The organism is Bradyrhizobium sp. SZCCHNR1053, from assembly GCF_032381235.1.
Taxonomy (GTDB): Bacteria; Pseudomonadota; Alphaproteobacteria; order Rhizobiales; family Xanthobacteraceae; genus Bradyrhizobium.
The window spans coordinates 1-54265 of sequence record NZ_JAUHJM010000001.1; the positions used below are offsets into that span (position 1 = coordinate 1).

Here is a 54265-nt window from a genome sequence, read left to right on the forward strand (position 1 = left end):
GCTCGAAATTGCACCGCGCCGAGCCCTCTCACCCCCCTAATTCGGATTCTTGCCCAGCCTCGTCGGGCAAATCACCTTCACATTTCCGGCCATCCCGCCTCGATGAAGAGGGACGGTTCGCGGTCGTCACGAGACGTGAGGCGGGGAGGCGGTGGCCGCAGTCTGTCGCAACGCGTGTGAGCGCGCGGACGAACGGCGGGTTGCGGGCGGTCAAGTCGCGTGGTCCTGACACCCCGATGCTGGTGTCAAGCTCGCGCCGATGCCTTCCGGCATTGCGCGAATGACGGGGGCAAACAAGCCGGTCCCCGGGGAGAGCGCGAAGCAGCCGAAAAGCCCACCGCGCAGGGAATGCCGGATGATCGGCAGCACCTGTGGTACCTGCCGCCTGCATTTTTTTCGCAGGCGGGCCATGGGTGAGGCCTTCACCCGGCATTCCCTGCGCCGTCTTCGAATGAGAGAGGGCCGAACGACCGGACGAACTCGGGTGGAGAAAGCCGCGAGATCGTGGAGGCGCGGGTTGAGTTCATGCGCATGAATCGGCGACATGGTGAGAGCGGACGTCATGGGTCCCGCGCGGTCCTCACCGTCGGCGCCGATGTCAGCCCATGCGGAATCCCTCCGTCGTCATTCCGGGGCGCGCGCAGCGCGAGCCCGGAATCCATACTCCCGAACAGTAGTTGGTGAAGAATGTCGTGCGTTCAGGCGTCTCGATCCTCGCGCAGAGTCGTGACTATGGACTCCGAGCTCGCGCTGCGCGCGCCCCGGAATGACGGAGGAGAGAGACGGGTACTCGCTCCTCCTTCCACGTCACGGCTCAAGTTACGGCGCGGTCTGCGCCTCGATCTTGAACTGCGCCAGCGCGCTCGGCGGGTCGATGGCGATGAGCTGGGCGAGCTGCAGGGCCGGGACCTTGGCGCGCGGCGAGAGCTTCAGCGTGAAGGTCTGGTGCGGCCGCTCGACGAAGCGGCTGATGGCATCGACGGCACCGGCGACATCGACGTTGTCGGCCGCGACCTGCGCGCCGATCGCCTTGATGCTGTCGACCAGCGCCTTGCGCGCCGCGTCCCGCGTGATCGCATGACCGCGCGCATAATTGGCGACGAGCACGTCGACCGCGCCGAGATCGCGCAGGGTCAATTCCAGCCCGCTGGCCTCGATCTGCGCCGCGGCCGTCGTCGCCTGCTGCAGGTCGATGGTGAACACGTCGCGCGGCACCTGCGACAGCGACATGCTGGCCGAGGCTGCGATGAGGTTGCTGACCTCGAGCTTGAACGGTTGAAGCGCGAACGCGCCCGAGCTCTCGGTCCACCCGAGGCCGAGATCGGCGTCGAAGGCGGCGGTGTCGATGCCGGCGACCAGCAGCGGCAGCAAGGCCGGATTGGACGCATCGAGCGGTCCGGCCATCTTGGCGACCAGGTGTGCCTGGGTCGGGATGGGACCGACGAACTGGCCCCAGTCGAGGCTGAAATTGTCGATCTGGACCGGCTTGGTGCTCGCCTTGTAGGACGTCGTCAGCGCCTTCACCTCGATGCCGCCGATCAGCTTGAACAGCGCCAGGGCTTCGGCCGGACCTGGCTTGGCTCCCGGTACGGCGAATTTGGCGGTGTGGCGCAGCAGGCCGCCCATGTCGAAGCGCTTCACGGCGAAGCGGCCGAGCTTGACCGGTCCGTTCGGGGTCCGGCCGTCGAAGCCCTCGAACGCGACGTCGCCCCTGCCGTCGTCGAGGTCGAACCGCGTCAGCGCGACCTTGACCGGGCCGTCGGGCGTCTCGACCGCCAGGCCTTTGACCTCGACGTTCTTGAACAGGACGCCGTCATAGATGCTGGCCACCTTGTCGATGAGGTCCGGCGTCATGGCGCTCGTTCGCGGCGAGGTCGGCGTCAAGGCGGCGACCAGCGCCGGCAGTTGGATGCGCGACGGCCGCACGCCGAACTGGTCCATCGTGAGGCTGTCGATGTGCATGCGCATGCCGAGATCGGACGTGATCTCGTAGAGGCCTGCCCCGGCGACGCCGCTCAGGCGGACGACACGATCGTCGGTGGCGGACTCGGGCGCGAGCAGAGCGACGATGGCGTTGACGTCGATGTCCTTGGTCACGACGTCGAGCATGCGGCCGCGCACCGTCTCGACCTTGCCGTTCGGCGGTTGCGCCGCGGTGCTGAAGGTGACCTCCTGGATCTTGTAGTTGCCGATGCGGCCGCCCTTGATGTCGTCCACCACCAGCCCGGAATAGCCGAACTCGGTCGGCCCGACCGAGGGGCCGCCTTCCATCGTGCCGGTGACCCGCGGCACCGTGGCCGAGGTGGCGCTGATGGTGGCGAGCTGTTGGGCGAGCGCGCGGGAGGTCTCGAGCATGCCGGCGCCGGCCGGGAGCGCGGCGAACCGCGCCGGGCCGGCATAATCCTTCACCAGCAGTTGCGGCAGCTTGTAGCTCAGCCGGAGCGGCGACGGGCCGGGGATCTGGCCGGCCATGGCGATGTCGCTTATCTCGATGCTGGCGGCCGTGACATGCTCGGAATCAGGCTGGCTCAGCCCGGTCGCGGTGATGGTGCCGAGCGTGACGCTGGCCGGCGGCTGGGCGGCCGATTCGAGCTTGACGTCGGCGATGGTCAACTTGCGGCTCCAGAGGTCGAAGGCGACCTTGCCATGGGTCGCCGTGGCGCCGCTCTGCCGGATCTGGGCAAAGCTGGCCTCGACCTCGCGCTCGGCGCGGCTCTGGGCGTACCAGGGCACGCCGACGAAGCCGGCGACGGCCAGCGCGGCAGCCGTGAGAATTCCGATCAGGATACGGGTCATTTGATGTGCTCCGCCCAAGGCTTAGGCAGCAAGTGATGATGGTCTCAATGAAATCGATGGAGTAGGGATGTGCTTCTGCGAACTGGGGAATCGCTGGCCCGGGATGCCGGCGAACATGGTTTCGGATGTTGCATGAAAGCCGCCCAACGTGCATCACATGCACTTCCACCGGCCGGAAAAACCGACGTCTGACCGAGACTCAAGAGACCAAAAATCCGGGTCGGAAACGCTGGAGCACGTATGTCGTCGTCCTATTCTGAAGATCTTCGTTCCGCAGCCCTGGCCTATCACCGGCTGCCACGGCCGGGCAAGCTGGAGATCCAGGCTACCAAGCCGCTCGCCAACCAGCGCGACCTGGCGCTGGCCTATTCGCCGGGCGTTGCCGCCGCCTGCACCGAGATCGCCAACAGCCCGGCCGAGGCTGCCACGCTGACCGCGCGCGCCAACCTGGTCGCCGTCGTCTCCAACGGTACCGCCGTGCTCGGCCTCGGCAATATTGGCCCGCTGGCGTCCAAGCCGGTGATGGAGGGCAAGGCGGTCCTGTTCAAGAAATTCGCCGGGATCGACGTGTTCGACATCGAGATCGCGGCCGACACGATCGATCGGGTGGTCGAGACGGTCGCGGCGCTGGAGCCGACCTTCGGCGGCATCAACCTCGAGGATATCAAGGGACCGGAGTGCTTCGAGATCGAGGCGCGGCTCAAGGAGCGCATGAAGATCCCGGTCTTCCATGACGACCAGCACGGCACCGCGATCATCGTCGGCGCCGCGATCAAGAATGCGCTGTCGCTGGCCGGCAAGCAGCTCTCCGAGGTCAAGATCGTGACGTCGGGCGCCGGCGCCGCCGCGATCGCCTGCCTCAATCTGCTGGTCTCGATGGGTGCGCAGCGCAAGAACATCTGGGTCTGCGACATCGACGGCGTCGTCCATGAGGGCCGCAACACGCTGATGGACCCCTGGAAGGCGGTCTATGCGCAGAAGACCGACAAGCGGACCCTGGCCGAGGTGATCGGCGGCGCGGATATCTTCCTCGGGCTGTCCGCCGGCGGCGTGCTGAAGCCGGAGCTGCTCAAGCAGATGGCCGAGAAACCGCTGATCATGGCGCTCGCCAATCCCAACCCGGAGATCATGCCGGAGGAGGCGCGCGCGGCGCGGCCGGACGCGATGATCTGCACCGGGCGTTCGGACTTCCCGAACCAAGTCAACAACGTTCTCTGCTTTCCGTTCATCTTCCGCGGCGCGCTCGACGTCGGCGCCACCGCCATCAACGAGGCGATGAAGCAGGCGGCGGTCGACGCGATCGCGCAGCTTGCCCAGGACCCGCCGTCGGACGCGGTCAGCCGCGGCTTCGACACCGGCGAGACGCAGGGTTTTGGTCCGGGCTCGCTGATCCCCTCGCCATTCGATCCGCGCCTGATCCTGCGCATTGCGCCGGCGGTGGCGAAGGCGGCGATGGAGTCCGGCGTCGCGACGCGGCCGATCACCAATTTCGACGAGTACACCGCGCTGCTGGAACGTTTTGCGTTCCGCTCCGGCCTGGTCATGAAGCCGGTGTTCGCCAAGGCGAAGACGCAGCCGGTCCGCGTGATCTATGCCGAGGGCGAGGACGAGCGCGTGTTGCGCGCCACCCAGGTGGTGCTGGAGGAGAAGCTGGCGCGGCCGATCCTGGTCGGCCGTCCCAGCGTGGTCGAGGCCCGCATCAAGCGCTTCGGCCTGTCGATCAAGGCCGGGCGTGATTTCGACCTGATCAACCCCGAGGACGATCCGCGCTACCGTTCTTATGTGCAGAGCTACATCGAGGTCGCGGGACGGCGCGGCGTGACGCCGGATGCGGCGCGCACGGTGGTGCGCACCAACGCCACCGTGATCGCGGCGCTCGCCGTCGTCAGGGGCGAGGCGGATGCGATGATCTGCGGCGTCGAGGGCCGCTACATGAGCCATCTGCGCCACGTCCGTGAGATCATCGGCTTCATGCCGGGGGTCAGCGACTACGCGGCGCTGGCGCTCACCATCACCAGCAAGGGCGCCTATTTCATCGGCGATACCCAGGTGCGGCCGGATCCCACGGCCGAAGAGCTCGCCGAGATGGCGTCGCTCGCGGCCAACCACGTCACGCGATTCAACATCAAGCCGAAGATTGCCTTCGTCTCGCATTCCGATTTCGGTGGCTACGACACCGAGTCCTCGCGCAAGATGCGGCAGGCGACGGCATTGCTGAAGCAGCATCGTCCCGACCTCGAGGCCGACGGCGAGATGCAGGGCGACACCGCGCTGTCGGCGACCGCGCGCAAGGCGATCCTGCCGCATTCCGATCTCGAAGGCTCGGCCAATGTCCTGATCATGCCGAATCTCGACGCCGCCAACGTCGCCTATCAGATGATCAAGGTGCTGGCGGATGCGGTCCCGGTGGGGCCGATCCTGATCGGCCCGGCGCGCCCGGCGCACATCCTGACGCCGTCGGTGACGGCGCGCGGCATTCTCAACATGACGGCGGTGGCCGCGGTCGAGGCCCAGGAACGGGCGGGGAGGGCGCAGCCGACGCTGTTTGCGTGACGTTGTTGGCGTGATCGAAGTGTGGCGGAATTCGTCCGGTTTCGGTCGTATTCCGCCCGCCTTTATTGTTGAAAAGCGTTCGCGACGTCACATATCCGGCCCGGTGGGCCGGCGACACATCGTTTGAAGTTGATCCGTGAGGGCGAGAATGCCGGGTTTCATTACATTCGGGCGCGTTCTGTTCGCCGTGATCTTCATCTACACGGGCGCGACCAAGCTGTTCGGCATTCCCGCCACCGCCGATCTCATCGCCGCCAAGGTCACGATTCCCACGATGCTCGCGCCCTATGCGGCGCAGCTCGAGGCCGCCGCCAGGATGCCGATGCCGCAGATCCTGGCGATCGCGGCCGGCGCGTTCGAGGTGCTTGCCGGCGTGATGATCGCGCTCAACTTTCTCGGGCGTTTCTTCGCGGCTCTGATGATCGTGTTCGTCGGCGCGACCATCTTCTACTTCCATGACTTCTGGAACCAGGCCCCGCCCGACAACGCCAAGACCCTGATCGACGCGCTGAAGAACCTGTCGATCATCGGCGCGCTGTTCATGATCTTCGGCTACGGCAAGGGCCCGAAGGCACCGGAGCAGAGCGCGTATGGAGACATCTAGAGGGGAGCCTCAAGCGGTGCGTTTCCAGGCGGTCACGCTGACGTCGTGGGCGGGATCGAGCATCAGCTGATTGGCGGGCGTGTAGCCGTGGGCCGTCAGCACCTGCTGCGGCGAACGGTCGGGACCGATGCCGGGAAAGCACGGCACGCCGCCGGGCAGGGAGACGTGGGGCGCGAGCGACAGGAAGAAGGTCTCGTAGCGGTCCATGAACATCTCGAACACGACGGGGCCGCCGATCACCGCCACCGTGCCAGAGCTGACGCCCGCGGCTTCACAGGCGGCTTCGAACGAGGCACCCGCCGGATTCCAAAGGGTGGAGAGCGGCTTTTCCGGATCCGGCGCCAGCCCCGCGACCTTGCCGGTCACGACGATGCGCCGGCGCTTCGGCGAATTCGGCTGGTCCTCATAGGAGTTGCGGCCGTGGACGATCAGATCGGCGCCATCGAGGGCCTGGGAAAAGAATGCGGCGTCGCCGGGAAATTTCAGGGCGGGCGGCATCGCATTGCTCGCGTCGGCCAACATCCCGTCGGCCGACACGATCACGTAACCTTCGAGACGAAGCTTGGTCACTGACGAAAGGAATCCTGTCTCATTCGGACACTGTCGTCACAACGCTCGAGACCGGCCGTTGGCTCACCGTCGGCAGCTTCGCGACCTTGCTGAGCTGCTCGTCATACTGCGGCAGCGACTGCACCGGCGCCTTGGCGCGCATCGCGACCACCTTGTAGCCGCCGGCCTTCAGGCGGCGCAGCAGCTCGGGCAGGGCCTCGGCGGTGTGCTTGTGGAAGTCGTGCATCAGGATGATGCCCTTGCCGAGCTTGTCGAGCTTCTTGAAGGTGACGTCGATCACCGCCTGCGCATTGCGCGCCTTGAAGTCGAACGAGTCGAGATCGCAGGAGAAGATGCCGATGTTGCGGGTGCCGAGATAGGTCACGATCTCCGGCGGATGCTGCAATGCCGGGAAGCGGAAGAACGGCGCCGGCGAATTGCCGCCGAGCGCCCATTTCACGGCGCTGATGCCGAGCTCGATCTCTTCCTTGCGTTGATCCTCGGTCAGCTTCTTGTTGGTCAGCGCCGCGTGCGACCAGGTGTGCGTGCCGACCGTGTGGCCGGCATTGTAAACCTGCTTCAGGATCTCCGGATAATAGGTCGCATGCTTGCCGATGATGAAGAAGATGCCGGTGGTGCACTGGTCGGCGAGCGCCTTGAGCACGCTGGGCGTGTTCTCCGGCCATGGGCCGTCGTCGAACGTCAGGACCACTTCATGATCCTTGAGGAAGTCGAGGTCCTTGAAGTGCTCGAAGCCGAATCCCGGACCGCCTGTCGTGTCGATCTCGACGGTGCGGCCGACGCCGAGCGCCTCGGGGTTCATGCAGGGTGCGCGCGGCGGCTGCGTCTGGGCGGCGACGGCGGGAACAGGGGCCGGTGGGGGAGCAGCAGCGGCCGGGGTCGGCGCCGCCGCCGTGCGCTGCGCCTGCGACCAGGCCGCGCCAGACGTCAACAGCGAAGCCGCCAAAGAACTCGCGAACACCAATCCTGCTGCAATCCGCATCGTGTTTCCTCGGGGTTGTTGCAACGGGAGCGCCAGCGTCGAGAGTCGCTCCGTCATCCGGTTGGGGATACTAGCCCAGCTGCCGGATGGGCGCCAAAAGGAAACGAGGCAAAAAAACGGGGGAAGTTGCCGGCTTCCGCCGCATTCCTGCCGAGTGTTGCTCAGCCGTCCGCCAGCAGCCGGGCGACCGCGGTCTTGACCCGCGTATCCGTCGGCTCGACCGAGGAGGCGAACACGTCGGCGATGTAGCCGTCACGGCCGATCAGATATTTGTGAAAGTTCCAGCGCGGCGTCTCCTTGGGCCGCGCCTCGGCGGCCCAGCGGTAGAATGCGTGGGCGTTGGAACCGGTGACCACCGCTTTTGCGGTCATCGGGAAGGTGACGCCGTACTCCTTGTTGGCCAGCTCGGCGATGTCGCCCGCGATCCCGGGCTCCTGGTTGAAGTCGTTGGAGGGGACCGCGATGATCGCCAGCCCGCGCTCATGGAACTCGCCCCACAGCTTCTGAAGGCCGGTGTATTGCGGGGTATAGCCGCACTGGGAGGCCGTGTTGACCACCAGCACCGGCTTGCCCGCGAAATCGGCGAGCCGGATCGGCTCACCGGCCAGCGCGGGGAAGGAGAAGCGATAGGCGGTCATCTTGCTCACCGCATTGTCGGCATGAGCGGCCTGCGACGTGAGCGTCGCGCCCGACAACGAGGCGCCGATGCCGAGAACAACCATCCTGCGATCGATCATGTGAATCTCCCTGAGCAGAGCCAGCCCCGTCAGCATGAATGTGCCCGCGCTCGACCGGCCGCTGCTTGAACGGCCGCGACGTGGCGCTGGATCAGACTGCGTTCCGGCACGGGATACCCCTGCCGTGGGGCGGAAAGAGGGACGTCGTCGGTCGTCAGCGCAGCGAAAGGATGAACTCCGTGCCCTCGCCGGTTTCGCCCTGGTTGATGCCTTGATCGGAGACGATCAGCGAACTTCCGGTCGACAGGGCTTCGCCGAGCCACGCCATGACGTCGGCGGGAATGGTGATGCGATCGAGCGCCTCGGCTGCGCTGCTCAGCGGAACGACCTGTTTCAGCTCGGCATCGGCGCCCGCGGACCTCTTACCGCGCCGGGCCGCCTTGGCCGCGACATCGGTCGCCGCGGCGCTCCGCGCCGAGGAGGGCAGCGAGACGACCGACCAGCGCATCGTCGCCGGATCGGCCTTGTCAGCCGTCGCGGTGAACACGTGGGTGCCGAGCGGCTTGTCGCCCGGTGCGATGGTGACGGGGGTGTTGAACACCGGAGCGAAGTTCTGCCGCACGTACAGCTTCGAATCCTTGCGGCTGATGAAGATCGCGATCTGGCTGTTGCGCTTCAATTCGGGCTTGGGCGCAATCGGCTTGTCCGGCGCGGCAACACGCGACTGATCCTTGGCGAGATCGTTGGGGTCGACTGGCTTCGCCGGTGCCTCTGCTGCCACTGGAGGCGGCGACGCAGGCTGGTCCGCGATCGCGGCGTCGGCAGGCTTGGACTCTGCCGACTTGGACTCAGCAGGCTTGAGTTCGGTTGAACCGGTGGCTTCGGCATTCGCCGACGCCTCAGCCGGCTTCTCGATAGCCGGAGCGGCCACCTGCGCAGCAGTCGTGGGCTGACCCGCCGGAGCGACGTCGCTGGGGGCAGACTTGGCCTCGTCCTGCTGCTCGATGCTGGCCGCGGCCGGAGCGCCTGGCTTGGCCTCTGCTTCGGCGGTCGCGTGCTCAATCATGGTCTCGGCGACACTGGGCTTCAGATCGGCAGCATCGCTCCGAACCTCCGCCGCGGGTGAACGCGGTGGTTCGGCGCTTGGCGAAGCGTCCGAGATCTTCGGTGGCAGCCCATTGGCGTTGCTGGCATCGGCGGTCCGCACCTGGCCCGACGCGGTTGGCGATCCTTCGAAGCGGGGGCTCTCGGCATGACCGATCGTGGCGCGCAGATCCGTCGTCGCGACTGTAATCGCGGTGGTGACGGCGGTGCCCTTGTCCGACTTGATCGCTGCGGGCGCAGTCGCATCGGGGTGCACCGATGCGCTCGGCTGCGGCGCCTTCAGTGCAGCGAGCATCGGATGCGAGAAACTCGCAGGAGCCACCTCGCTCGGCGTGACCAGGACCCGGGATCCCATCCGCGTCCAGCCATAGATGCGGGTTGCAAAGCTTGCCGGCATGCGGATGCAGCCATGCGACGCCGGGTAGCCCGGCAGCACGCCCGCGTGGAGCGCGACGCCGGACCAGGTGATGCGCTGCATGAACGGCATCGGGGCGCCGCTGTAGATATTGGAGCGATGGTATCTCTGCTTCTGAATGACGCTGAACACGCCCATCGGCGTGGAATGCCCCTTCATGCCGGTCGACACGGGTGCTTCCGCGAACAGGCCGTTTGCGTCGTAGACCTTCAGCTGCTGCTTGTTGATCGACACCGCGATCGTGACCGGCCCTTGCGGCTTGGCAGCCTCCTTCTCGGTCTTGGTCAGCATCTCAAGGTGGCGCGCCTTGGGCTTGCGCGGAGCGGCCGGGCGTACGGTCGGAGCAATGGTGATGGGCTGCGCGTCGTTCCAGTAGTAATAAGACGCTGCGCCAGCCTGTGAGGTCACTGCTATGGCAAGCGGGACTGAAACGATTGCTGCACAATAGAACCGCCCCCTGGCGGCTGCACGAACGCAGAGCATTCCGGCAAATCCTCAAGAACCATCTGGTCTTTAGTGTCGCAGACGGAGTCTGCGTTCACCAGCTTGGGCTTCTGCCCTGCGTGATTTCGTTCCAATCGTAGCAGAAAAGCCTCACATCCCGTTAAACGGGTAGTGGAAGGTCAGGGGCTGGAGCGCCTTCCTTGCAGGCATTTGTGTCCCTACATGGGCGGTATGCCGAGCATCGGCGGTACAACGGAGACCGACATGTCGTTCAGAGCCACCAAATGGTTTGATCTGTGGCTGAAAACCCTCGTTTGCCTACTGCTTATCGGATTGTCCTCGCCTGTGATCTCAGCATACGCCGCAGACGAGCCGGATCTGATCTTCCGTCGGTCGACCGTGTTCAAACTGCTCAGCCCGAATGACAAGCTCGCGACCTATGGCGTTGATGATCCAGAGGTAGAGGGCGTCGCCTGCCACTTCACGGTGCCGCAGAAGGGCGGCTATGCCGGTTGGCTGGGCCTGGCCGAGGAGGTCTCCGACATCTCGCTCGCATGCCGGCAGATCGGCCCGATCAGGTTCAAACGCAAGCTCGAACAGGCAGACGACATGTTCCGGCAGCGACGGTCGCTGTTCTTCAAGAAGATGCAGATCGTTCGCGGCTGCGACGCCAAGCGCAACGTGCTCGTCTACATGGTTTACTCAGACAGGCTGATCGAGGGATCGCCGAAGAACTCGACCTCCTCCGTTCCGGTCATGCCTTGGGGCAAAGCCGACGACGGCGTCGTCCAGAAGTGCGGCGATTTCATTCAATAAGGGACTTGCCAAGAGACGATCGGCTGCCGAAAGCCTTGCCGGGCAATTTGTGCTTGGCAGGATCGTGGCAGCCGATCAGCCGCACCAGGCTCTGTGGCGTCGAGCCGGCGTAGCTCTCGGTTCGCTGCTGCGCCATCGGTGCAGCCAGGGAGCTGCGGCGTGATACCTTCGGTTTGGGTGTGTGCGAGCGCTTGTCCATGGTGACCCCGAGGGAGCAACGTCGTCTCCCAACGCGCCGCGCGCTGCTGGGTTGCCGTGGTGAGCTGGGAGGTTCTCCCTGCCGGCCACAGTTAATGTAAGGTCGTTAAGAAGCTCGCCATCGGCAGAATTGACGGCTGCCCCGGAGGGCGCTGGCTCGCCCAAGGCAAGTGAAACATTCTTCTGCTTGGGGTTTTAGATCACTCTCGTTTTGATTGTATTTTGTGTCGTCGGGTCGGTCGCGATGAAACGAAGCGGCGGGGCCATGAAACCATTTTGGGCCTGTGCCGCAGGCCGCTTGAAACGTGAAGCGGATATGAAACCGATGCTGGCGTCAGCGACATGCGAATCGTGTCGTCCGGGCCCGCGTGGATGACATGACGAAAAACAAATACCAGCGGTCCACCATGCGTTTTCGACTGGGTGCTGCGGCGCTTGCCGTGCTGTCGTGCCTCTTCTGGTCCTCCGTCGAGGCGCGGATAACGACCCGATTGCCCGAGCTGCGCAGCGAGTTCGTACGGCAATGTGCGCCTCGTATGCTCGACCGGTGGGCGCATCCTGAAGCTGTCTGCTCCTGCCTGCATGATCATGCGGCCGCGATGGTGGAGGATGCCGACTTGCGAGAGGCGCTGCTGCGCGGCATCAGTGAGACCGGCGTGCCGACCATCGAGACCGATTGGGTGCCCGCGCCGAAGCAGGCCGAGATCGGTCCTACGTTCACCAAGATCGCGAAGCCTGCCCTGCAGTGCATGTTCGATCCGGCCAACTGATCAGCCGCCGGACCTGACGTCGATCAGCGTCCATCGCCCGGCGGTGCTGGTTGTCAGTCCAGGCCATACTGCGACATCAATGACTGCACCTCCGGCCGGCGCATGATGCGCGAGATCCGCGTGCTGATGGCGTCGTCGTCGCTGTGCCTCGACGATCTCGCACTCGGCTTGGGAGCAGGGCGGGCCGCTGACGCATCGGCACTCGTCGGCTGATGCCGCGCAAGTGCAGTCTTTTCGGCGGATGGCAAGGTCGCCGCTTTCGTCCGCGTCGTCTGCGTGGGCGCCGCGGCCGTCAGACCGGGCTGGGTCGGCGCGGCAGCAGGAGCGACTGCGGGGACGACGGCCGGTGAAGCTGCGGCCGTGGCGGGCGGCGTCGCGGCCGGTGCCACAGGGCGTGTTTCAGTGGTGGCCGCCACGGGGGGAGTTGCGAGCACGGCATTCGACGCCTTGGCTGTTTCGGCAGCGGGCGCGGCGGCCGTGAGTGAGTTGGTACGCGATTGCAGCAAAGCCCCCTCAGGGGCCGGGACGGGCGCGGCCAATGCGGTGAGCGTCGATGCTGGCGCCGAGATCGGCGTCGGCGGCTCGATTACCGGAAGCGGGGCTGCGATCGAAGTACCGCCCGAGGCGGCGGACTCGCTGACGATCCTTTCACTGCTGTCCGGCGCCGGCTGCTTGATGTCGCCGGGGACGTTGAGAGCTTGGGTTTGCGCGTGGGCCAGCATCTGACGCGCGGTCATCGGTGTCTCCGCCGAAGCCGACATCGGCAGCAGAACGGCGGTCGCGAGCGCCAGCTGGAGTGTCCGTGCGTGCGATGTGAACTTGATCATGGCTGGCTCCTTGCGGGGTGCGATCTGCATTGGGGTCCGTTCAGGCCGCGGCGCTGGCCGTCGCCCGGTCGTGGGCGACGACGACACGCTGGCCGCGCATCTTGGCGATCACCTCGTCGCGCGGGCCGCATGCCAGCGTCTTGCCGAAGGCCATCACCATGATGCGGTCAACATGCGCCAGAAGCTGCGGACGGTGCGTGACGACGATCACGGTTCGGCCGGCGGCCTTCGCCTGGGCCATGGCCTGCGCCAGCGCCCGCTCGCCGTCCTCGTCGAGGTTCGAGTTCGGCTCGTCGAGGATCAGGAGCCGCGGATCGCCGTACAGCGCGCGGGCCAGGCCGACGCGCTGGCGCATGCCGCCGGACAACGCCACGCCGCCTTCGCCGATCGGAGTGTCGTAGCCGTTGGGCAGGCGCAGGATGACCTCATGCGCGCCGGCGGCCTTGGCGGCAGCGACGACGGCGGCCTCATCCACCTTCGCAAGCCGGGCGATGTTGTCGGCGACGGTACCTGAGAACAGTTCGATGTCCTGGGGCAGGTAGCCGATATGCTTGCCAAGCCGGTTTGGGTCCCACTGGCTGTAGGCGGCACCGTCGATACGGATCACGCCTTCGCGCAGCGGCCAGACCCCGGCCATGGCGCGCGCCATGCTCGACTTGCCGCTGGCGGAGGCGCCGACGATCGCGAGGCTCTCGCCGGCCTTGAGCGAAAAGCTGACGCCCTTGACCGAGGGGCGACCGGCCGCCGGCGGCCACACCACGGCGTTCTCGACGTCGATCTCGCCGCGCGGCGTCGGCAGCGCGGTCGGCGCAGCCGTGACCGGCAGCGCCTGGAACAGCTCCTCCAGCCTGCGATAGGCGGAGCGGAATGCGATGATGCGCTTCCACTGGCCGACGACCTGCTCGACCGGAGCAAGCGCGCGGCCCATGATGATCGACGTCGCCATCATCGCGCCGGGCGAGATCTGCTGCTCGATCGCGAGCCAGGCGCCGATGCACAGCAGCGAGGTCTGCACCGCCATGCGCGCGAACTTGGTGACGGAATGCATCGCCGCGCCACGCTCGACGAGGGTGCTGTGGGCTTCGACCATCGCCGACTGGCGGCAACTCCAGCGGTCCATGACGATGTCGCCCATGCCGAGGCCGCGCACGACCTCGCCGTTTCGCAGCGCCGCCGCGACGAAACGCGAGGCCTCGTTGGCCAGCGCGTTGGTGCGCTCGACGCTGGCGCGCGTGTAGAATTCGGTGAGCAGCGCCAGCGAGAACAGCACGATCGCGCCGAGCAGCGAGAGGATGCCGAGATAGGCATGCTGCAGAAAGCACAGCGCGACGAACACCGGCGTCCACGGCAGATCGCAGGCGATGGCGGCGGTGCCGCTGGAGATGCAGTCGCGGATGGTCTCGGCGTCACGGATGATCTGCTGGCCGAAGCGATGCCGCGGCGACAGCTCCGCCTTCATCATCGTCTCGAACAGCGGATGGCGCAGCGTGCCTTCGAACTGCACGCCGGCCCGGGCCAGAACGCCGGAACGGGCGAATTCGAGGACGCCATACAGCACCAGGAAAACACCGACGATGAGCGTCAGCATGACCAGCGTGCCGAGATTGCGGCTGGTGAGGACGCGGTCGTAGACCTGCATGGAATAGAGGGGCGAGGCGAGCATGCTCGCATTGATGAAGAGGCTGAGCACGAAGGTCGCGGTGAGCGCGGGAAAGCAGGCGCGGAGCGCGGTTCCCAGCGGGCTTCGGGTGGTGCTCGTCATGTCGGATCCCCTTGCGATGGTGCTGGAGAACTTCGCCTGGGGCGCCCGTCGTCGACCGTGATAGACCTCACATAGCTCGAGGCTGATCTGCCAGCGCTTGAGTTGGCCGGTTGCAGCCGCTACCGGATGGATCAGCCGTGCTCAGATTTCGCAGCTTGCCTGAATCACAGTGACCTCATGCCTGCCGTAACGTCCCAGAACATCCGGCTCGTGTCGGGCCTCGTCCTGTTTGCGTTCGCCGCGACGCATTTTCTCAACCATGCGGTGGGTCTGTTCAGCCTCGAGGCGATGGACGAGGTGCAGGAATGGCGGCTGGTCGTCACCCGATCGTGGCCGGGGATGATCGTGCTGGCGGCGGCATTGCTCGCGCATGCCGTGCTTGCTTTCGTCAAGACGGTTCAGCGCGGCACGTGGCGGCTGTCCTCGTGGGAGCTTGTTCAGATCGCCACGGGATTTGCGATCCCGCTATTGTTGCTGCCGCACGTCATCGAGACCCACATCGCTCATGCGCTGTTTGGCGTTCAGGATGGCTACCTCTATGCGCTGGCGTTGATGTGGCCCAAGGCGGCCTGGATTCAGACCGCGCTGCTGCTGCTGGTCTGGATCCACGGCTGCGTCGGCCTGCATCACTGGCTGAAATTCCGGAGCTGGTACCGCCTCGTCCAGCCGCTGCTGTTTGTCCTCGCCGTCGCGGTGCCGATGGCGGCGCTGATGGGTTTCGTGGTGTCCGGGCGCGCCGTCGCCGCGTTGCTCGGCAATCCCGGCATGGCCGAGCAGATGCGCCAGGTCACCCATTGGCCGAGCGAACTCGACGGGAGGTGGATCGCCTTGCTGCAAATTTCGGCGCAGATCGCAGTCGTCGCGCTGCTCGTTGCAGGCGTGACGATCATCGTGTTCCGCTACGTCGCGTCGCTCGCGTCGCCGAAGATCGTCATTGCCTTCACGGGTGGCGCGACGGTGCGGGCCGCGGTCGGTCCGACGCTGCTGGAGATCATCGGCAGCAACGAGCTCTCGCAGCGGTCCGACTGCGGCGGCCGTGCCCGCTGCGGTCTTTGCAGCGTCCGGGTTGATGAAGGTGCGGAGACGCTGGCGCCGCCCGGCCACGCGGAGCGCGTCATGCTCGCCGACTTGGCGGCTCCGGCGAATGTGCGGCTGGCCTGCCAGATTCGTCCGGCGGCGCCGCTGACGATCACGCGTCTCCTCGGCGGCGATCAAGCGGAGAGGGCGCCCCTCGTCGACCACCTTCCCGCCGAGCGCCGTGCGGTATGCCTGGTCCACGTCCGCGTCCGTCCGGTTGCCACCATTGCGCGCGACCGGCTGCCCTCCGACCTCGGGTTCATGATGAACGAGATCTTCGGCGCCATTGGCAGGGCGATCGAAGCCCATTCCGGGCGCATCGACCGCTTCCTCGGCAATGGCGTCCTCGCCGTCTTCGGTGAGGAGCAGGGAGCAGAACAAGGCTGCCGCGATGCGCTGCAGGCGATCGGCGCCATGGACGTGGTCATGGACCGCGTCAACGAAAAGATCGCCGCGGAGATCGGTCGGCCCGTCGAGTTGACGATTGGTGCTCACCTTGGCGACATCGTCGTCGGGCAACTGACCTTTGGACGCACATCGCAGGTGGCTGTGCTCGGGCTCGGGACGGAGTGGCCGGCGCGTCTGGCTGAATTGGCGGAGACCAGAGGTTGGCAGCTCGCGATGTCCGGGGGCGTAGCGACAGCTGCCGGCCTTGCTGATCTGGATGGAGCGACACGTGAGAGGCTTGCCGATCCGGAGCAGGGCAGCGAGCTGGACGCCATCGGCGTGCGGCGTGCCCGCGACCTTGCTGTCGTCGCGGGCGCGCCACCGGTGCCGTCGGCCTAGGTGCTCTCGGCTCATTTCTCACGGAACGTCTTGGCGAGCGTGTTGAGCAGCGGCCCGACCAGATATTCGAGCACGGTGCGCTCTCCCGTGGAGATGATGACGTCGGCCTGCATGCCCGGCAGAATCTTCTCGGCGATCTCGGGCGGGATGGTCGAATAGTCGATCACGACCCGCGCCGAGTAGTAGCTCTGCTTGTTCGCCTCGTCCGACATCGCATCCGCCGAGACGCTCGAGACCTTGCCGAAGATCGTCGGCGTCGTGCGCGAGGAGAAATTGGAGAAGCGCACCTCGGCCCTCTGGCCGATGGCGACGCTCTCGATGTCGCGCGGCGAGACGTGCGCCATCACGTCGACGCCTTCGCCGACCGGGACGATCTCGGCGAGCGTATCGCCGGGCTTCACGACGGCGCCCACGGTGTGGACTTTCATGTTCATGACGATGCCGTCGCGCTCGGCGCGGATGTCGACCCGGCGCAGCACGTCCTCGGCGATGACGAGCTTCTCGCGCAGGTCCGACAGCTTGGCACGGGTGCCGTCGAGTTGCTGGCCGACTTCGGTCAGATATTTCTGCAGCGTCTGATCGATCTGCAGGCGCGTCTGCGCCGCCGTCTGCGTCAGCCGCGCCACGTCGGCCTGCGCCTGGCCGAGATCGCCTTCGACGCGGGCGCGCTCGCGTTCCAGTTCGAGGAACTTGTTGCGCGGATAGTAGCCTGCGGCGACCGCCGGGCGCACATTGTTCATCTGCGTCTCGAAGCTTGCGAGCTGCGCGGAGAGCGCGGCGCGCTGGCGGTCGCGGCCGGCGAGCTCCTGCTGCTGCTGGGCGATCTGGGAATTGAGGATGTTGATCTGGCTGATCAGGCCATTGCGGCGCTCGATGAACAGCCGCTGCTGGTCGGCGATGGCAAGCGCCGCCTCCGGCACGTTCTGGCGGTTGAGCAGCGCGTCGGGAAACGTGATCATCCGCGCATTGCCGCGCTCGGCGAGCAGGCGCGCTTCCTCGGCGAGTGCGGCATCCATCTGCTTGCGCAGGAGATCCGTGTTGGCCTGTGCCTCGGTCGGCTGCAGCCGGAACAGCAGGTCGCCGCGATGCACGGCGTGAGTCTCCTTGGCCAGGATGTCCCGGATGATTCCGCCCTCACGGTGCTGGACGACCTTGTGATCGCCGGAGACGGACACGGTGCCCGGTGCGATCGCCGCGCGATCGAGGGGGGCGTAGGCGGCCCATACGCCGAAGCCGCCGAACACCAGCGCCACCGAGAGATAGCCGAGCAGAGCGTAGCGGCTGAAATCGGCCTTGACCGGCTGCGGCCGGTCGGCCGGTTCGAAGAAGCCGTGATCCTGCACCGCTGACATCGACATGCTGCGTCCCCGCTTGTCCACGGGCAGGAGCATCGTCGATGCGCGGCTACGGGACTGTGCGGAAGGTCACGCGCCGGAGGTCGGCGGCGAGAGCCGCATCAAACGAGATCAGCTACTTCTTCTTCGGCCCGAAGCGCGGCACGCATTTCGTGGTGCGGACAATACCGGTTTCGGCCATCTTGGACCCGGAGACCTCCTTCACCTGGCCGGCGGGGCAGGTGCCGTCATCGACCAGCACGCGCTGGCCAAGCCGGAGATCGGTGACGTCCTGCTCGCGCCCGACATATTGCGCCTGCGCGGGTGCGGCAACCAAAAGCAAGAGACCGAGGACGCCGAGAGGGCGGGCTGCAACATTCGCGAACGAGGAGATTTGAGAACGCATCACTTTCCTTCGATCTTCAGGCCGTTGGGCCCGATATTGATCTGGACACCCTCCGGCTGCTTCTTGGCCTGATAGAAATTGTAGCCGAGCACGATGATCGCCGCGCTGAGAATGCCGAGGAGGAAATAAAGGATATTGCGGTGATCCGACATGCCAAATTCCAAAGTATGTTGCGGTCATTTTCGTATGCGCGAATGTACGGGCGGCCTTGCGATTCTGAAAGCAGCGGCGAATCCGGTGCAACTCTGCATGAGATTGTGATTTGCTGCAGCCATCGGCAATTGGAACCTCGACAGGCATGATCACCCAGGACATTACGCAGCGCATCGTCGACGCCGTCGATGCCGACTTCGACCGGCAGCTTGCGACCACGAGCGACTTCGTCGCCATCCCCTCGACCCGCGGCGCCGAAGGGCCGTGCCAGGACATGTTCAGCGATCTCCTGCGCTCGCGCGGCTACGAGGTCGACGACTGGCACATCGATCTGGACGATCTCAAGGAGATGCGCGGCTACGGCCCGATCGAGCACGATTTCTCGAAGGCGCGCAGCGTGGTCGGAACCTACCGGCCGGCGACGTCGGCCGGGCGATCGCTGATCCTGCAGGGGCATTGCGACGTGGTGCCGGCCGGTCCGCTCGACATGTGGGAGACGCCGCCGTTCTCGCCGGTGATCCGCGACGGCCGGATGTATGGCCGCGGCGCCTGCGATATGAAGTCCGGCACCATCGGCGCGCTCTATGCGCTCGATGCCATCAAGGCTGCCGGCTTCAAGCCGACGGCGCGCATTCACATCCAATCCGTCATCGAGGAGGAGAGCACCGGCGTCGGCGCGCTGTCGACCCTGCAGCGCGGCTACCGCGCGGATGCCTGCTTCATCCCGGAGCCGACCAGCGGCAAGATGGTGCGTTCGCAGGTGGGCGTGATCTGGTTCCGCCTGAAGGTGCGCGGCTTCCCGGCGCATGTGTTCGAGGCCGGCGTCGGCGCCAATGCGATCCAGGCGAGCTATCATCTGATCCATGCGTTGGAGAAGCTCGAGGCGGACTGGAACAAGCGCGCCAAGAGCGACCGTCATTTCAAGACGCTCAATCATCCGATCAACTTCAATCCGGGCATCATCAAAGGCGGCGACTGGGCCTCGAGCGTGCCGGCCTGGTGCGACGTCGATTGCCGCATCGCCATCCTGCCGGGCTGGTCGGTCAAGGACTGCCAGAACGAGATCCTCGCCTGCGTCGCCGCGGCTTCGCGCGATCATCGCTTTCTCTCCAACAATCCGCCGGTCGTCGAGTGGTCGGGCTTCCTGTCCGAAGGCTACGAGTTGACCAATTCGGCCGAGCCGGAGGCGGCGTTCGGCAAGGCATTCACCGCCGTCTACGGCGGCGAGGTCCAGGATCTCGTCTTCACGGCGCTGACGGATACCCGCTTCTACGGGCTCAACTACAACATCCCCAGCCTCTGCTTCGGCGCGACCGGCGCCGCGATGCACGGCTTCAACGAATATGTCGAGCTCGACTCGCTGCGCCAGGTCACCAAGACCATGGCGTTGTTCATCGCGGAGTGGTGCGGGGTCGAGAAGGCCTGAGCTGAGCGGCGGTACGATCGGACTGAAGCAATGACCTTTCAGGTCATTGCTTCGGGTTCGAAGCCCGGCGCATCCAGATGCGGCGCTGACCCGCGAAGACGGGTCGTCCGATCAAACGGGGGAGGGAAGGCATGACGCCACTCGACAAGATCAATGCGATGAAGATGCCGTTCGCGGACTTGAAGGGCGTCACCTTCACCGAGGCCAGCGCCGATCGCGTCGTGGCGCAGATGCAGGTGCGGCCGGATCTCTGCACCCTGCATCACACCATCCATGGCGGCGCCGTCATGGCGCTGGCGGATTCGGTCGGCGCGGCCGCGACCGTGATCAACCTGCCGCAGGATGCCAAGGGCACCACCACGATCGAGAGCAAGACCAACTTCATCGGCGGCGCCAAGGAGGGGACCGTGGTGACGGCAACCGCCACGCCCGTGCATCGCGGCCGCCGCACCCAGGTATGGCAGACCCGGGTGGAAACCGAGGACGGGCGTCTGGTCGCGATCGTGACCCAGACTCAGCTCGTGCTGTGATGATTCGTACACAAACGAATCGTTAACTCACGCGATCCTTGCATGGCCGCATGTTCTCTCCGTAGAGCATGGGGCTTGAAATGAATGTTGCGATGCACAATATAGCTCCTGTCTAGGGAAAGACGTCTGTGCGAGGGCTCTCGAGAGGAGTCTCAGGCAGTGTCACAGGTAGATACTTTTCGTCCCCGGCCGGGCTTCGGCTATGTGCGGACGCTCAGCCAGCACGAGGAACTGCCGTTGCTGCGCGATCATCTGTTGCGGCTCGATGCGGAAAGCCGGCACGATCGATTCAACGGCTTCCTCGATGACAGTTTCATCGAACGCTACGCGGCCCGCTGTGCGGCCGACGGCACGATCGTCGTCGCCTACATGGAAAACGGCCTGGTGCGCGGCGCCGCCGAGTTGCATCCGCCGGAGCAGTCCGAGGACGGGCTTCCGGAGATTGCGTTCAGCGTGGAGGCTTGCGTGCGTCGCCGTGGGGTCGGCAGCCTGCTATTCCAGCGCGTGATCTCGGAGGCGCGGTGGAAGGGCTATCGCAAGCTTCGCGTGACGACCGGATCGCAGAACCATGCGATGCGGGCGCTGGCAGCCAAGTTCGGTGCGCATCTGGCGTTCCGTCACGGCGAATCGACCGGCACGATCGATCTGACCGAGCAGCCCCAGGATGAGCTGGCGAAGCTCGTGATCGAAGCACCCATCGCGGCAGCGCGGGCGTTCTTCACCCTCAATCGCGCCTGCTGGAAGCTCGTGACCCGGATGTACGGCGACAAGCGCGCCGCCTGAGCCGAGCCGTTGCTGCGACGACAAAGGCGCGACAGCGATCACCGCTGCCGCGCCTTTTCGTTTGATTGCATTGGCCGATGCGCCCCGGAGGGCGTTCAGGTGCCGGTGCGCTTGTCGAAATTGAAGCGGCGCACGGTGCGGCGCTCGACCACGACGGCGCGCTGCTGCGTGCCCTGGTCGGCCGTGATGACGCGCGTGTTGGTGCGCGCGGCAACGCGGACTGCCTTCTTGACCTCGGGGAGCACCTGCTCGAGCGGCAGACCCATCAGCGCCGACGCGATCTCGGCCTGAGCCTGCACATCGTCGGTGATCCCTGACGCAGCGAAGATCGCTTCTTCCAGTGTCGGGGGATCACGCCTGACGCGACGCGGACCGTACTTGGTGTTCCAATCTTCGCTCATGGGGGCCTCGTGAATCGTCCCGGATACCTAGAAGCAGGATTGTTGCATTGCAATATATATTCCGCGAGGCAGCCCAGCTATGCGTTCACCATGTCGCGATCGGGCAACGCTGCCTGCGTCATGTGGATATCCTGGGGCCAGCGGTGCAAGGCCGCGAGCCCGGCTTTCGTGAGGACATAGACGCCGCGCTCGGCGCGGTCGAACCAGCCATAGACGTTACGCTGCAAGATCTTCGGCGCATCCGGAATGTCCGCGCGGAGGTCGCGGACGCGTCTCGGCCCGTCCGACAGCGCCGAAGCGCAGGCCAGCGCCTGCTGCCGATAGGCCGTCATGATGGGTGCGCGGGTCGAGCCGCCCGCGACGGGGTCGCCCTTGCGCCGCTGATGCTCGATCACAAGACGCGAACGCTTCTTGGGATTCTTGCGCGGCGCGGTGGTGGGCGGCTGCACCAGCACTTCGATGTCTCCGGCTGAGGTCACGGTCAGCATGCCGAAGCCGAGCCGGCGGCACAGATTGCGATAGCGTGCGTCGCTCTCGCGGCCCTTGCCGCGTGCCGACAGCTTCGCCGCGATCCAGACCTCGTCGCAGGCACCGGCCCGGTCGACCGCCTGCAGCAGCAGTTCCAAGTTGAAGACCTGCTTCAGCTCGCAGACGACCACCACCGGCGGGTCGTCGCCCTTGAGCGCCACCACATCACAGCCGCCGACTTCCCCTTTGACCGAGAATCCGAGGTTTTCGAGGAAGCGTTTGACGGGAAGGTAGAGCGCGGTTTCCAAGGGGCCGTCCGATGTGTGCGACTCAGAGCGCGCGCGAGTCTAGCCCGCCGAGTCCGGTGATGTCAGCGCCAAGTCGGGGTGACCGGCTGGCTTCGCTACACCCGGCCGATAACCGGTATCAGTGCGCCGGTCACACCGCTCGCGGCGTCGCTGGCTAGAAACAGAATGACCTCTGCGAGTTCCTGCGGCGTCACCCATTTGTCGAAATCGGCCTTGGGCATGCTGGCGCGGTTGGCCGGCGTATCGATCGTCGACGGCAGGACGGCGTTGACGGTGATCTTGCCCTTCCATTCGGCCGCGAGCGCTTCCGTCAGGCGATGCACTCCCGACTTGGAGGCCGCATAGGGGCCCATGCCGGCACTGGCCTGGAGCGCGCCCATGGCCCCGATGTTGACGATGCGGCCCGTGCTGGAGCGGACGAGATGCGGTATAGCCGCGCGCGATGCGTGCAGCGCGGTCATCAGGTTTCGCGCATGCATCGTCTCCCAGACGGAATCGTCGCCATCGGCGGTCGTCTCGAACGCGAACGCGCCGGCGATGTTGATCAGCGCATCCAGAGTGCCGAAGTGGGCGGCGACGGAGTCGATCGCGACCTTTGCCTGCTCGGGGTCGGAGAGATCGACGCCTCCGAGCTCGATGCGGTCGTCACTCGCCGGGATTTCGGCCTGGGCATGGTCGATCCCGGCCACATGTGCGCCCCGTGCGAGCGCGAGATCGGCCACGCTGCGCCCGAGCGCCCCTTGCGCACCCGTTATGACAATCACTGCTCCGTTCATTCCGTCCCTGGTCTCCGTTGACGCGCCCCACAGCGCCGCTTGCTATACTATGATCCTGCCGATGAGTTGCAATGGCCGGGCGGCCGGGGCATGGAATTGCAATCAGAAGGCGTGGTTCGTCAGAGGTGACCATGACCGCGACAGGCTCTCTCGAATTTCCTGACGTCCCCACCAGTTTTCCTCGTCCGATCAGACGTTTCAGACAGAGTCTGGATGCGCAGCGCAAGACCCGGATCGTGGCGCTGGGCTCATCTTCCACCGCGGGCACCAACGGAATCATCGCTTTTCCGGCCCGGATCGAGCAGTCGCTGCGCAAGGCCAATTTCGGCTGCATGATCGACGTCCTCAATCGGGGTGTGGGCGGACAGGAATCCCCGGACCAGCTCTCGCGCTTCGAATGCGACGTGATTGCGGAGCAGCCCTCGCTCGTCATCTGGCAGGTCGGCACCAACGCCGCCTACAGACCCGAGGTCTACAGTCCCGATGACGTCGAGGCAGCGCTGCGCGTCGGCGTTCGATGGCTGGCGGCGCTGGCCATCGACGTCATCGTGATCGACCTGCAATACACGGCTGCGATCGTGACGGTGCCGAACAGGCTGGCGCGTGCCGAGGACATTCAGCGACGGATCGAGAAGGTCACGTCTGCGGCCAACGTCAACCTCTTCGGGCGCTGGAATTTGATGAAGAGCTGGTATGAGGCCGGCCAGATTCCGTTGTCGGCGCTCGACGACGGGCACGGTGACCGCTTGCATGTGAGCGAAGCCGCCACCGCGAAGATCAGCGACGTTTTGGCCAGCGCCATCCTGACGGCGCCGGTCGCGCTGGCCTGATCGATAAAATTTGCCGGACTTTCGTAAGTGGATTGCCAGCGCAGCCCGCTAGCCTGTCGCTATGCCGCTTGAGGGGCGTTGGAGCTTTGACATGATGAGACATCTGCCGGACCATGGTTTGCCGCTGGTGCAACTGAAGGAGCAGCGGCGGGATCTGGTGGTCGCCTTGCAGAACCGGGCTGGTCCGGTGACCGGTTGGGAATTGATGCAGATCGCGGCGGTTCAGCAGGCGATTTCCGCATTCGAGGAGGTGATTGCCGATCTCGACGCGATGGAAGCCGCCGAGACAGCCGATATCGAAGCGGCCTGATCGGGCTCAAGCGTATTCGCGCCACACCGACTTACGGCGTGAGATAGCGCTCCTGTAACGTCTTCCGCGCTGCGTCGTCGATGCCGAGACCGTCGCGCAGGTAGGTGTCGACGTCGCCGAAATCATCACGCATGGCGTCGAACGCAGCTGCGAGGAACGACGCCTGGACCATCCCGATCGTCTGGACGACATCAGCGGGAAGATCCGGGTGAGCCGCGGTCTCGCGACGATAGAGCTGGTTCGTGAGCAGGTAGTCTTCCAGGATGACGTCATCCGCAACGTCGAGCGCGTGTAGGACGAGCGCGCAGGCCACACCGGTGCGGTCCTTGCCGGCCGTGCAATGGATCACCAACGGGACGTCCTCATTGAGAACATGCTGGAACAGCGCGCGGAAGCGCGGCGTGTAGTTGCGGATGTAGTTGCGGTAGGACTCGCGCATCAGCTCCAAGGCATGGTCGGTCGTGAGCTGTCCTCGTGTCGCCAGGGCCCGCAGCGCCGGCACGACGCTCGGCTCGATCGGCACGGAGTGCACGGTGATCTCGGCGATCGTGCAGAGGCCGGCCGCGCGCTCGTTGCGACCGCGGAAATCGAACGCTGCGCGAATGCCGAGCTCCCGCAGGACCGCGACGTCGGGCTCGGTCAGCTGTCCGAGATGGTTCGACCGAAACAGCCGCCGCCATCGCACGTGCCGGCCATCCCTGCTGGGATATCCGCCGAGATCTCTGAAGTTGCTGGCGCCGTGAAGGCCGAGATGGCGAAGTGGATAGGCGGACATCGTCTTGTTCTAGGGGACGCGGGCTTCGATGTGAAACGCCGTTTCATCGACGGACGCGACGCCGCAGGCACAGCCCTTCGACAGGACAGGGAAGACCATGAAACGGGTCACGACGGCGGCTTGTTTGACCCGGCAGGTCGAGTCCGCCGGCGACCGTCAGCAGCGGCGAGAGACATGCAGACGGCAGCGCAAGAAAAAGGGCCGGAACCTTGTCGGTCCGACCCTTCAGCAAAGGCGTGATGGCGTCACGGTACGGTCTGACATCAGCGATCCCACGCCGGCTTGGCTTCCTGGATCGCCTCGTCATGATACCAGCTGCCGCTATAGATCGTCGGCTGGATCGACGGCGCGATCAGCGGCGCGGGCGATGATCCGGATTGGCGGGGCGCAAGACCCGCTCGCCCTCCGCGCGGAAATTGGTAGATCCTGGCGGATCCCTCGTCCACATTTGTGTCCATTCCTCAGTCTCCTTCCAGCGGGCCACACATCAGGTTGCGCCCGACTCGTTCTCTTGTGGTGACCAGTCTCGATATCAGTGCTGCCCGGAGGGAATGCAACATGATCAAAACGAAATCACATGTTGCGCGTTTTGCAGGCATTTTTTCTTGTGCTCCCTCCGCAGCAACGCGCCGCTGACCAACACTTGGGCTGGACCAAAGGTTGCGAAGTGGAGCTCAAGTCTTTTCGAAAATGTCCGGGAGGTGCTGACGGCTTGTTCGGCCTCTCTTGCGCATCGCCGCAAATGCTAAGGAATCAAGCGGGTTTTCGACAGGCTCTTTTCTCCGCCATGCGCTCCGTGCAATCCCGGTCGCGCTGCTTTGCCGCACCCCTGACGTGCAAAATCCGCCGCCGGCTCCGCCCCGATTGGTCTCCGTCCATGCGACGGGACGTCGCGGGATTTGGCACGTTCCATGCTTAAGAGTGCGCTGGCCGATCGTGGCCGGGTAAGCGGGGAGCCTTCGATTGCTGGGCTCCCACCTTTCGATAAGACAGAGAGGCTCAATGACGAAATACAAGCTCGAGTACATCTGGCTCGACGGCTACAAGCCGGTGCCGAATTTGCGCGGCAAGACACAGATCAAGGAATTTTCCTCTTTTCCGACCCTGGAACAGCTGCCTCTTTGGGGCTTCGACGGCTCGTCGACGATGCAGGCCGAAGGCCATAGCTCCGACTGCGTGTTGAAGCCGGTTGCCGTGTATCCCGACGCCGCCCGCACCAACGGTGTGCTGGTGATGTGCGAAGTGATGATGCCGGACGGCAAGACCCCGCATCCGTCGAACGCCCGCGCCACCATCCTGGACGATCCAGACGCGTGGTTCGGCTTTGAGCAGGAGTACTTCTTCTATAAGGACGGCCGTCCGCTCGGCTTCCCGGAATACGGCTATCCGGCCCCGCAGGGCCCGTACTACACCGGCGTCGGCTTCAAGAACGTCGGCGACGTCGCCCGCAAGATCGTCGAAGAGCATCTCGACCTCTGCCTCGCGGCCGGCATCAACCACGAAGGCATCAACGCCGAGGTGGCGAAGGGCCAGTGGGAATTCCAGGTGTTCGGCAAGGGCTCGCGCACGGCTGCTGACCAGATGTGGATGGCCCGCTACCTGATGCTGCGCCTGACCGAAAAGTACGGCATCGACATCGAGTTCCACTGCAAGCCGCTCGGCGACACCGACTGGAACGGTTCGGGCATGCATTGCAACTTCTCGACCAAGTACATGCGCGAAGTCGGCGGCAAGGAGTATTTCGAGAAGCTGATGGACGCCTTCAAGGAAGCTCGTGCCGACCACATCGCGGTGTACGGTCCGGACAACCACATGCGCCTGACCGGCAAGCACGAGACCGCCTCGATCGACACCTTCAGCTGGGGTGTGGCCGACCGCGGCGCCTCGATTCGCGTGCCGCATTCCTTCGTGAACAACGCCTACAAGGGCTATCTGGAAGACCGCCGTCCGAACTCCCAGGGCGACCCCTACCAGATCGCGTCTCAGGTCCTGAAGACGATCGCGATGGTTCCGACCGGCGCGAAAGCCGCAGCCTAAGACGCCGAACACAACACCCCGGGGCCGGGGGCTGATATGATGATCCGCCGAGGCAGCCGCTTCGGCGGATCATTCGTCTGGCGGGCTCGAACGATCGGAGGCGGCCTCGGCCTTGATCAATCGCAAGTCCGGCTTCGATCGCAGCGGTATGTCTTCCCGCAGCGGTTTGTTTGGAAGCGGGGTGTGGAATGAGCTATCGCAAGTGGGTTTCAGGCGTTGTGATCGCCTGTTCGGCCATCTCCCTGGCTGCAGCGCAGTCCAATGCAGAACAATATCTGCCGCGGCTCGGCGACATCATGAATCTGATTCAGGTCAGACACGCGAAGCTCTGGTTCGCGGGACAGTCCAAGAATTGGGATCTCGCGTCCTATGAGCTTGCCCAGTTGAGGCAGAGCCTGACTGACGCTGCTGTCTTCTATTCAGGCCTGCCGGTGGACAACGTCACCACGCTCGGCCAGCCGATCCAGTCGATCTCGGACGCCATCGCTACCAAGGATGGCAAGCGCTTCGCTTCCGCCGTGACCGAATTGACGTCGGGATGCAACGCATGCCACGCGTCGATGGATCGGGGCTACGTCGCGATCCGCATTCCGACCGACAAGCCGTTCGGCAACCAGGATTTTCGGCCTCAAGGCCGCTGACCGGCTCCGCTCGAGGCGTGAGTTGCGCTGCAAAATTGCGCCTTCCACCGGCGGCGCGCATCGACTAAGAGCGGCGGCAACCTGTCCACCGCCTGAGCCCTCATGATCCGCCTCGATAACGTCTCCAAGCAAGTCGGCCACCAGATTCTCTTCATCGAAGCCTCCGCCGCCCTTCAGCGCGGCGAGAAGATCGGCTTGGTCGGTCCGAACGGGGCCGGCAAGACGACGCTGTTCCGGATGATCTCAGGCCGCGAGCAGCCCGACGAGGGGCAGGTCTCGATCGATCGCGGCGTCTCGATCGGCTATTTCAACCAGGATGTCGGCGAGATGTCCGGTCGCAGCGCGGTGGCGGAGGTCATGGACGGCGCCGGGCCGGTGTCGTCGGTGGCGGCCGAGCTCAAGGAGCTCGAGGCCGGCATGGCTGATCCGGACCGTGCCGACGAGATGGACGACATCATCGCGCGGTATGGCGAGGTGCTGGCGCGGTTCGAGGAGCTCGACGGCTACGCGCTCGACAGCCGCGCCCGCGAGGCGCTGGCTGGCCTCGGCTTCTCCGAGGAGATGATGGACAAGGATGTCGGCCTGTTGTCCGGCGGCTGGAAGATGCGCGTCGCGCTGGCGCGCATTCTCCTGATGCGGCCCGACGTGATGCTGCTCGACGAGCCGTCCAACCATCTCGATCTCGAGAGCCTGATCTGGCTGGAGCATTTCCTCAAGGGCTACGAGGGCGCGCTGCTGATGACCTCGCACGACCGCGAGTTCATCAACCGCATCATCAACAAGGTGATCGAGATCGACGCCGGCCAGCTCACGACCTATTCCGGCGACTACGACTTCTATGAGCAGCAGCGGGCGCTGAACGAGAAGCAGCAGCAGGCGCAATATGAGCGCCAGCAGGCGATGCTCGCCAAGGAGATCAAGTTCATCGAGCGCTTCAAGGCGCGGGCCTCGCACGCGGCGCAGGTGCAGAGCCGGGTCAAGAAGCTCGACAAGATCGAGCGGGTCGAGCCGCCGAAGCGGCGCCAGACCGTGGCGTTCGACTTTCTGCCCGCGCCGCGCTCGGGCGAGGACGTGGTGGCGCTGAAGAACGTGTCCAAGAGCTATGGCAGCCGCCGCATCTACGACGGGCTGGACTTCATGATCCGGCGCCGCGAGCGCTGGTGCGTGATGGGCGTCAACGGCGCCGGCAAGTCGACTTTGCTGAAGCTGGTTGCCGGCACCGCCGAGCCCGATGACGGCTCGGTGGCGATCGGGGGCAGCGTCAAGATGGGCTACTTCGCCCAGCATGCGATGGACCTGCTGGACGGCGACGAGACCGTGTTCGAGTCGCTCGAGCATTCGTTTCCGCAAGCTGGTCAAGGCTCGTTGCGGGCGCTGGCCGGCTGCTTCGGCTTCTCCGGCGACGACGTCGAAAAGAGATGTCGGGTGCTGTCGGGGGGCGAGAAGGCGCGGCTGGTGATGGCGAAGATGCTCTACGATCCGCCGAACTTCCTGGTGCTGGACGAGCCGACCAACCATCTGGACATGGCGACCAAGGAGATGCTGATCGCGGCCCTGTCGAGCTTCGAGGGCACCATGCTGTTCGTCTCGCACGACCGTCATTTCCTCGCCGCGCTCTCCAACCGCGTGCTCGAGCTGACCCCTGACGGCCTCCATCAGTATGGCGGCGGCTATACCGAGTATGTCGCCCGCAGCGGCCACGAAGCGCCGGGCCTGCGCAGCTGACGACGCGGCCATACTCGTCGCTCGTGCTCTGCTTGCGCTTTGTTCGCATCATCCCCGGCTAGCTCATCTGGACGTGGGTGAAGACGAACAGGAACAGCGCGCCGATCGCGATCACGAAGATGCCGACCCAGAGCGGCGCCGCGACGCCGCTCTTGTTTGTGGGATCGAGCACGGCCGTCTCGGGTTGTAACGGATCGTAGTAGACGGTGACGTCGGTGTTGACCGGGTATTTGGCGGCGACGGCTTCAGCGCTCGACCTGTCGGAATGCAGCGCGGTCCAGCCCCAGTTCCAATGCGTGCTGTGGAAAGAGCGACCATTCACCGTGTAGCTGTATTCGATCGTGACCCGGAAACGCTCCTCTTCCGTTTCTCGTCCGCGATCGTCCTCACGTCGTGTGATCTCCATCGTCACGCCGGAGCGCGTGATGCGCCCCGGCGCAGTCGGCCAGGAGCGGCTCGCCAGGCGCTCCTGCCGCAGCTTCCAATAGGAGGCGAGTGCGACGGCTCCGAAGCCGAACACGGCGAACGGCATCAGGAAGGCGAACAACGGCACGCCAGCCTCGGTCGTGAGCACCTTGCCGGCGAGCGAATGCGCCACCAACACGGCGGTCACGGCCGACAGCACGACGAACAGCACCACAAGCGCCGCCGTGCCGCTGGCATTGGTGGGCTCGAGCACCGCTTGCGAGGGGCGTTTCGGATCGTAAAAGACGCGGACCTTCGCGCCTTGCGGATATTTGCCGGCGAGCTCGTCGGCTTGCAGGCGCGTGACGCGGCTCGGGCTGCCGAAACGGATGCGGCGACCTTCGTAGCTCTTGCCCAACACCTCGTAGCGGTAGCGGATGTCAGGCTTGGCATCGGTGTCATCTGCCGACCGATGCGTCGCCGCGACAGACACCGCCGAGGCCACGATCTCCCCCTCGACGACCGGCCAGTCGCGGCCGCCGCTGGTCTTCCTGCGCTGAAGCCAGAGTCCGTAGCCGGAATTGAGGGCGAGAAAGCCGAAGATGCCGGCGGCGACACGGGTCCAGAGCAGGGCGGATGCGGTGAGCATGATGATCTCGCATGGGCCCGCCAGGGCGGGCGACATGCAGTGGTGTCCTGCGGGTTCCCCTCGGTTCAACAGTGTGCCGGTCCTCTTCAGCTCTCCACCATCTCGCCCATCGAGTTCTTCGACCGTCCGCAGGGCCCGCTGAGCGATTACGTCCACGTTGAAGCCAATCCGGCCTACGCCCTGCATGCGGGCATCCCGAACGTGATCGGGCAGAAGGTCCGCGAGATGGTGCCGGCCGAGGGCTGGGTCGAGCTCTATGGCGGCGTGCTGCGCACTGCTGACCAAGCCGTTCGACATCGAGGCGCTCGCCGGCTGCGTCGTAGCTTGCCGATACGCTTCGCGCTGATGGAACCCGCCGGCATGGTTTTGCCCCGCCAAGCATCATGGCGGGGCGCCAGTGTCGTCAGCCGCCAGCGCGTCAGCCGCCGGCCTCGCACTTCTTCATGAAGCTGGTCTTGGCCGCGCCGGAGAGCTTCTTGCCGTCGGAGCCGACCGCCTTGGTTTCGCAGGTCTCGGCCATGCACTTCTTCATGAACGAGGTCTTGGCGGCGCCGGCCAGCACTTTGCCGTCCTTGCCCACGGCCTTGGTCTCACAGCTATCTTGGGCGAAGGCAGATCCGGCGGCGAAGGTCGCGAGCGCGGCAATCAGGAAAAACTTCTTCATGAGTGTGTCTCCTTGGGACAAACAACGCGGCGGATGGGAGCCGCAAATCTTGGCGCGATCAAGTTTCCTGTTCGGGCTTGTCACCCGAAATCCGGCCGCACGGCAGAGCTGGTTCATTGCCGTGTCGGCCGTATGAGGCCGAGATGCGCGCCTGCGGTAACCGTGTGCTCATGCGGTGCGGTGCCGCAGAAACGCGAGCGTCGCCGGGTCCCGCGCACCGTCGCAATAGCGATCGAGCGCCCGAGCGAAGATCCCGTTCGGGCTGATCGAATCGAACAGCGTCATGCAGGAGCGGAATTTGGCATCGTCCGGAACACCCAGAATGTCGCGCAGCGACTTGCCCTGCACCGCGAGCACCAGACGGGTGCATTCGAGCAGTCGCGAGCCGAGCAGGGGATGAGTCAGATAGGCCTCGGCCTCAGCACGGGAGCGGATCGCGTAGCGCTGGGCCATGGCGGAGTGGCCGAGCCCTTCGACCTGCGGAAACACGAACCACATCCAGTGGCTTTGCTTGGCGCCGGCCGCAAGTTCGGCGGTCACACGCGAATAAATCGAATTCTGTGCGTCGACAAATCGGCCGAGAGCATCACAATCCGCCTTCATTGGCTGCTCCAAATATTTGAATGATCGAGGTAATTTCTTGTTCTGGGAAGACATGGCGGCGCCAGGGCGGCCCGATCCCCCCTGGGGCGCCGTGGCACTCCGGGCTGGCGTTTGTCTAGATTATGCCGCACTCTTGCCATCCTATGTCATGACGGGTCGAATCGTACCCCTTGGGGTCGGGCACCTTTCCCGGGTGGTCCGAAAAAGGGGGTATATCGGGGACGTGATGGCTTCCAGTGAAGCAAGCGTAGACGTTCTGTTGACGCAAGGCCGCTTCGGGCGCTCCGAAGCGATCGCATTCGTGCTTGCAGCACTTGCGATCGCGGCGGGCGCGGCTGCATGGGTCGGCGCCCACAGCGAGGAGACGTCGCTTGCGACCGCGGCGCTGCCGGCCGCCGGCGCGCCGTCCATCACCTTCGAGACACGTTTCGCGCCGGCCTCTGCCTCGGCCACGGCCTATTCGGAAAAAGACGCGATTCGCGCGCTCGACCGTTTCGCCCTTCGCGGCGCGATCGACCGCCAACTGCTCGATGCCCGGGCCGCGCTGGTCAAGGGCATGGAAGCGCGCGATTCGGGCGGGCGCGACCCCAGCAACAGCGATTGGCGGCCGATGCTGACGGAGGGCAATACCGTCACGATGCCTGCACCGGGCGTGCCGCTGCCGCGACCGCGCCCGTCCGTCGCCAACCTGCCGACCAGCCTGGTTTCGGCCAGTGCGCCTGAAGCGGTCGGACGCGTCGACGATCGCTCCATCCTGCAGAAGCTGTCCGACCTGTTGCCGAGCCCGACCAAGTTCGCCTCGCTCGGTCCGGATAGCGGCATCGTGCGCTCCGGGATCGATCTCGGCGCGCTCGGCTATGACAAGACCGCCGTGTACGACATCAAGGCCAGGATGGTGTATCTGCCGTCCGGCATCGGGCTCGAGGCCCATTCCGGCATGGGCAGCCTGCGCGACGACCCCGAGCACGTCAATCAGCGCATGGTTGGCGCGACCCCGCCCGCTACCTATGACCTGAAGCCGCGCGAAAAACCGTTTCACGGCGTGCGCGCCCTGCGCATGAACGTGGTGGAAGGATCGACCCTGGGCCGGAGCGGATTGCTGACCCACCCCTATATGCTGGGTCCGGAGGGTGATTCGAACGGCTGCGTCTCGATCAAGAATTACGATCGCTTCCTGAAGGCGTATGATGACGGCGAGTTCAACCGACTCGTTGTCGTCGTCGGGCTCGAGGCTGGCACCCCGACGCGGACCGCGCAAAAGACCGAGTGACGTTTTGTTGCTGGGCCTCGGCGCGACCTCGGCGGTGACGCTCGTCGCATCTTCCGGAAGGTCCCCATGATTGATCCCGCAAACTCGGAAACGCGTCTGCGTACCACCTTCAACATCAAGGTGAACGGCAAGCCAGTCGTGATTTCGACGGTCGGGCAGGCCCATCAGTTCCTCACCAGCCTCAATGCCGTCGAGTGGATGGAGTTCAAGTCGCTGCACGACCAGGCCATGGCCGCACTGCAGGCCGCGGCCGACAACGCGATCATGACGGTGCAGGCCACCAACGCCGTGCGCACGCTGTTCGTGAGCGCGAAGCTGTTGTGATGCAGACGATGACGCGTTTGAGACAACGACCTCGCGCGGCCTTCCGGGCCGAGAATTCCTGCTCGGCGTCATCGCCCGGCTCGGCCGGGCGATCCAGTATTCCGGGACGGCAGTGATCGACCCAAAGGCCGCGGCGTACTGGATGCCCCGCCTGCGCGGGGCATGACGGCCGTGAGATGGGCCATGACCTCGCTCCACCGTCATGCCGGGGCGCGCGCAGCGCGAGCCCGGCATCCATAATCCAGAGCGGGCATGTGAGGCATGCTGGTCACTCCATCTCGTTTCATAAGTTCTGCTGCGGCATATGGATCCGGACTCGCGCTCCGCGCGCCCCGGAGTGATGACGTGTGTGTTGAGGCGCCTCGCGAACAAGCGCCTCCCGCCATCCGCCATCATCCACCCATGATCTCGCGATCTCGCGACGCATCCTGCGTCCGAGTGATTCCATTCGTCTTGCCCTCCGCACGGCAGAGGGCGCGGGGAATGCCGGGATGCTGGCCGCAACCCATGGCCCGCCTGCAGAAAAAAAGCAGGCGGCAGTCACCACAGGTTCAACCGGGCAACCGGCATTCCCCGCGCGATGATCTTAACGGCTGCTTCGCGCGCTCCCCGGTGCGCCGGGCTTTCTGGTCACCGTGCACGACAACGCGCTTTGGGCGCGCCACCGTGGGGGCATCAGCGTCGGGATGCCAGGACCACGCGACTTGACCGTACGCGACATCAGCGTTCGTCGGCGCAAAGATGCGCTGCGCTGCCATCGCGTCCACCGCTCCTCCCGCTCCACGTCCGTGACGACCGCGATACGCCCCTCTTGCGAGCGAGAGATGGCACGACAAAAGCACTGAATCCGATTTAGGAAAAGCGGAATATTTCTGACGATGGGACTGGACAGGCCAAATCAGCTTGATGGGCCTGCTGAAAATCGCTTCTGCGCGCATCGCTCTTCTCGTCGATTCAGCCTCTGGAGCGACGCCGTCAGATGGAAATGCCGCTTGATTTGCCCGGCGGGCAGCCGGTTTCTTCGTTGCGATGATCGTTGTTCGACCGAGAGCCGCGATGCGAGCGTATTTGTTAGTCGCCCGGCGCAGGCCAATCGCGCAAGGAAGCCGCGCCATCCAAGGACGCAAGATCGTGGCGCAAGGTCTGCGGCTGGCTTGATCTTTGATGCGGCGGTCGCTGTGGCTACGGTCGACACCGCTGGCCGATCGCATGCGTATACCGCGGTGCACGCGCGGGGCCGTCCAACATCATTGCGCGTCAATGGATCGGCGAGGCCCAGGTCGGGCTGCCGCTGGAGCGGTTCTACGACGGCGACGACTGAAGCCGGCGATGCTGCGGCGCGGCGGCGATATCAGTCGGCCATCTCGGCGGCGTCGAGCGCGATCTCCTCGCGCTCGGCCTTCTCGGCCGTCGGAGCGTTGGCGGTCTCGGCCGTTTCGAAATCGTCCTCGGCGATCTCCTGGACAGGAGCCTCCTGGACCTCGGCCGTCTCGACCTGCTCGGCGGCGAGTTCGGCGGCCACGACGGCCTCCGGCTCGGCGTCGTCATTGGCCGGCGTCGAGAACAGGTTGGGGGCTGGGATGGTGGTGGGCACCACCGGCCGCTGCTTGGCCTTGTACCAGGACGAGAATTTTTGCGAGATGCCAGCTTCGAACTCGGCGAGCGGCAGGCTGTTGCCGTCCTCGTCGGTGATGACGACCTGCCAGCCTTCCGCCTCCATCACCTGTGCGTTGGCGAGAACGATGAGGGCGCTTTCGCGCTGCTTGCGGATTGTCTGCTGCTCCCGCTCAGCCACCATCGTGTACGCCATGAACCTGACTCCCACACCTAAACTCGGGACACGTGATGGTCCGAAGCACCATCAGCACGCCGCCACTACGCCGTGAGAGTGTGAGCGCGGCTGGGCCGGATTGCGTTCGCCTAATGACAATTTGGCGGCGTCTCACGGGGTCCGGCAGCGCAAAAGGAGTCGAAGATGCAACAGGCCGCAAAATTGTGGTGCAGGAACGAGAGCGCTTGTTGAAGGCGCGCCACGACGTGTCATCATTTGATTCTGCGGCGGCAACTGCTTCGCGACATCAGCGAAAGCAGCGGGTGAACCGGACAAACAGCGGGCGAATTGGGGACGGCGATGCGAACTCATCTGTTCAGGATGCGGAATTGGAATGTGGCAATGGCAGGGCTTGCGCTGGCGATGGTCGCCAGCCCGCGCGCGGGCCATGCCTTCACGGAGGACGACCAGCGGCGGCTGTGCACCGGCGACGTGTTCCGGCTGTGCTCGTCGGAGATTCCCGATCGGGACCGCATCATTGCCTGCATGATGAAGCAGCGCGCCAGCCTCAGCGACGGTTGCCGCAGCGTGTTCGGCCGGCCATCCGAGCGCTCCGCTTCGGCCACGGTGACGCGCTGAGCGTGCCACGCCTCGTTTCCGCCAACCACGCGCCGCCGGTCGATCGATCCGCGGCGTGACCATAATGACCTCGATGGCAATGCGGCGTGGTAGTCTGGCGCGGATCGTCCGGCCAGGAGTTGACGCGCCATGAGCTTCCGCATCCTCGTCCTCTACGGCTCCTATCGCTCCGACCGGATGGGCATCCGGCTCGCGCAATTCGTCGTGGACGGGTTGCGCGCCAGGGACCAGGACGTCGAGCTGATCGACGCCAGGGCGGTCGGCCTCCCGATGCTCGACCGCATGTACAAGGAATATCCGCCCGGCCAGGCGCCAGCGGCCATGGCCGAGCTTGCGGCCAAGATCCGTGCCGCCGACGGCTTCGTGTTCGTCACCGGCGAATATAATTGGGGCATGCAGCCGGGACTGAAGAACCTCACCGACCACTTTCTCGAGGAATGGTTCTGGCGTCCGGCGGCGATCGCGAGCTATTCCGCCGGCCGGCTCTCCGGGGCACGCGCCGCCACCGCGTGGCACGGCACGTTGTCGGAGATGGGGATGGTGGTGGTGTCGAGCACGCTTGCCGTCGGCCCGATCGGTCAGTCGCTATCTGCCGACGGCAAGCCGACCGGCGATTCCGGCCAGGCGCTGGAGCGCGCGTTTCCGCGCTTTGCCGACGATCTGTTGTGGTGGGTCGAGGCGGGCAGGGAGCAGCGGGCGCGCAGGGCGCCGCCCTACTGAGCGCGGCACCAGCGCAGGCGCTCCGGCTCTCGTGCCAAGTCCGCTAACCACAAGTCCGCTAACCACAAGTCCGCTAACCAAGTCCGCTAACGTTGTTCCGCGCTGCCGGCCCCGTTGGTGACCGCGCGCTGACGCGCCGGCGCGCTTGCGCCCTGGCCCTGACAGGGCCGCTCCATCCATGTCCCGTCGGGAGCCTGCTGGTAGGCGCGGCACGGCAGGGACGATGTGGCCTGATCATCCGGTTTGGGCGTCTGGGAGCTTTTCGCCAGTGCGGGGGCGGCCGTCGCGACGAGGGCTGCCAGCGAACCGACGGAGATCATTTGGCTGATCCGCATCTTGGGGGTTCTCCTGCTCGAAGCACTGCCGATTCAAAGTCGAATTGTGGAAACTTTTTGGCAAATGGCGGACTGCCATGGCCGCAGGCTTAAGGATCGTTTGCGACGCGGCTTGCCACGTTAAGACGTCCGCGGAGGTCGCTCCCGCGAGTGTGGCTTTCTCTGGGCTGGCGTTGCGCCGATGCTGACGGTAAGAGCGGCATGACGCGCGCAAGCGCCCTCGTGACCGCGATGCGGCGCTCCGCCCGGAGCGCCTCGTGCGGTCAACGGACGCCGCCAAGGCAGCCGGCGCTCCGACATCAGCCGCGCGACAGACGGATCGTGGCGGTTCCCGCTTGAGGGCGGGGAGGGGGATCGCGCAGGCTGAGAACTGTGCGAGCATGACGAGACCTCGATTGCCCTCCCTGATCGCGCTGCGTGCCTTCGAGGCCGTCGGCCGCAAGGGCAGCGTGCGCGCCGCAGGCGACGAACTCGCCGTCAGCCACACCGTGGTCTCGCGTCATCTGCAGAATCTGCAACGCAGCCTGGGCGTGGCGCTGGTGCGTGCCGAGGGGCGGGGCCTCGCGCTGACCGAGGCCGGGCGCCAGTTTCATGCCGAGGTCAGCCAGGCCTTCGACATCATCGCCCGCGCGACAATTTCGGTGCGTCCCGCAGCGCGTCCGACCCTGAACATCTGGTGCATTCCAGGCCTCGCCAATCGCCGCCTGCTGGCGCGGCTGCCCGAGCTGAGCGGCCCGCCGCGCAACTGGGACATCAATCTGCAGCCGACGCTGGCGCACCCCGACCTGCAGCGCGGCGAAGCGGATGCGGAGATCGTCTATGCCGAGGCGATCGACCGGGGCGGCGGCGTGGTCGCCGAGGAGCTGGTGCGCCCACGCGTATTCCCGGTCGCGAGCCCGGCCTATCTGGCGCGATTCCCGGCGATCGCGACGCTCGCCGGTCTCGCCAGGGCCTCGCTGATCCACGAGGAGTCCACCGCGCAATGGGAGCAATGGTTCGAGCTGGCGGGGTATCGGGAGCCCGTCACGTTGCGCGGGCAGCGGCTGTGGCACGCGCATCTCGCCATCGAAGCCGCCCGCTTCGGCCAGGGCGTCGCGCTCGCCAACGAGGTGCTGGTCGCCGATGATCTGCGCAGCGGGGCGCTGGTCGAGGTGATCCCCTCGGCACTCCACATGGGAGCCTATCAGCTCGTCGCGCTCCGGGAGCGCTGGGACGAGCCCGCGATCGTGGCGCTGCGGGCGTGGCTGAAGAAGGTGCTCGCCGCGTAGCCGCGCGCTCATCCCGCTGGGTCTGGTGCATTGCAGGCACTTGTCATCGGGAACAAGCTGATTGATCGCGACGGCTCTCGGCGTAGCCTTCTGCTCGATTTTTCCCACGAGGAGTTGAGCCATGGCTGTAATTTCGGCTGCAATTTCGGCTGCGAACGAAGACCTGCTGGCGCGACGACACGAGGCCGTCGTCAGGGGCGTGAGCTATGCGACGCCGCTGTTTGCCGACCGCGCCCTCAACAGCGAGGTGTGGGACGTCGAGGGCAAGCGCTATGTCGACTTTGCCGGCGGCATCGCGGTGCTCAACACCGGCCACTGCCATCCGCATGTCGTTGCCGCGATCCGCGCGCAGCTCGACCGCTTCACCCACACCTGCTTCCAGGTGCTGCAATACGAGCCGTATGTGCGGCTGAGCGAACGGCTCAACGCGCTGGCGCCGATTTCGGGGCCGGCCAAGTCGATCCTGCTGACGACCGGCGCGGAGGCGACCGAGAACGCGATCAAGATCGCGCGCGCGGCCACGGGGCGCAGCGGCATCATCGCCTTCACCGGCGCCTTCCACGGCCGCACCGCGCTCGCCAACGCCATGACCGGCAAGGTGATGCCGTACAAGAAGCATTTCGGACCGCCGCTGCCCGGGGTCTGGCACGCGCCGTTCCCGATCGCCGGCAGCAGCGTGTCGGTCGAGGACACGCTGTCCTACATCAACTTCATCTTCAAGGCCGACATCGACGCCTCGCAGGTCGCGGCCATCATCATCGAGCCGGTGCAGGGCGAGGGCGGTTTCCACCAGGCGCCGCCGGAGCTGATGCGGGGCCTGCGCCGGATCTGCGACGCCCATGGCATCGTGCTGATCGCAGACGAGGTGCAGACCGGCTTCGGCCGCACCGGCAAGATGTTCGCGATGGAGCACTACGACGTGCAGCCGGACCTGATCTGCGTCGCCAAGAGTCTCGCCGGCGGCATGCCGCTGTCCGGCGTGATCGGACGTGCCGCGATCATGGACGCCGCGGAGCCGGGCGGCCTCGGCGGCACCTATGGCGGCAATCCGCTGGCCTGCGCGGCGGCGCTCGCCGTGCTCGACGTGTTCGAGCAGGAGAAGCTGCTCGACCGCGCCAATGCGATCGGCGACCGATTGCGCGCGGCGATCGAGCGCTTCTCGCGCGCCAACAACCTGGTTCCGGTTTCCGCGCCGCGCGGTCCTGGCGCGATGGTTGCATTCGATATCCTGAAGCAGCGCGGCAGCGACGAGCCGGATTCCGAGATGACCAAGCGCGTGACCCGCGTCGCACACGAGAACGGACTGATCCTGTTGTCCTGCGGCGTCACCGCGAGCACCATCCGCATTCTGGTGCCGCTGACCGCGTCCGACGAGATCGTGGACGAAGGGCTCGCGATCCTGGAGAAGTGCCTGGCCGCCTGACGCGCGGCCGAGGTGAACGGGAAGGCTGGAGGTTTGAGACGTGACTGACGCTGCGGCGGCTGTGCCGAATGACGTGATGGAGCGGCTCGCCGCCGCTGTCGATGCCAACTTCGCCAAGCAGGTCGCCTTCCTGCAGCAACTCGTCCAGTTCCGCAGCCTGCGCGGCGAAGAGGCGCCGGTGCAGGACTGGCTGGCTCGCGAGTTCGCGGCCCGCGGCTATCAGGTCGACCGCTTCAGCCTTGAAGACGTCGACCTGATGCGCCATCCCAAGGCAGCGCCGATGGACAGCATCGCGCTCGACGGCTCCAAGCAGGTGGTGGCGACGCTCGACGGCGCGGGCAAGGGACGCAGCCTGATCCTGCAGGGCCACATCGACGTCGTGCCCGAGGGCCCGACCGATCTCTGGAACGATCCGCCCTATGAGGGGATCGTGCGCGACGGCTGGATGATCGGCCGCGGCGCGCAGGACATGAAGGCCGGTGTCTCCGCGATGATCTTCGCACTCGACGCCATCAAGGCCGCCGGCTTCGTGCCGGACGGGCGCATCCATCTGGAGACCGTGACCGAGGAGGAGAGCACGGGCAACGGCGCGCTCTCGACTCTGATGCGCGGCTATACGGCCGACGCCTGCCTGATCCCGGAGCCGACCGGCCACACGCTGACCCGCGCGCAGGTCGGCGCGATCTGGTTCCGGCTGCGCGTGCGCGGCACGCCGGTGCACGTCGCCTATGCCGAGACCGGCACCAATGCGATCCTCTCGGCGATGCATCTGATCCGCGCCTTCCAGGAGCACACGAAAGAGATCAACGCGCGTGCCATGTCGAACGCCTGGTTCGCGGCGGTCAAGAATCCGATCAAGTTCAACGTCGGCATCATCAAGGGCGGCGACTGGGCGAGCTCGACGCCGGCCTGGTGCGACCTCGATTGCCGGCTCGGCGTGCTGCCGGGCGAGACGCCGGCGCAGGCCATGGCCGGCATCGAGCAGTGTCTCGCGAAGGCGCAGGCCGCAGACAGCTTCCTGTCGGAGAATCCGGTCGAGCTGGTGTGGAGCGGCTTCCAGGCCGATCCTGCGGTGTGCGAGCCCGGCAGCGCCGCTGAGGCGGCGCTGGCCGAGATACATGCACGGGTATTCGAGAAGCCGCTCGACGTGCGGCTCTCTACGGCGGTCAACGACACCCGCTACTATCAGGTCGACTATGGCATCCCGGCGCTGTGCTACGGGCCCTATGGCATCGGTCCGCACGCGTTCGACGAGCGTGTCGATCTCGACAGCGTGCGCAAGACCACGCTGTCCATTGCGATGTTCGTCGCGCAATGGTGCGGACTGCGGCCGGCATGATCACGGTCGCGCTGCTCAGCCGTCCCGGACTGATGGATCCGATGCAGGCGCTGCTCGCGCGCGAGCTGCCGGGCGTGACCGTCGCGTCATGGCCGGAGTCGGCGGCACGCGACGCCGAGCTTGCGGTGTGCTGGAAGCCGGAGCCCGGCGCGCTCGCGACGATGCCGAAGCTGAAGCTGATCCATTCGATCGCGGCGGGCGTCGACAACATCCTGTCCGATCCGACCGTGCCGGACGTGCCGCTGTGCCGGATCGTCGATCCCGATATCTCCGCGGCCATGACCGAGTTCGTGCTGTGGGGGACGCTGTATTTTCACCGCGACTTCGATCGCGTGGTCAGTAATGCGCGCAACGGCGTGTGGCGTCGGTACGAGCAGCGTGCCGCGAAGGACCGTCGGGTCGGCATTCTCGGGCTCGGCGAACTCGGCTCCGCGGCGGCGATCCGTCTGGTCGAGCTGGGCTTCGCGGTGAGCGCGTGGTCGCGCTCGCCCAAGGCGCTCGCCGGCGTGCGGACCTACAGCGGCGCCGATGCGCTCGACGACTTCCTTGGTGAGACGGAGATCCTGGTCTCGCTGCTGCCGCTGACGGCCTCGACCGTGGGCCTGCTCAATGCCGGGCGCCTGGGCCGGCTGCCCAAGGGTGCCGCGCTGATCCTGTGCAGCCGCGGCGAGCACCTGGTAACGGAGGATCTGGTCGCGCTGCTCCGCAGCGGCCATCTGCGCGGCGCCGTGCTCGACGTCTTCGAGCATGAGCCATTGCCCGCGGACCATGCGCTGTGGCGCGAGCCGGGCGTGCTGGTGACGCCGCACATGGCGGCGATTGCCTCCTGGGAGGTGATCGCGCAGCAGGTGGCGGAGAATGCGCGGCGTCTGCTGCGCGGAGAGACGTTGCTGAACGTCGTCGATCGCGCCCGCGGCTACTGATTTACCAGCGTGTGTCTACTCGAGTGTCTGCACCGGCGGCGCCACCGGGCCGCGCGGCGCCGGCGGAGCGACAGCAATGGTCCGTGCAGGCGGTGGTGCGCTGCGCGGCGCGGCCTGCGGCTGCTGCTGAGGCTCGGTCATCGCAGCCTGGCTGTCCCTGACTGGACGCCGGACCTGCTGCGACCGGGCTGCACGCGAGCGGCGGAAGCCCCAGGAGCGCGCGATCGAAGGACCTGCGGTATAGCCGACGACGGCGCCGGCAACGGCTCCCACCGGTCCGAATACGACGGCGCCCGACAAGGCGCCCAGCGCGGCATCGCCGCCGCGGTGCTCGTCGGCCATCGCCGCCGATGCCGTCAGTGTCAGCGCCAAGGCCGCGGTCGTCAGCAGTCTGGTCATGAGATGTCCCCTCCGTCGCATCAGCGCCGAAATGGCGGACAAATGTGGCGATAAGAATGCGAGGAGCGGAACCTGTGAGGGAGCCAGTAACCCTAATGCGGACACAATGTCTCAGCGCCGCGGCAGGGCGCGCAGCTCCGTTCAATGCATCGGGCCGAGCACCGACGCGAACGGCATGGCGATGATTTCCTCGCCGAGATCGTCGGAAATGTGCAGCACCCAGTCGCGCCAATCCTCGTCGCTTTCCGAGGAGATCAGCGAATGCATGACGCGCTCGGCGTGATCACAGGCCTCGGCGAGATCGATGACCGCGGTTCCACGCCGATCGACGAGGAACTCATCGGGATTGGAGCAGTGGAAGAAGACCTGCGTCATGTCCGTCTCCTCAAATCGCCATCCGGCGAATCTCAGTCAGAAGTAACAGTGCGGCGGCGTGCGCGAAATCGGATTGATCACGTAAGGTAAATTACGGGGCGCAGTCTGAACCGGTGGAACCGGACGTGCAGTGATCCAGCTCACGGAACGCATCGGTGTAGAGAAAGTTGTCGCGGACCATTCGATCCGGCGACAGGAGCTCGACATGATGTCTGAAGTCCAGATCCACGCGATCGCCCGGCAGATGCTCGAGGTGCACGGCGCCTCGGCTGTCGCACAAGCTGCGCAGAAGGCGCAGCAATGCGAGGCCAGTGGCGAGGCCGAGGAGGCCCGCGAATGGCGCCACATCTCGGACGCCATGAGGATGATGCGCGGTCCCCATCAGAGCTGACATCGGATCCCAATTTTCAGAATATGCCGCGCGTTCCGGCGGCCTCGCTCGACTCTGCCCGGCCGCAGCCGGCGGTGGATACGTTTCGTCAAGGGGAACGTGTGCCGCATCTCATCCTGGTTTCCGACCCATTTTCCACGCAAGAATCGGGCAACATGATTCGGCAGTGGATTCGCCGCTGACCAACGTTGCCGGCGCGCCCGCCGTCCAGGGATTATTGCCATGGTCTTTTTCAAGCGTGAGCTGAGCCCCGTCGAGATCTTCGAGCGTGCGCTGAAGGACAAGCAGGCCGCGCGGCGGCGGCTGACGGATCGTCTCCGGGTGGCCGAGGCGGCGCTGGACGAGAAGCGCGTCGCCGCGGAGCGGCTCGCCAAGGCCGGCGCCAGCAACGGGCAGCTCGATCGTGCCGAATCGAAGATGCAGGCGGTCGAGCAGAAGGCCAAGGCGCTGCGCGCATCGGTCGCCGAATGCGACGAGCAGATCATCCTGGCGGAGCGCGCCTTTGCCGACGCGGTGGCACAGCGCGACCGCGACCGCGCCGCCAACGACATCGAGGCCGTCGCCACCGCAATCGAGCAGGCGGTTCCTCGCTTCGAGATCGGTGCGGCGGCGCTCGTCGATGCGGTCACGCGCGGCCGTGCGGCGCTGAGCGAGGCCAGCCGCTTCGCGTCCGATGTCGATGACATCCGACGCGAGGTGCTGTCCGCCGCGGAGCTGATCTGCTGGGAGCTGCGCGCGGCCGCGAGCCGCACGCGGGCCGGCAACATCAATGTGGCCCTGCTGGCGCCGCCCGAGGTGAGGCAACTGCCTGCGCCCGAGACCGACCGTCAGATGATCTACACGCTGAGTCCGCTGACCTGGCGTGAGGGTGAGGAGGTGAAGCGCGTCGCCGCGTTCACCATGACCGCGCTGCCGAAGGCCCTGCTGCCGCTGGCGCTCGCGCATCAGCACGTCGACTATCTCAACGCGCGCCGGGTGCAGACGCTGATGCACGTCCATGGCGGCGGACAGCAGCAGAGCGAGCCGATGCCGGACGATCCGGCGCTGGTCGATCTCGATGCGCTGGGTGTGCAGGCGGAGGAAAGCCCGCGGGCTGATGTCGCCTGAGCGTGTCCACGCGCGCGGGCGCGCCGGGGCGCGGCTGGGGTTTGTTGGATCGGCCGCGCTGCTGCTGATTGTCATCAGCAGTGCACAGGCGGAAGATCTCGATGCCGGCAAATCCGGCGCGCGGCTGTTTGCGGACAGCTGCGCCACCTGTCATCGTTCGGCACGTGGGCTCGCCAAGGGGCGCTTTCGCCTGACGCTCTATTTGTTCCTGCAGAAGCACTACACCAGCAGCGACGACTCCGCGTCGGCCTTGAGCACCTATCTGCAGTCGGTCGATGCGCCGGCGGCCGCGCCGGCCCGCCGTCCCCCTTCGCGGCGACCGGCCTATCGCGGTGAGACACGACCGCCGCGGCCGCCGCTGCCGGTGCGGGGACGTTAGCGATCGACCTCGATCGCGTCAGCTTCAGTCGCTTGGCCCGCAGTTTTCCGGTGTGTGCTCGTCCGGGTGTGGCCGATATCCGCAACCTGGGCTATGCTCGTCGGCCAAGGTGCTCGAACGCTCCGGGGGGCCGATCTCGCGCGTGTCCGTGCGAAGCTGGCCGTCCTGAGCCGTGTCGTCCTGACGTCTCAGTCGTGCCGCGAGCCGCGTTATCGTGATTGTGTTTTCGGGCGTTATGTCTTTTGACGTTGTGTTTGGGCTGTCTGAGGCGGGGCAGCGGCGATGATGACCTTACCGGAGCTCGCGGCAGCGGCGTTGGAGCGTTTCCTCAGCTCCTATATGCGCCGCCGTTTCGGATCGTCTCATACCCAGTTGACGGAGATGCTTCCGGCGGCTGCGCGCATCGCGCTGGAATGCATCGGCAACAGCGATGCGCTGTATCACAACGTCGAGCACACCTTGCTGGTCACGCTGGCCGGCCACGAGATCCTGCGCGGCCGCGCGCTGCACAGCCACATGACGGCGGACGACTACGTCCACGTCATCTTGGCCTGCCTGCTCCACGACATCGGCTATGTCCGCGGCTTGTTCAGGGAAGACGACGTCGACGGCTTCGTCATCGATCGCGGCGGCCGCAAGATCTGCCTGCCGCGCGGCGCCTCCGACGCCAGCCTGATGCCGTATCACGTCGACCGCTCGAAGCTGTACGTGATCAACCGCATCGAAGGCATGGCGCCGCTGGATAAGGATCGCATCGCCCGCGCCATCGAGGGCACGCGCTTTCCGCCGCTCGCCGGCCAGCAGTTCGACGAGGAGCAGTCGATCGTGCGCGCCGCCGATCTGATCGGACAGCTCGGCGACCCCAACTACATCCGCAAGGCCAACGCGCTATATTACGAGTTCGAGGAGGTCGGCATCAACCGGCAGCTCGGCTATGAGTCACCGGCCGATATCGTCAACCGCTATCCGCAGTTCTATTGGAACAGCGTCGCCCCGCACATCCAGACCGAGATCCGCTATCTCAACATGACATCGACGGGGCGCCAGTGGATCGCCAACCTCTATGCCAACGTGTTCCGCGCCGAACGCGACATCTCGCTGTCGGGCCCGCAGAGTTGACCGGCTGAGTTAGCGCCGGCCGCCGACCTCGTCGATGTGGCCGAGCAGGTCGGCCGGATCCTCGTAGACGCGGATGGCGCCGGACTGGCGCAGTTCCTCCGAACCATAGCCGCCGCTCAACAGGCCGACGCCGAGCGCCCCGCAGCGGGTTGCGGCGAGCATGTCCCAGATGCTGTCGCCGATCACGACCGCGCGCTCGATCGGCGCGTCGAGGCGGGCGGCGGCCGCGAGAAACAGATCGGGATCAGGCTTGGCGTAGCGGACCTCGTCGCGTGTCACGACAGTGTTGGTCTTGGGATCGACGCCGAGCGCGGCGAGATTGACGGCCGCCGTTTCCATTCTCCCGCTGGTCGCGATCGCCCAGGGGATACCGGCATCGGTCAAGAAGCCGAGCAGCTCGCGTGCGCCGGACAGGGGCCGAACCTGGCCTCCGAGCTTCTGATAGGCCGCGGCATGCGCTTTCCGCAGCCGCTCGATCCGATCGGGCTCGATGGCAAAACCCGTCTCACGCAGCAGCTGGTTGGTGAACAGGCCGCCGCTCATGCCGATCTTGCGGTGGATGCGCCAGACCGAGAGCTCGATGTTCTCGGCATCCAGCGCCGTCTTCCAGGCGAGCACATGCTGATAGACGCTGTCGACCAGCGTGCCGTCGAGGTCGAACAGGAAAGCGGTTTCGATGCGCATGGCTCGCTCCGGGCCGGATGTCTGCTGCACAGCAGCTGCAAGGCCAAGCGGCAGCGGTCATCCGGGTTCCTGCCCGCCGCGGGGCTGTGCCGTGCCCGCTATGGCGGTGCGCAGACCGACGAACGGCGCGTCGTTCGGCCATGGCCGGCAAACGTGCCGTGCGGTCTTTCCGCTCCGTCGGCAGCCCCGAGGCCGCTCCGGGGTCAGCCCTTGGGACGGATGAAGCCGGCCAGCGTCTTCTTCTGCTCCTCGCACCAGTTCGTCATGCCGAGGCGGCGCTGATCCATGTCGATGGCCTGCGTGGCGACGGCCACCTCCGCCATCAGATCGTCGTCCTGCTTCTCGCCCATCTTGCCGCCGGTGTGCATGTAGGCGATCGCCTTGCGCACCTTCTCGGTCGTGCCGTCAGGCATCTTCATGTCCTGCGCCTTCTGGACCAGATCCTGATAGACGACATCGACGCCGGGACATTCGACCTTGGTGGCGAACGCCTCCAGCACCATGGTCGTATACATATGGCGTGGCTCGGCGCTGCCCGGTGTCAGGGCCGCCAGCAATGCCGCAGTGGTCAATGCCGCAAGGGTTGACGTGTAAAGCAGACCGTTTCGCATCCTCTGGCTACCTCCCGCTTGTTTTCGGCGAGGCTAGCCTGTGGGCGACGCGCGGGCAACAACGAGCGCAGTGCAGCACGCGCGAAATGATCGAAGGGGCCGGCCGGCTATTTGTTCAGCCGCCGCTCCTGCTCCTTGAGCAGAACGTCGAGCTCCTCGCTCTGCTGCGCGAGGCGGTCGGCGTTGCGCTCCTCGTCGGCCGCACCCGACTGCGAAGCGGCCTGCTCGGTGATCTGGCGGATGTTGTCGCGCAGGATCGCGATGCGGTCTGCGAGGTCGGAGGCGGACAGGACGGTCGGATCGGTCAGGCTCATGAACCCCTCGGCGATGCGCATTGTCAGGCGCAGTTCCTTAGCTCGGAAAGCCGCGTCGCGACAAGTGCATCGACGAAATCGATCACCGCCGCGTCGATCGGCGCGGACCAGCGCGGGCGCCTGTGCGGATCCCTCAGCGCACCGGCATTGGCGGACGCACCACGGGCTGGTCCGGATCGACCGGCGCCGACGGCAGCGGCATCGGAGCAGGCGGCGGAGGAGCCATGCCGGCTGCGGCCGGCGGCGGCGTGCGCGGCCGGTGCACTGCTGCTGCACCAGGCAGTGCCGGGGTCACGGCCGCGGTCGCAGGGCGTGGGGCCGGGCGCGGCCGGATCGTCTGCTCGATGGCGCGCGGATCGAACGACCGTGCTTCCGCGGTCCGCTCGCTCGGCCGCTCGGCGGGCCTGTCGCTGGACTTGGCCTCGGCGACCCGCGCCATGTCGCGGACCATCTGCTCCTGCCCGGCCTTCAACTGTGCGAGGCTCGTCTTCAGCTCGCCGATCTGCTGGCCCAAGGCAGCGAGGTCGTGGGCCATCGATTGCAGCAACTGCTCCTGCGACGCGGTCGCGCCAACCGCGCTCGTTGCGTGCTCCTGCGCCTCAGCCGGCGCTTCGGCGGCCGTCTGCTGGGGCGCGGTCGCGGCTGGCTGTGCCGCGGCGTCCTTGTCGGCGTTCGATGCCAGCGTGATCCGCGGCATCCAATGCGCGATCATCTCCTGGGCTTGGTCTCCATAGCTCTGCCAGGCGGCCGCGGCGACCGCGCTGCCGACGGCGAACAGCACCGCCAGAATGGTGCGCACGGCCCAGGTGGCGAACGTGCTGCGTTCTCCGGTGACCGCGAGGTCGCTCGTCGCCTGCGTCCTGTAGTCAGGGTCGATCTTCGGCAAGGGGACATCCGGCGGCCGTTGCGAGCTGCGCCTGTCCGCTTCGGCGGCGGTGCGATCCGCGCGGGCCGCCAGCACGATCTCGGGATCGATCATGGCATGAGGCTGCTGATCGCCGTCTTTGGTCGTCGTTGCAAGCATTGACGCTCCGTCCTCCGTTGTCGTCCGCCTCGCAGGCGGCGCTCGGCTCTGTACCGATGTGTCGTCCTACGCCCTCGTGCACCAATGCTCCGCGTACTCACGCTGCATCGTACCTACGCTTCGTGACACCAACGTCGGATGACGACGGCGCCACAGGACGCTCGGCCTCTCGGCCGCATCAGCACAGAACCTGGATACCGGTTGTCCCTCGTGCCCACGCATCTGCATGTTCACGGTGATTCATCTTGGCCAGAGCCGCATGCTCAGGAACGTCCCATCATCGTTCCGTCGCGTCGACGCTCGGCCGATTCCCAATCTCATCGACACTTGGTCATATCCGCCCAAACCAAGGCGAAGACATGGCGGTTGCGCGACCCATGCGACCTCCACCTCTGGCCGCAGGCGGAGCATACCCCGAATGCACCGCGAAGGCTATGCCGACGGCGCTTCTCCGCGCCGACGAGATCCCGGCCATTGTTGCCGACCGGTGCCGCGAAATGAAGCTTCGATCGGCCCGTCAACGCTTGAGAATGTCGTCGGTGGGCAGCCTGATCTCGCAGCAGAGGCCGCTCGGCTCGAAGCGCCGCACGACGCGGGCACCGACCTCGTACGGCAGCATTTGTTCCAGCAGCACGGTTCCAAAGCCCTGGCGCTGCGCACTCAGCGTACGTCCGGACATGCCGGTCTCGGTCCAGTCGATGACCAGCCAGTCGGCCGCGTCGTGCTTGTCGAGCCGCCATTCGATCCTGATGAAGCCCCGCGGCACCGTCAGCGCGCCATATTTCAGCGCATTGGTCGCGAGCTCGTGCATGGCAAGCCCGATGCTCTCGGCCGCCTTCGGCTTCAGCCGCACCTGGGGACCCAACAGCGAGAATTGCCTGTCCTCGCGCGCGGCTCCGGCGCGCAGCTCATCGGCGATCAGCTCGGCCAGATCGAAACCGGCGAGGGGATCGCGCGTGACGACCGCCTGGATGCGCGACAGCGCCGTGATGCGGCCTTCGAGGTGACTGGCGAAATCCTCGACACTGTCGCTCGAGTCGCCCGTGCGGCGGATGATCGAGCGGATCACGGCGAGCATGTTGCGGACGCGGTGCTGCAACTCGGCGAGCAGCAGCTTCTGGTGCTCGGAGGCCGAGACCAGCGCCGTGATGTCCTGGGTGATGCCGCCGATGCGCTGCACCTGCCCCACCTCGTCGACCATGGGAAAACTACGGATGCGCAGCCAGCGCGTGACGCCGTCCGGCTGCCTGACGATACGGACGTCCAGGCTGTCGCGCTGGCCGCGCCGGGCGCGCTCCAGGCTCTCGAGGGCGCGGGGCCGGTCCTCCGGCAGCATGAGCTCGGTCCACGATGCGAGATGGTCGCCGCGGAGCACGGCGGTGCGCGGGACGCCATAGATCGTCTCGAACGCGGGGCTGAGATATTCCCATTGCAGGGTCTCGGCATCGCGGATCCACACCACGTCGGAGGACGCTTCGCCGAACTGGCGGAAGCGCGCCTCGCTGTCGCGCAGCGCGGCCTCGGTACGCTTGCGGTCGTCGATGTTCATCACGAGCTCGACGAGGGTGCCGTCGCCGAGGTCACGGCCGGCGAACATCATCCAGGCGCGTTCGCCGTTCTTGCGAAAATACTGCTTCTCATAGGGACCGAGCCGGCCGGTCTGCCGCAGCAGCTCGATCTGGTCGCTCGAAGTGCGCATCCATTCCGGGGGGGTCAGGCTCTTCCAGGTCAGCTCGCCGCTGTTGATCTCCTGGCGCGAATAGCCTGTCATCGCCAAGAAGGCCTCGTTGGCGTCGATCAGGGTGCCGGCTGCATGATCGAAGAACAGCACGCCGACCGAATCGATCTCGAGGAGGCGGCGCAGTCGATGATCGCTGGCATCGCCGCCATTCGAATGCTGCTGCTGTGCGGGCGGCCCGGCGTCCGGCAGCTCGCTGCAGCCGAGGCAGACGGCGAGCTCAGGATCGGCCTGTGCGAGGGCAAGCACATCGGAATCGATCGTGAGCAGGTGAGCATCGGCCCAGAAATGCGCTGTGCGCAGATAGGCGAGGAAGGCCGCCAGCAGATCGAACCTGGTGTTGCCGAAGGCGTGTCGGATCGCGCGCCGCGAGCGGTCGGAATCAGCACTTTGCATGAACAGCACCGACGCGGCCTCGAACAGGTCCGCCTCGCCGTCGCTGCCCGGCTCCGGGATGTCGAGCGGGGGCTGGACAATCTCAAGCCGGCCCAGCGCCGCCGCGGTGCGCCCGGGATCCGCGAGCGGCCGCGCGAGCAGTTGACGCGCCCGATCGATCGTCTCGGGGCGGGATGCCGAGTCGCCCGCGGGCTTGCCCAATCCGACCAGAAAACCGAAATGCCGGGTCAGACAATAAGGCGAATGGTTGAGGCGCGACAGATGGACGGCGAGCCGCTCCTTGAACAGGGCCGGCAGCGGGGTGTCGAGATAGGCGGATTTGGCGAACTGCCAGAGCTGTCGGGTCGCCTCAGGCGCTGACGGCGCCGACCTGAACAGGTTGGGCATCAGCCCGAGGCGCTGCACGATCTCCTGCTCGAAGGGTCCGTCAACCATGCGCTGTTCGACCATCGCCGTTTCCCCGGCAGAGTGCCGAGCCGGTCAGCATAGCGCAAGCGCCGCTCCGAACCTCTCACTCATTCGCGTCGAGCTGACGGCCTTCGCGGTCCAAATGCAAGTAATTCGCGTTGAACAGGCCTGCGCTCATCAGGCGCTCGAGGTCCGGAAGTACCAGCATCTTGCCCTTGAGCACGATCAGGTTGCTGGCGCGCAGTTCCTGCAGCGTGCGGTTGACGTGGACCTTCGACAGGCCGGTCGCCTCGGCGAGATCGGCCTGGGTGAGCGGGAAGCTGCAGCTGCTGTCGTCGGCGAGACCCGCCAGGCGCAGCCGGAAGAACAGTTCGCACAACAGGTGCGCCATGCGTTCGGACGCGGTGCGCTGCCCGAGATTCATGGTCCATTCGCGCTGGATCGCGGCATTGACCAGCGTCTCCCACCAGAATGCCGTCGCAATGCGCGGATAACCGGCGCTGATCTCGTCGAAGAACTCGCGCGGCAGATCGGCGATCGACACCGGCGTGATGGTGCCGATCGAATGGTCCATCTCGCGCAGGATGAAGATGTTGAGATCGCAGATATCGCCAGGAAGGAAGAACGAGACGATCTGGCGGCGGCCGTCCTCGAGCTGCTTGTAGCGGCAGGCCCAGCCATTCAGGATCAGATGCACGTCCTTGGGCTTCTCGCCTTCGCGCGCGATGTCGGTGCGTGGCGCGAAGGTCCTTACCCGCTGAGCCGCAGCGCGGTTGAGCATCAGGCGGTCGGCCGCAGAGAGGCGGACGAAATTCTCGAGCTTGCGTACCAGATGACTCAAAGAGCGGTTCCCCCGAGTTAGTTTATTGGGGTTCCATGTGGTGCGACTTCAATAACTTATGTTAGCATTGTACCGCGTTGACCGCTGGATCTTTCTACACTTGCATGAGGACTGCATGAGGAACCAGCGCGGGCCCGGAGTCGGAGAGATTGCCGCGGCTTCTTGCGCTGCCCGTGCTCCCAAGCGATGCTCGAAGCACGAGCAACATCGCGCGATCCCGACCAACCCTTCGCGCCTCTGTCGTGGAACTCTCATGAAAACTGATGAGGACCACTGTCGAAGCCCGTTGAATTACGGGAATCGACGCGTGGTGACGACGATCTGGCGCCACGCCAGGTCCGCGGACTTAAGACCCCCTCAGGCTCCGCTTCCTAAGTTGATCAAAACAATCAACTGGAAATGCATCATGCGAGTCGGTCAGCTCTTTGCGGTGTCGATGCTCTCGATCACGGCGCTTGCCTGTGTTCTCGGGGCCCCGGCGATCGGCGCCAAGCGCCCGCTGGCTGCGGTCGAGTACTCCAGCATCGATCGCGCGCAAGGCCGGATCGCGGTCGATCGCGAACGGGATCGAATCGAGCATTGATCAACTCGGCAATCCTCCGAAAGTCGCGCAGGCGATGTCTGAGGCGGTCGAGGCGTATTTCACCAATGCAGCGGGACTGATCGAGAAGGAGACCGCGGCGTCGCGCAGCAATGCCGGCTGATGGCGACCTGCTTGACGAAGTCCTCCGTGCTCGGCGCAATGCCGAGCGCCGAATTCACCCCGGTCTTTTCGCAGACTGATTGGGCGAAGGCAGGGCCGGCGAGTACCAGGCAGCCAAGCGTGCTGAGTGTGCGTCGCATGGGTGGTTCCTCTCGTTGGTTGCGGCCTAAACCGAGAGATGTCCACGATGTTCCGTTGACGTCGCGCGCGACGCGCCGTGTGTCCGGTGAGGGGACGCCGCGAGCAACCGGCGCAGCCGCAAAGCGTCGGCGGGCGCCGCGCTCTTCTGGTCGTTGTCGAAATAGACGTAGACGTCGATCCCGTGCGTCGCCCAGGCGCGAATGCGCTTGGCCCAGGTCGCGAGCGTTGCGTCGGTATAGTTGTCCTTGTAGCGGCCGCCGGGGCCGTGTCCGCGCACATAAACGAAATCGGCCGTGCGCTTCCACGGCGCCGGGGCGTCGTGATGGTCCGACAGGCAGAGCGAGATGTTCGCGTCCCTCAGCAGGCGCATGATGGCCGGCGTGTACCAGCTCGGGTGACGGAATTCGAAACTGTAGCGCCGGTGCCTCGGCAGCAGCGGCAGAAAGGACTCGAGGCGCTCGGGCTTCGCTTCGAAATGCGGCGGCAGCTGGAACAGCACGGGGCCGGCCTTGTCGCCGAGCAGCGACAGCCGGCTCTCCATCAGCGCAATGCTGTTGACTGAGCGCGCGGACAGGCGCTTCCAATGCGTGATGAACTTGGAGGCCTTCCAGGCAAAAACGAAATCGGGGCCGGTCTGATCGCGCCAGACGCGGACGGCGGCTTCCGTCGGCGTCCGGTAGAACACGCCGTTCAGCTCGGTGGTCTCGAACTGGCTGGCGTAGTAGGGCAGCTGGTGCCTGATCAGAAGGCCCTGCGGAAAGAAGGCGCCGCGCCAGGACCCGTAATGCCATCCCGATGTGCCGACCACGACCCGGGCTATCATCGTCCTCTCGCCGAGACAAGAACTCGAGAGCAAAGCGTCGTGCCGGCGTTCGGGTTCCTTTCGCAGTCGCGACAGATGACGAGGCGAGTGTCCTAACGGCCCGCGGCGTGCAGCACGGGCGCACTCAACAGCCCGTTGATATGCGCCGCCGTCTCGGCCTGCATCGCCTTCTTCAGCATGATGTCGCGTTCGGGGCCCACGGGAAGACGCGCTGCCGCCTCGCGGGCAGCGGTTGCAGCCTGCTGCAGCCGCTGGCCGAACGACGCTGTCTGCTTGCGCCGGTTCCGGTTGACCTTCATGGCGAAACTCCTGCTCCTTGTGAACAGAAGTGTGCGGCGCCGAGCCTGTGACGTCGCTAACACACGTTACCGTGCAATTCACTATCCCTGGAGGTCATTTTGGAACCAACAACAAGGATGCCGTGCTGATTAGTTATTTGATCGATCGGGGTCGTTACCCGGAACGCTGAGGTGCACCTCATGACCCTGCTTGATGGCAAGCGTCGCGGCTGATGCCGCCGATTCGAACGCTGCTTCCTTGGTGGCATAGTCGCCGTGCGCGTTGCCGTCGTGCAGCACGCTCCAATGATCGTCCACTGCTACGATGGCGTATTGAGCCAGTCCCATGTCGTCCTCCGTTTCTCCGCGTCCAATTCGAGGAAGTCGATGAGGCCGGCGATGCCGGCCAGCACGCCCATGATCAGTCCGGCCAGCAGCAGCCAGGCGGAGATATCCGCCCACATGATTTCGGCGGTCCGCCAATAGGCGATGTCGGTGACGAGCGTTCCGATGAAGCAGACGATAGGGAATGGCACCAGCATCGGGTGGATCGAACGCCGTGCGATCTGCGCCGTCGGCTGCAGGGAAGGTCGGGTGGTTTCGGCGGTCGCCACGGGGGTCTCCTCGATTGGGCACGGCCTGTTGCTGCGTGGAGAACCGTCGGCCTGACCGGCGTTCCGATGACGACGACGGATTTGGCGTGGCGCTCACGCGTGACACGCGACAGCGGGTCGACCGCCCGGTCACCCGTGCCTGCGTATCGGTCAGTGGTTCCTGTTCAGCGGTCCGCTGCCGCGCCCGGCGCGGCTCATCTCGCCGAGCACGAGACCAACCAGAGCAAGTTGCATCCGTTCCTGCGCATGCGGACGAACCTCGGGCAACGCGTCCGCTTCCCGACGCCGGCGAGCCGTGGGGCA

59 protein-coding genes and 1 pseudogene are annotated in these 54265 nt (G+C 65.7%); 26 read left to right on the plus strand and 34 right to left on the minus strand.

All coding sequences use genetic code 11. The features are described 5' to 3' along the window. Nucleotides 1–819: 819 nt before the first annotated feature. Nucleotides 820–2796, minus strand: coding sequence for a hypothetical protein (locus tag QX051_RS00005; protein ID WP_315774567.1), 1977 nt, complete (start codon nucleotides 2794–2796; stop codon nucleotides 820–822). Nucleotides 2797–3036: 240 nt separating this feature from the next. Between QX051_RS00005 and QX051_RS00010 the strand changes: the two genes are divergently transcribed. Together QX051_RS00010 and QX051_RS00015 are read left to right on the plus strand one after the other, a co-directional pair. Then, entirely contained in the window at nucleotides 3037–5349 is a 2313-nt protein-coding gene (locus tag QX051_RS00010; protein ID WP_315774568.1) for an NADP-dependent malic enzyme, read from the plus strand. A gap of 148 nt (nucleotides 5350–5497) precedes the next feature. Continuing rightward, a complete protein-coding gene (locus QX051_RS00015) occupies nucleotides 5498–5953 on the plus strand; it encodes a DoxX family protein (protein ID WP_315774570.1) in 456 nt (151 codons plus the stop codon). 9 nt (nucleotides 5954–5962) lie between these two features. Here the strand turns inward: QX051_RS00015 and QX051_RS00020 are convergent, their stop codons facing one another. The 4 genes from QX051_RS00020 to QX051_RS00035 all read right to left on the minus strand — a co-directional run bounded on the left by QX051_RS00020 (nucleotide 5963) and on the right by QX051_RS00035 (nucleotide 10184). Further along, complete coding sequence (locus tag QX051_RS00020) at nucleotides 5963–6523, minus strand: dihydrofolate reductase (RefSeq protein ID WP_315774571.1); 561 nt, start codon at nucleotides 6521–6523, stop codon at nucleotides 5963–5965. Nucleotides 6524–6542: 19 nt separating this feature from the next. Further along, nucleotides 6543–7505, minus strand: coding sequence for a polysaccharide deacetylase family protein (locus QX051_RS00025; protein WP_315774572.1), 963 nt, complete (start codon nucleotides 7503–7505; stop codon nucleotides 6543–6545). Nucleotides 7506–7666: 161 nt separating this feature from the next. Further along, on the minus strand, nucleotides 7667–8242 hold the full coding sequence (locus tag QX051_RS00030) for a glutathione peroxidase (protein WP_315774573.1): 576 nt from the start codon (nucleotides 8240–8242) through the stop codon (nucleotides 7667–7669). Nucleotides 8243–8396: 154 nt separating this feature from the next. Next, nucleotides 8397–10184 (minus strand): L,D-transpeptidase, encoded by a 1788-nt coding sequence (locus QX051_RS00035; protein WP_315774574.1) that lies wholly within the window; start codon nucleotides 10182–10184, stop codon nucleotides 8397–8399. 225 nt (nucleotides 10185–10409) lie between these two features. Here QX051_RS00035 and QX051_RS00040 point away from each other — a divergent pair, with 225 nt between their 5' ends. Then, on the plus strand, nucleotides 10410–10961 hold the full coding sequence (locus QX051_RS00040) for a CreA family protein (RefSeq protein WP_315774575.1): 552 nt from the start codon (nucleotides 10410–10412) through the stop codon (nucleotides 10959–10961). On the opposite strand, the gene QX051_RS00045 is transcribed toward QX051_RS00040, so the two are convergent. After that, on the minus strand, nucleotides 10951–11160 hold the full coding sequence (locus tag QX051_RS00045) for a hypothetical protein (RefSeq protein WP_315772251.1): 210 nt from the start codon (nucleotides 11158–11160) through the stop codon (nucleotides 10951–10953). The two genes, QX051_RS00040 and QX051_RS00045, sit on opposite strands and share 11 nt — an antisense overlap. A gap of 376 nt (nucleotides 11161–11536) precedes the next feature. Here QX051_RS00045 and QX051_RS00050 point away from each other — a divergent pair, with 376 nt between their 5' ends. Then, the gene (locus tag QX051_RS00050) at nucleotides 11537–11929 is read left to right on the plus strand and encodes a hypothetical protein (RefSeq protein WP_315775283.1); all 393 of its coding nucleotides are present in this window, start codon (nucleotides 11537–11539) and stop codon (nucleotides 11927–11929) included. Between the two features lie 53 nt (nucleotides 11930–11982). Here QX051_RS00050 and QX051_RS00055 read toward each other — a convergent pair whose 3' ends face one another. Together QX051_RS00055 and QX051_RS00060 are read right to left on the minus strand one after the other, a co-directional pair. Further along, on the minus strand, nucleotides 11983–12756 hold the full coding sequence (locus QX051_RS00055; protein WP_315774576.1) for a hypothetical protein: 774 nt from the start codon (nucleotides 12754–12756) through the stop codon (nucleotides 11983–11985). A 40-nt stretch (nucleotides 12757–12796) separates the two neighbouring features. Then, entirely contained in the window at nucleotides 12797–14518 is a 1722-nt protein-coding gene (locus QX051_RS00060; protein ID WP_315772247.1) for a type I secretion system permease/ATPase, read from the minus strand. A gap of 177 nt (nucleotides 14519–14695) precedes the next feature. On the opposite strand from QX051_RS00060, the gene QX051_RS00065 reads away from it, so the two are divergent. Beyond that, nucleotides 14696–16381 (plus strand): adenylate/guanylate cyclase domain-containing protein, encoded by a 1686-nt coding sequence (locus QX051_RS00065; protein WP_315774577.1) that lies wholly within the window; start codon nucleotides 14696–14698, stop codon nucleotides 16379–16381. Between the two features lie 11 nt (nucleotides 16382–16392). Here the strand turns inward: QX051_RS00065 and QX051_RS00070 are convergent, their stop codons facing one another. The 3 genes from QX051_RS00070 to QX051_RS00080 all read right to left on the minus strand — a co-directional run bounded on the left by QX051_RS00070 (nucleotide 16393) and on the right by QX051_RS00080 (nucleotide 18273). Beyond that, the gene (locus QX051_RS00070) at nucleotides 16393–17739 is read right to left on the minus strand and encodes an HlyD family type I secretion periplasmic adaptor subunit (RefSeq protein ID WP_315774578.1); all 1347 of its coding nucleotides are present in this window, start codon (nucleotides 17737–17739) and stop codon (nucleotides 16393–16395) included. 112 nt (nucleotides 17740–17851) lie between these two features. Next, nucleotides 17852–18121, minus strand: coding sequence for a DUF6719 family protein (locus QX051_RS00075; protein ID WP_315772245.1), 270 nt, complete (start codon nucleotides 18119–18121; stop codon nucleotides 17852–17854). After that, nucleotides 18121–18273 (minus strand): hypothetical protein, encoded by a 153-nt coding sequence (locus QX051_RS00080; RefSeq protein WP_315712328.1) that lies wholly within the window; start codon nucleotides 18271–18273, stop codon nucleotides 18121–18123. Before QX051_RS00080 ends, QX051_RS00075 begins: the two co-directional genes overlap by 1 nt. 146 nt (nucleotides 18274–18419) lie before the next feature. Between QX051_RS00080 and QX051_RS00085 the strand changes: the two genes are divergently transcribed. The 3 genes from QX051_RS00085 (at nucleotide 18420) to QX051_RS00095 (ending at nucleotide 21013) form a co-directional block, all read left to right on the plus strand. Continuing rightward, nucleotides 18420–19700, plus strand: a complete 1281-nt coding sequence (locus QX051_RS00085) for an ArgE/DapE family deacylase (RefSeq protein WP_315774579.1) — start codon at nucleotides 18420–18422, stop codon at nucleotides 19698–19700. Nucleotides 19701–19831: 131 nt separating this feature from the next. Continuing rightward, nucleotides 19832–20230 carry a PaaI family thioesterase gene (locus QX051_RS00090; protein WP_315741123.1) on the plus strand — a complete coding sequence of 133 codons (399 nt, stop codon included), beginning with the start codon at nucleotides 19832–19834 and terminating at the stop codon, nucleotides 20228–20230. 126 nt (nucleotides 20231–20356) lie between these two features. Next, entirely contained in the window at nucleotides 20357–21013 is a 657-nt protein-coding gene (locus QX051_RS00095) for an N-acetyltransferase family protein (RefSeq protein WP_409998061.1), read from the plus strand. Between the two features lie 95 nt (nucleotides 21014–21108). Here the strand turns inward: QX051_RS00095 and QX051_RS00100 are convergent, their stop codons facing one another. From QX051_RS00100 to QX051_RS00110, 3 genes are all read right to left on the minus strand, one after another. Then, nucleotides 21109–21414, minus strand: a complete 306-nt coding sequence (locus tag QX051_RS00100; protein WP_172109527.1) for a hypothetical protein — start codon at nucleotides 21412–21414, stop codon at nucleotides 21109–21111. A 77-nt stretch (nucleotides 21415–21491) separates the two neighbouring features. Further along, nucleotides 21492–22190: a DUF2161 domain-containing phosphodiesterase gene (locus QX051_RS00105; RefSeq protein ID WP_315774580.1), complete on the minus strand. Its 699-nt coding sequence runs from the start codon at nucleotides 22188–22190 to the stop codon at nucleotides 21492–21494. Between the two features lie 95 nt (nucleotides 22191–22285). Further along, nucleotides 22286–22966 carry an SDR family oxidoreductase gene (locus tag QX051_RS00110; protein ID WP_315755694.1) on the minus strand — a complete coding sequence of 227 codons (681 nt, stop codon included), beginning with the start codon at nucleotides 22964–22966 and terminating at the stop codon, nucleotides 22286–22288. 71 nt (nucleotides 22967–23037) lie between these two features. Between QX051_RS00110 and QX051_RS00115 the strand changes: the two genes are divergently transcribed. Beyond that, nucleotides 23038–23796 (plus strand): SGNH/GDSL hydrolase family protein, encoded by a 759-nt coding sequence (locus tag QX051_RS00115; protein WP_315774581.1) that lies wholly within the window; start codon nucleotides 23038–23040, stop codon nucleotides 23794–23796. A gap of 91 nt (nucleotides 23797–23887) precedes the next feature. Further along, nucleotides 23888–24106 (plus strand): hypothetical protein, encoded by a 219-nt coding sequence (locus tag QX051_RS00120; RefSeq protein WP_012044361.1) that lies wholly within the window; start codon nucleotides 23888–23890, stop codon nucleotides 24104–24106. A gap of 31 nt (nucleotides 24107–24137) precedes the next feature. On the opposite strand, the gene QX051_RS00125 is transcribed toward QX051_RS00120, so the two are convergent. Both QX051_RS00125 and QX051_RS00130 read right to left on the minus strand, forming a co-directional pair. Further along, complete coding sequence (locus QX051_RS00125; RefSeq protein ID WP_315774582.1) at nucleotides 24138–24881, minus strand: tyrosine-protein phosphatase; 744 nt, start codon at nucleotides 24879–24881, stop codon at nucleotides 24138–24140. A gap of 263 nt (nucleotides 24882–25144) precedes the next feature. After that, entirely contained in the window at nucleotides 25145–25339 is a 195-nt protein-coding gene (locus QX051_RS00130) for a DUF2735 domain-containing protein (protein ID WP_315741128.1), read from the minus strand. A gap of 544 nt (nucleotides 25340–25883) precedes the next feature. Here QX051_RS00130 and QX051_RS00135 point away from each other — a divergent pair. The 3 genes from QX051_RS00135 to QX051_RS00145 all read left to right on the plus strand — a co-directional run bounded on the left by QX051_RS00135 (nucleotide 25884) and on the right by QX051_RS00145 (nucleotide 29284). Next, on the plus strand, nucleotides 25884–26918 hold the full coding sequence (locus QX051_RS00135; protein WP_315712320.1) for a glutamine synthetase beta-grasp domain-containing protein: 1035 nt from the start codon (nucleotides 25884–25886) through the stop codon (nucleotides 26916–26918). A gap of 188 nt (nucleotides 26919–27106) precedes the next feature. Then, nucleotides 27107–27559: a hypothetical protein gene (locus QX051_RS00140; protein ID WP_315774583.1), complete on the plus strand. Its 453-nt coding sequence runs from the start codon at nucleotides 27107–27109 to the stop codon at nucleotides 27557–27559. Between the two features lie 102 nt (nucleotides 27560–27661). Further along, nucleotides 27662–29284 (plus strand): ABC-F family ATP-binding cassette domain-containing protein, encoded by a 1623-nt coding sequence (locus tag QX051_RS00145; protein ID WP_315774584.1) that lies wholly within the window; start codon nucleotides 27662–27664, stop codon nucleotides 29282–29284. 58 nt (nucleotides 29285–29342) lie between these two features. Here the strand turns inward: QX051_RS00145 and QX051_RS00150 are convergent, their stop codons facing one another. From QX051_RS00150 to QX051_RS00160, 3 genes are all read right to left on the minus strand, one after another. Further along, a complete protein-coding gene (locus tag QX051_RS00150) occupies nucleotides 29343–30524 on the minus strand; it encodes a DUF3592 domain-containing protein (protein ID WP_315774585.1) in 1182 nt (393 codons plus the stop codon). A 232-nt stretch (nucleotides 30525–30756) separates the two neighbouring features. Then, nucleotides 30757–31002, minus strand: coding sequence for a hypothetical protein (locus QX051_RS00155; RefSeq protein ID WP_315741131.1), 246 nt, complete (start codon nucleotides 31000–31002; stop codon nucleotides 30757–30759). A 168-nt stretch (nucleotides 31003–31170) separates the two neighbouring features. Continuing rightward, complete coding sequence (locus tag QX051_RS00160) at nucleotides 31171–31605, minus strand: DUF1810 domain-containing protein (protein WP_315775284.1); 435 nt, start codon at nucleotides 31603–31605, stop codon at nucleotides 31171–31173. 226 nt (nucleotides 31606–31831) lie between these two features. Here QX051_RS00160 and QX051_RS00165 point away from each other — a divergent pair, with 226 nt between their 5' ends. Further along, the gene (locus QX051_RS00165; RefSeq protein WP_315775286.1) at nucleotides 31832–32875 is read left to right on the plus strand and encodes a DUF2778 domain-containing protein; all 1044 of its coding nucleotides are present in this window, start codon (nucleotides 31832–31834) and stop codon (nucleotides 32873–32875) included. A gap of 66 nt (nucleotides 32876–32941) precedes the next feature. Further along, entirely contained in the window at nucleotides 32942–33199 is a 258-nt protein-coding gene (locus tag QX051_RS00170) for a hypothetical protein (RefSeq protein ID WP_315712312.1), read from the plus strand. A gap of 1351 nt (nucleotides 33200–34550) precedes the next feature. On the opposite strand, the gene QX051_RS00175 is transcribed toward QX051_RS00170, so the two are convergent. Further along, nucleotides 34551–35009, minus strand: a complete 459-nt coding sequence (locus tag QX051_RS00175) for a hypothetical protein (protein WP_315755686.1) — start codon at nucleotides 35007–35009, stop codon at nucleotides 34551–34553. Between the two features lie 363 nt (nucleotides 35010–35372). Between QX051_RS00175 and QX051_RS00180 the strand changes: the two genes are divergently transcribed. Both QX051_RS00180 and QX051_RS00185 read left to right on the plus strand, forming a co-directional pair. Beyond that, complete coding sequence (locus QX051_RS00180) at nucleotides 35373–35609, plus strand: hypothetical protein (RefSeq protein ID WP_315712310.1); 237 nt, start codon at nucleotides 35373–35375, stop codon at nucleotides 35607–35609. Between the two features lie 129 nt (nucleotides 35610–35738). Next, complete coding sequence (locus tag QX051_RS00185; RefSeq protein ID WP_315774586.1) at nucleotides 35739–36329, plus strand: NAD(P)H-dependent oxidoreductase; 591 nt, start codon at nucleotides 35739–35741, stop codon at nucleotides 36327–36329. 86 nt (nucleotides 36330–36415) lie between these two features. Here QX051_RS00185 and QX051_RS00190 read toward each other — a convergent pair whose 3' ends face one another. Continuing rightward, nucleotides 36416–36664 (minus strand): hypothetical protein, encoded by a 249-nt coding sequence (locus tag QX051_RS00190; RefSeq protein WP_315741135.1) that lies wholly within the window; start codon nucleotides 36662–36664, stop codon nucleotides 36416–36418. A 380-nt stretch (nucleotides 36665–37044) separates the two neighbouring features. On the opposite strand from QX051_RS00190, the gene QX051_RS00195 reads away from it, so the two are divergent. The 4 genes from QX051_RS00195 to QX051_RS00210 all read left to right on the plus strand — a co-directional run bounded on the left by QX051_RS00195 (nucleotide 37045) and on the right by QX051_RS00210 (nucleotide 41617). Next, nucleotides 37045–37932, plus strand: coding sequence for a LysR substrate-binding domain-containing protein (locus QX051_RS00195; protein WP_315774587.1), 888 nt, complete (start codon nucleotides 37045–37047; stop codon nucleotides 37930–37932). Nucleotides 37933–38053: 121 nt separating this feature from the next. Beyond that, entirely contained in the window at nucleotides 38054–39355 is a 1302-nt protein-coding gene (gabT, locus tag QX051_RS00200) for a 4-aminobutyrate--2-oxoglutarate transaminase (RefSeq protein ID WP_315774589.1), read from the plus strand. Nucleotides 39356–39395: 40 nt separating this feature from the next. Further along, complete coding sequence (locus QX051_RS00205) at nucleotides 39396–40694, plus strand: ArgE/DapE family deacylase (protein WP_315774590.1); 1299 nt, start codon at nucleotides 39396–39398, stop codon at nucleotides 40692–40694. Continuing rightward, the gene (locus QX051_RS00210; RefSeq protein WP_315775287.1) at nucleotides 40691–41617 is read left to right on the plus strand and encodes a glyoxylate/hydroxypyruvate reductase A; all 927 of its coding nucleotides are present in this window, start codon (nucleotides 40691–40693) and stop codon (nucleotides 41615–41617) included. Before QX051_RS00205 ends, QX051_RS00210 begins: the two co-directional genes overlap by 4 nt. Before the next feature lie 15 nt (nucleotides 41618–41632). On the opposite strand, the gene QX051_RS00215 is transcribed toward QX051_RS00210, so the two are convergent. Together QX051_RS00215 and QX051_RS00220 are read right to left on the minus strand one after the other, a co-directional pair. Continuing rightward, a complete protein-coding gene (locus tag QX051_RS00215; RefSeq protein ID WP_315755680.1) occupies nucleotides 41633–42016 on the minus strand; it encodes a hypothetical protein in 384 nt (127 codons plus the stop codon). Between the two features lie 141 nt (nucleotides 42017–42157). Then, on the minus strand, nucleotides 42158–42391 hold the full coding sequence (locus QX051_RS00220) for a DUF6894 family protein (protein ID WP_315741140.1): 234 nt from the start codon (nucleotides 42389–42391) through the stop codon (nucleotides 42158–42160). Nucleotides 42392–42599: 208 nt separating this feature from the next. On the opposite strand from QX051_RS00220, the gene QX051_RS00225 reads away from it, so the two are divergent. The 4 genes from QX051_RS00225 (at nucleotide 42600) to QX051_RS00240 (ending at nucleotide 45387) form a co-directional block, all read left to right on the plus strand. Next, nucleotides 42600–42782 carry a hypothetical protein gene (locus QX051_RS00225; RefSeq protein WP_315775288.1) on the plus strand — a complete coding sequence of 61 codons (183 nt, stop codon included), beginning with the start codon at nucleotides 42600–42602 and terminating at the stop codon, nucleotides 42780–42782. Between the two features lie 222 nt (nucleotides 42783–43004). Continuing rightward, the gene (locus QX051_RS00230; protein WP_315741141.1) at nucleotides 43005–43889 is read left to right on the plus strand and encodes a hypothetical protein; all 885 of its coding nucleotides are present in this window, start codon (nucleotides 43005–43007) and stop codon (nucleotides 43887–43889) included. Further along, nucleotides 43879–44268: a cytochrome C gene (locus QX051_RS00235; protein WP_315774592.1), complete on the plus strand. Its 390-nt coding sequence runs from the start codon at nucleotides 43879–43881 to the stop codon at nucleotides 44266–44268. Before QX051_RS00230 ends, QX051_RS00235 begins: the two co-directional genes overlap by 11 nt. A 282-nt stretch (nucleotides 44269–44550) precedes the next feature. Then, nucleotides 44551–45387 carry an HD domain-containing protein gene (locus QX051_RS00240; protein ID WP_315741143.1) on the plus strand — a complete coding sequence of 279 codons (837 nt, stop codon included), beginning with the start codon at nucleotides 44551–44553 and terminating at the stop codon, nucleotides 45385–45387. Between the two features lie 9 nt (nucleotides 45388–45396). Here QX051_RS00240 and QX051_RS00245 read toward each other — a convergent pair whose 3' ends face one another. From QX051_RS00245 to QX051_RS00270, 6 genes are all read right to left on the minus strand, one after another. Further along, nucleotides 45397–46071: an HAD family hydrolase gene (locus QX051_RS00245; protein WP_315774593.1), complete on the minus strand. Its 675-nt coding sequence runs from the start codon at nucleotides 46069–46071 to the stop codon at nucleotides 45397–45399. A gap of 203 nt (nucleotides 46072–46274) precedes the next feature. Then, complete coding sequence (locus QX051_RS00250; RefSeq protein ID WP_315741145.1) at nucleotides 46275–46682, minus strand: hypothetical protein; 408 nt, start codon at nucleotides 46680–46682, stop codon at nucleotides 46275–46277. Between the two features lie 107 nt (nucleotides 46683–46789). Further along, nucleotides 46790–46996, minus strand: coding sequence for a hypothetical protein (locus QX051_RS00255; RefSeq protein WP_315712292.1), 207 nt, complete (start codon nucleotides 46994–46996; stop codon nucleotides 46790–46792). 133 nt (nucleotides 46997–47129) lie between these two features. Next, a complete protein-coding gene (locus tag QX051_RS00260) occupies nucleotides 47130–48020 on the minus strand; it encodes a hypothetical protein (RefSeq protein WP_315774594.1) in 891 nt (296 codons plus the stop codon). 517 nt (nucleotides 48021–48537) lie between these two features. Continuing rightward, nucleotides 48538–50604: a PAS domain S-box protein gene (locus QX051_RS00265; RefSeq protein WP_315774595.1), complete on the minus strand. Its 2067-nt coding sequence runs from the start codon at nucleotides 50602–50604 to the stop codon at nucleotides 48538–48540. Nucleotides 50605–50665: 61 nt separating this feature from the next. Beyond that, complete coding sequence (locus tag QX051_RS00270; protein ID WP_315712288.1) at nucleotides 50666–51403, minus strand: Crp/Fnr family transcriptional regulator; 738 nt, start codon at nucleotides 51401–51403, stop codon at nucleotides 50666–50668. A gap of 406 nt (nucleotides 51404–51809) precedes the next feature. On the opposite strand from QX051_RS00270, the gene QX051_RS00275 reads away from it, so the two are divergent. Next, nucleotides 51810–51986 (plus strand): hypothetical protein, encoded by a 177-nt coding sequence (locus QX051_RS00275; protein WP_315774596.1) that lies wholly within the window; start codon nucleotides 51810–51812, stop codon nucleotides 51984–51986. 116 nt (nucleotides 51987–52102) lie between these two features. On the opposite strand, the pseudogene QX051_RS00280 reads toward QX051_RS00275, so the two are convergent. The 5 genes and pseudogenes from QX051_RS00280 to QX051_RS00300 form a co-directional block, all read right to left on the minus strand. After that, nucleotides 52103–52246 (minus strand): annotated as a pseudogene (locus QX051_RS00280) (DUF305 domain-containing protein); the annotation flags it as partial. Between the two features lie 26 nt (nucleotides 52247–52272). Further along, complete coding sequence (locus tag QX051_RS00285) at nucleotides 52273–53067, minus strand: DUF72 domain-containing protein (protein WP_315775289.1); 795 nt, start codon at nucleotides 53065–53067, stop codon at nucleotides 52273–52275. Nucleotides 53068–53162: 95 nt separating this feature from the next. Further along, a complete protein-coding gene (locus tag QX051_RS00290; RefSeq protein WP_315774597.1) occupies nucleotides 53163–53369 on the minus strand; it encodes a hypothetical protein in 207 nt (68 codons plus the stop codon). A gap of 129 nt (nucleotides 53370–53498) precedes the next feature. Further along, complete coding sequence (locus QX051_RS00295) at nucleotides 53499–53696, minus strand: hypothetical protein (protein WP_315755672.1); 198 nt, start codon at nucleotides 53694–53696, stop codon at nucleotides 53499–53501. Then, nucleotides 53669–53890 (minus strand): DUF2231 domain-containing protein, encoded by a 222-nt coding sequence (locus QX051_RS00300; protein WP_409998062.1) that lies wholly within the window; start codon nucleotides 53888–53890, stop codon nucleotides 53669–53671. The genes QX051_RS00295 and QX051_RS00300 overlap by 28 nt, the downstream gene beginning before the upstream one ends. Between the last annotated feature and the right edge of the window lie 375 nt (nucleotides 53891–54265).

Excerpts from the sequence above, each read along its gene's own strand:
- QX051_RS00005 (WP_315774567.1), bottom strand. The coding sequence starts at position 2,796 with ATGACCCGTATCCTGATCGGAATTCTCACGGCTGCCGCGCTGGCCGTC.
- QX051_RS00010 (WP_315774568.1), top strand. The coding sequence starts at position 3,037 with ATGTCGTCGTCCTATTCTGAAGATCTTCGTTCCGCAGCCCTGGCCTAT.
- QX051_RS00015 (WP_315774570.1), top strand. The coding sequence starts at position 5,498 with ATGCCGGGTTTCATTACATTCGGGCGCGTTCTGTTCGCCGTGATCTTC.
- QX051_RS00025 (WP_315774572.1), bottom strand. The coding sequence starts at position 7,505 with ATGCGGATTGCAGCAGGATTGGTGTTCGCGAGTTCTTTGGCGGCTTCG.
- QX051_RS00030 (WP_315774573.1), bottom strand. The coding sequence starts at position 8,242 with ATGATCGATCGCAGGATGGTTGTTCTCGGCATCGGCGCCTCGTTGTCG.
- QX051_RS00035 (WP_315774574.1), bottom strand. The coding sequence starts at position 10,184 with ATGCTCTGCGTTCGTGCAGCCGCCAGGGGGCGGTTCTATTGTGCAGCA.
- QX051_RS00040 (WP_315774575.1), top strand. The coding sequence starts at position 10,410 with ATGTCGTTCAGAGCCACCAAATGGTTTGATCTGTGGCTGAAAACCCTC.
- QX051_RS00045 (WP_315772251.1), bottom strand. The coding sequence starts at position 11,160 with ATGGACAAGCGCTCGCACACACCCAAACCGAAGGTATCACGCCGCAGC.
- QX051_RS00050 (WP_315775283.1), top strand. The coding sequence starts at position 11,537 with ATGACGAAAAACAAATACCAGCGGTCCACCATGCGTTTTCGACTGGGT.
- QX051_RS00055 (WP_315774576.1), bottom strand. The coding sequence starts at position 12,756 with ATGATCAAGTTCACATCGCACGCACGGACACTCCAGCTGGCGCTCGCG.
- QX051_RS00060 (WP_315772247.1), bottom strand. The coding sequence starts at position 14,518 with ATGACGAGCACCACCCGAAGCCCGCTGGGAACCGCGCTCCGCGCCTGC.
- QX051_RS00065 (WP_315774577.1), top strand. The coding sequence starts at position 14,696 with ATGCCTGCCGTAACGTCCCAGAACATCCGGCTCGTGTCGGGCCTCGTC.
- QX051_RS00070 (WP_315774578.1), bottom strand. The coding sequence starts at position 17,739 with ATGTCGATGTCAGCGGTGCAGGATCACGGCTTCTTCGAACCGGCCGAC.
- QX051_RS00075 (WP_315772245.1), bottom strand. The coding sequence starts at position 18,121 with ATGCGTTCTCAAATCTCCTCGTTCGCGAATGTTGCAGCCCGCCCTCTC.
- QX051_RS00080 (WP_315712328.1), bottom strand. The coding sequence starts at position 18,273 with ATGTCGGATCACCGCAATATCCTTTATTTCCTCCTCGGCATTCTCAGC.
- QX051_RS00085 (WP_315774579.1), top strand. The coding sequence starts at position 18,420 with ATGATCACCCAGGACATTACGCAGCGCATCGTCGACGCCGTCGATGCC.
- QX051_RS00090 (WP_315741123.1), top strand. The coding sequence starts at position 19,832 with ATGACGCCACTCGACAAGATCAATGCGATGAAGATGCCGTTCGCGGAC.
- QX051_RS00100 (WP_172109527.1), bottom strand. The coding sequence starts at position 21,414 with ATGAGCGAAGATTGGAACACCAAGTACGGTCCGCGTCGCGTCAGGCGT.
- QX051_RS00110 (WP_315755694.1), bottom strand. The coding sequence starts at position 22,966 with ATGAACGGAGCAGTGATTGTCATAACGGGTGCGCAAGGGGCGCTCGGG.
- QX051_RS00115 (WP_315774581.1), top strand. The coding sequence starts at position 23,038 with ATGGCCGGGCGGCCGGGGCATGGAATTGCAATCAGAAGGCGTGGTTCG.
- QX051_RS00120 (WP_012044361.1), top strand. The coding sequence starts at position 23,888 with ATGATGAGACATCTGCCGGACCATGGTTTGCCGCTGGTGCAACTGAAG.
- QX051_RS00125 (WP_315774582.1), bottom strand. The coding sequence starts at position 24,881 with ATGTCCGCCTATCCACTTCGCCATCTCGGCCTTCACGGCGCCAGCAAC.
- QX051_RS00130 (WP_315741128.1), bottom strand. The coding sequence starts at position 25,339 with ATGGACACAAATGTGGACGAGGGATCCGCCAGGATCTACCAATTTCCG.
- QX051_RS00135 (WP_315712320.1), top strand. The coding sequence starts at position 25,884 with ATGACGAAATACAAGCTCGAGTACATCTGGCTCGACGGCTACAAGCCG.
- QX051_RS00140 (WP_315774583.1), top strand. The coding sequence starts at position 27,107 with ATGAGCTATCGCAAGTGGGTTTCAGGCGTTGTGATCGCCTGTTCGGCC.
- QX051_RS00145 (WP_315774584.1), top strand. The coding sequence starts at position 27,662 with ATGATCCGCCTCGATAACGTCTCCAAGCAAGTCGGCCACCAGATTCTC.
- QX051_RS00150 (WP_315774585.1), bottom strand. The coding sequence starts at position 30,524 with ATGCAGGGCGTAGGCCGGATTGGCTTCAACGTGGACGTAATCGCTCAG.
- QX051_RS00155 (WP_315741131.1), bottom strand. The coding sequence starts at position 31,002 with ATGAAGAAGTTTTTCCTGATTGCCGCGCTCGCGACCTTCGCCGCCGGA.
- QX051_RS00160 (WP_315775284.1), bottom strand. The coding sequence starts at position 31,605 with ATGAAGGCGGATTGTGATGCTCTCGGCCGATTTGTCGACGCACAGAAT.
- QX051_RS00165 (WP_315775286.1), top strand. The coding sequence starts at position 31,832 with ATGGCTTCCAGTGAAGCAAGCGTAGACGTTCTGTTGACGCAAGGCCGC.
- QX051_RS00170 (WP_315712312.1), top strand. The coding sequence starts at position 32,942 with ATGATTGATCCCGCAAACTCGGAAACGCGTCTGCGTACCACCTTCAAC.
- QX051_RS00175 (WP_315755686.1), bottom strand. The coding sequence starts at position 35,009 with ATGGCGTACACGATGGTGGCTGAGCGGGAGCAGCAGACAATCCGCAAG.
- QX051_RS00180 (WP_315712310.1), top strand. The coding sequence starts at position 35,373 with ATGGCAGGGCTTGCGCTGGCGATGGTCGCCAGCCCGCGCGCGGGCCAT.
- QX051_RS00185 (WP_315774586.1), top strand. The coding sequence starts at position 35,739 with ATGAGCTTCCGCATCCTCGTCCTCTACGGCTCCTATCGCTCCGACCGG.
- QX051_RS00190 (WP_315741135.1), bottom strand. The coding sequence starts at position 36,664 with ATGCGGATCAGCCAAATGATCTCCGTCGGTTCGCTGGCAGCCCTCGTC.
- QX051_RS00195 (WP_315774587.1), top strand. The coding sequence starts at position 37,045 with ATGACGAGACCTCGATTGCCCTCCCTGATCGCGCTGCGTGCCTTCGAG.
- gabT (WP_315774589.1), top strand. The coding sequence starts at position 38,054 with ATGGCTGTAATTTCGGCTGCAATTTCGGCTGCGAACGAAGACCTGCTG.
- QX051_RS00210 (WP_315775287.1), top strand. The coding sequence starts at position 40,691 with ATGATCACGGTCGCGCTGCTCAGCCGTCCCGGACTGATGGATCCGATG.
- QX051_RS00215 (WP_315755680.1), bottom strand. The coding sequence starts at position 42,016 with ATGACCAGACTGCTGACGACCGCGGCCTTGGCGCTGACACTGACGGCA.
- QX051_RS00220 (WP_315741140.1), bottom strand. The coding sequence starts at position 42,391 with ATGACGCAGGTCTTCTTCCACTGCTCCAATCCCGATGAGTTCCTCGTC.
- QX051_RS00225 (WP_315775288.1), top strand. The coding sequence starts at position 42,600 with ATGTCTGAAGTCCAGATCCACGCGATCGCCCGGCAGATGCTCGAGGTG.
- QX051_RS00230 (WP_315741141.1), top strand. The coding sequence starts at position 43,005 with ATGGTCTTTTTCAAGCGTGAGCTGAGCCCCGTCGAGATCTTCGAGCGT.
- QX051_RS00235 (WP_315774592.1), top strand. The coding sequence starts at position 43,879 with ATGTCGCCTGAGCGTGTCCACGCGCGCGGGCGCGCCGGGGCGCGGCTG.
- QX051_RS00240 (WP_315741143.1), top strand. The coding sequence starts at position 44,551 with ATGATGACCTTACCGGAGCTCGCGGCAGCGGCGTTGGAGCGTTTCCTC.
- QX051_RS00245 (WP_315774593.1), bottom strand. The coding sequence starts at position 46,071 with ATGCGCATCGAAACCGCTTTCCTGTTCGACCTCGACGGCACGCTGGTC.
- QX051_RS00250 (WP_315741145.1), bottom strand. The coding sequence starts at position 46,682 with ATGCGAAACGGTCTGCTTTACACGTCAACCCTTGCGGCATTGACCACT.
- QX051_RS00255 (WP_315712292.1), bottom strand. The coding sequence starts at position 46,996 with ATGAGCCTGACCGATCCGACCGTCCTGTCCGCCTCCGACCTCGCAGAC.
- QX051_RS00260 (WP_315774594.1), bottom strand. The coding sequence starts at position 48,020 with ATGCTTGCAACGACGACCAAAGACGGCGATCAGCAGCCTCATGCCATG.
- QX051_RS00265 (WP_315774595.1), bottom strand. The coding sequence starts at position 50,604 with ATGGTCGAACAGCGCATGGTTGACGGACCCTTCGAGCAGGAGATCGTG.
- QX051_RS00275 (WP_315774596.1), top strand. The coding sequence starts at position 51,810 with ATGCGAGTCGGTCAGCTCTTTGCGGTGTCGATGCTCTCGATCACGGCG.
- QX051_RS00290 (WP_315774597.1), bottom strand. The coding sequence starts at position 53,369 with ATGAAGGTCAACCGGAACCGGCGCAAGCAGACAGCGTCGTTCGGCCAG.
- QX051_RS00295 (WP_315755672.1), bottom strand. The coding sequence starts at position 53,696 with ATGGGACTGGCTCAATACGCCATCGTAGCAGTGGACGATCATTGGAGC.
- QX051_RS00300 (WP_409998062.1), bottom strand. The coding sequence starts at position 53,890 with ATGCTGGTGCCATTCCCTATCGTCTGCTTCATCGGAACGCTCGTCACC.